We start from the raw sequence: 56,158 nt of genomic DNA, 5'->3' as shown, positions 1-56,158 counted from the left end.
CAAAGAACATAAAAGAGTATGTAAACCAAAAGGCACTTTACAATGAAACCAGACCAAATTAAACAAGCACTTGAAGAAAAAGGCTATTCACTATCAATTGTTGCTACTGCACTAGGCTTAAACCTGTCGCACGTTAGCAGTGTTATTTACCAACACACCACCTCATACAAAGTAGCCTCTGCTATTGCCAAAATTATTGGTGAACCGGTAGAAGCCATTTTCCCAGATGTATCTGCTTATACAAAAAATAAAGATACCCGCAGCCAAAAAGTACAAGCGCTGCGCGAGCTATTAGCCAGCGAATAACAGCATCGGCAATAACGCATTTTAAATCAATGTAATTGTGTAAGAGATTTTTACCTATGGAACATTTAACAATGGCACAAAAAAACCAAATGACTAAAAGCATACTTGAAGCCGATGTTGCACCCGACTGCGATATATATCACTTGTTTATTCACAGTGTATGCTCAGCCATGAAGCGCTCTGGCTTTAGCCGCCCAGTAATAGCGGACCGTATGAACGACGCTTTGCACTCGCAAAACAACGAGGTTGATCAGTCAAAACTCAATAAGTGGCTAGCACCTAGCCAAGCCCACTACATGCCAATGCATTTTTTACCTGCACTGTGTTACGCCGTACGTTCAACCGAGCCTGCCAATGTGTTGCTAAAACCTATTTTGTTTAAAGCGGTTGATCAGCGTTCGCAGCTATTGCAACAACACGCTGAGCTGCAAATGGAAATAGAAGAGCGCACCGCCATGCAGCGCTACATTACCGAGTCGTTACTCACCAACGACGACCAAGAATGACAGCACCATTACACCACCCGCTATAAAACCAAATTAAGGCTAAAACAATGACCATCAAAGACCAAGCTCCGTCTAAAAAACACCAAATTAGCAATATTGAGGCTGATGTAATGCTGTTAGCAAACAACAAAAGCGTAGTTAGGCCACAACTTACATCGGTAACAAACCTTAAAACGGGCACGGTTTCATTTATAACAAGCACTTTTGGAGCGCGCTATGAGCACTAATTTAGTCGATGTAGTAGGTAAAGAAAACGGCAACGAAATAGAACACCAGCTACAAAAGCTTAAAACACCACTGAACATAGTGATGCCACAAAGCGTAGCCGAATGCATGGACCGCGTAGTGTTTTTAGCAAACCGCCAATTTACTGATGCCGCTGAGGCCGGCTTTATTTTACTTAATGTAAAGCAGCAAGTAGAACATGGCGAGTTCAAGCAACTGCTTGAAAGTGCAGGTATTCATTACAGAACTGCCGCACGTTCAATGGCCATCGCAAAAATGCTCTCAAGCTTACCAAAGTCCAAAAGTGACAAGTTGTCACTTTTGAACATGAGCCAACATCAACTAAGCGAGCTGACTAAAGTACCGCTTGAGTCTATTGCCCAGTTGGATGATGACGACCTCGATGTACTGGCCGAAACCAGCGGCAAAGAAATTCGCGCCCAAGTGCAAAAGTTAACTGAGCGAACACAAGAGCTTGAAGAAAGCACGGCCACGCTTATAAACGCCCTTGAAAACGAGCGCTTAACTAAAGCCCCAACCCAAATGTACCAGTTACCTATGTTAGTAGCGCAGGTGCGCCAAAAGGCTTTTGCACACAACGCCGTTGTTAACGAGTCACTCGAAGAGTTTATTGCCATGGCCGAGCAGCTTTGTAATGCCCGCGACCTCGATTTAAACCACCGCATTGGTGCAGCGCAAACAACCTGGCATTTATTCTTAGCGGTACAGCAACGCATTACCCATATGCTCAACCGTTTAAGTGGCGAGTTTGGCCCAGAGCATTTAGCCGGCGCTGACTGCATACCGCAATTTGCCGAAGATGAATGGCAAGACGCCCAAGCAAACCGTGAATACATGCTAGCCATGTTTAACGACCAAACTAAAACCCATAAGTAGGAGAGAGCAATGCATCCTGCAGTTCAACGATTTAATCGCTTACCAAGCACAGGTAGCGAACTAAGTTGGCAAAATGCCAGCGAAACGGCCCGTAAAAAAGCCCAAAGCCGTGCTGTACTTGTGCGCCACTTGCTTACCCAAGAAGGCGGGTTACCAAAAGCGTTTGAGTTACTTGTAACTAATTACCGTGCAAACCTAGCGCCTAGCACCTTAATGGTCGCTATTGAAGTACTAGGCAAGCTGCCTGGCCGCGCCACTATATATAACTGGTGTAATGCGTACAAAGACAATGGCATTAATGGCTTATTACCTAACCATAAAGGCAAAGCACAAACCCAGTACAGCTGGCTTGCACGTAGCCTTGAGCTGTACCACAGCCCAAATAGCCCAAGCTTTGCGCAAGTGAGCGACCAATTAAATAAAGAGGGTTACAAGGCACAGCACCACCAAGTACGCCGCTTTATAAATGCATTGCCCCATGAGTTAGGCCCACAAAGCCCATACCGTATGGGTGCAAAACTGTATCGCGAAAAGCACAAAGATCACTTACTGCGCTCAACCGACAACATTAAGCCTGGCGTTATGTATAACGGCGATGGCCACACCATTGACGTGTATTTAGCGCACCCTAAAACAGGCAAGCCATACCGTGCAGAACTTACCGCGTTTCAAGACGTAGCAAGCCGCTGCATTGTGGGCTGGGAACTTGGCTACGCCGAAAGCACGATTGATACTTTAGCCGCTATTAGCCGCGCTATTAAAGTACATAACAACGTGCCTGCCATGTTTTATTTAGATAACGGCTCTGGCTACAAAAACAAACTAATGAACGACGACACCACCGGCTTTTATGCCCAGTTTGAAATAGACGTTATTTTTGCCATACCTGGCAATGCCAGAGCCAAGTGGATAGAGCGGTTCTTTTTGCACATGGAAGACCGTGTAGGCAAAAAGTTCAGCACTTATTGTGGTCGCCATCATAACGATCGCCATAAGCAGCTGGTACTAAAAGAAGCCAAGCAAGGCAAACGTAAACTGCCAAGCGTTGACGAGTGGATAGCTGAGTTTAAAGCCTTTTTAAACGACTACCACAACAGTGAGCACCCAGAAGTTAAAGGTAAAACTCGCCAACAAGTATGGGATGAAAACGTTGACCGCGTACCACCGGTAGAGGGCGACTTTGTAATGCTGCCGCGCGAAACGGTAAACATTCGCCGTGGCCGCTTTCGCTTGCATCAACGTGATTACAGTGCCGACTTTTTGCACCAGTTTAATGGCCAAGAACTAATTGCAGCCTACGACATGCACGACGACAGCTACACCAAGCTTTATAAGTTAAACGGTGAGTTTTTAATGGTTGCTAACTTAAAAAGCAAAACCCATGCAATACCGTCTTCGCGTGTTGAGCAAGCCCAGCAAAAACGCCTTACAGGCCGCGAAAAACGCTTACAAGTACATTTACAAGAAGTGCGCGCCCAAGAAGCCAGTACACGCATTATTGATATTGATGCAGTAACTGAGCTGGCCGCGCCTGTTAATGCCATTACTGAGCAGTTAACCCCAGTAAATATTTTTGATTTTGACGTAGCACCTGCAGTGCCACAGCACGAAATTGACCTAAACGAATTATTAGACCAACCACTTTTACGTAAGGAACACAGCTATGAGCTATAACCAACCATTCCCATACACACCCGAGCAAACGCTACGTGTTGAGCTTATTAACCAAGAGCTGAGCACCACAGGCATGACTATTGAGGAGCTAAATTGTGGCTTTGCGCTGCAATCGGTTAAAGAGGTGCTGGCAAATAAATGCACTATAAATCCTGAAAAAATAGTTGTAGCTATGTGGCATAAGCTCTTTGGTGAAGCGGCTATTACCGACATTGAAAAACGTAACGGCTTTAATAAGTCGTATGCTAAAGCCGATCGCGAATTAGCATCACGTATTTGTTTGCGCTTGCAATCGCCCGAAATACGCGACCAAAATATTACCAGCGCCAGTATTGCCGTAAGCATGGGTAAAAGCACGTCGTCTATTAGCCAATTAATTAACGGTAAATACAACGCCAAACCCACTAAACACTTACACGACATTTGGGCGTTAATTTGCCCTGCAGACGTTGACCAAGGCAAGGCTAATAACAACCCCGCCGAGCGCAAGCAAATTAGTATTGTGTACGGCGATGTACGCTTTATTCCTACTAGTACCTCTAAGCTTATTGCTATGGCGTGCGACCAAGCGCGCGCACGTAAGCGCTTTAGTGTGTTTGCAGGCCAAGCGGGCCTAGGTAAAACCAAAGGTATTAATGAATATTGCCGCCAAAATAAAGAAGCCATTTTAATCGCCGGCAGCGAGCAAACCAGTAGTACCCAAGTGCTTGAGCAGTTAACTGCAGCCCTAGGCTTATCGCGCTGCCCAAGTGCGTATAAAAACATGCAAAAAATTATTATGGCACTGCGCGATACCGACCGTTTAATCATTTTAGACGAAGCCGATAAGTGCAAGCCTAACTCACTCGACCCACTGCGCACCATTAGCGACCAAGCCATTGTAGGCGTAACTCTCGTTGGCAACATTCAGCTGGTCGACAAACTGCAAACGCAAGAGCGCTACGAACTAATAGCAAGCCGCGTGTGCTTTTGGCCTAAACCCATTGGCCAAATAACCGTTGAAGACATTCGCACCCTGTTTTTAGAGTTAACCGAGGGCACCGTAAAACTCGCCCAAGACGACGCAAAATGGTGGCAGTGGCTGCACAAACGCGTTGAAGGTAATGCACGTGAACTGGTTGAAAACCTGTTACCGCATTTGCTTAACCACACAAATAAAAACCCAGACACGGCCATAGATAAACTTTTAATAAATGGCATTTTTTCATCAGTACTTAATAAACCAGCGGTTTAAACGCCGTTTAAACATAATTTAAATAAGGATTTAATCATGGCATTTTCAATAAAATTAAACACAGCACGTTACACAGCACAATTGGCATTTAGTGATCGCGTTACTAACCAAAGCATGTTTTCGCTACTGGCAAAAATGGACCCACAGGGGGAGTTAATCGACAACTGCGACGGTAATATAAAAGCGGCATTTGCAACCTTAGTTGCCGATAAGCTTTTTGCAATACATCACGTGCACGAGGTTAACTCTCATGCCCATACAGCACGCCGTTTTAATACTATTTATCGTCATTTTCCACTGGTGTTTACTGAAGGTATGCACGATTGGGGCATTAAAATAATTGCCATTACCGACTCACCAACCTTCGAATTTGTAGCCCAGGAGGAAATAGCGTGAGCAACTTAATACAACAAATCAAAATTGCCCAAAAGGCTGCGGGTATCGACCAAGATACCCATCAACTTAATGTGTCGTACATTGCAGATGGCCGCACAAATACATGCACAGGGCTTAGTAAACTTGAACAACAGCAGCTGCTTGCTCGTTACCGCGCTATGAACCCTAATGCAGGTAAAAAGCAATTACCTGCACAGCTAAAAATGATTTACAGCCTATGGGGGCAGCTGCACCGAGCAGGCGCGGTAAATGTAGATTCTAAGCAGGCTTGCGACGCGTTTTGCGAAAAACATTTACAAGGTAAAACCCTGTATAAAAGTGCGCAGCAGTGGCCGCATATTATAGAGGTGCTTAAGCAATGGCTTGCACGTCAAAAGGCTAAGCAGGGGGCTTAAATGGCTAATTACGAAGAGTACCAAAACTTTACTATTAACCCACGCAACCCGCAGTACCAAGAGGTGTTAAATCGCCGCGCAGTAAAAGCGGGCGACGTTAAAAAAAGTAAAGCCAGGCGCAATGTTGAAGCCTACAAAGAGCAGCGTGAAATTGACCGCGAATATAATTTAGAACACTTACTGGAGGGTGATTAATGAGTTCAGTAACAATTGATATGCGTGCATTGCCTTATGGTTTGCGCAGCATAGTTAAGCACTTGGGGGTTGAAAAAACGATTGCTATTTTAACCGAAAAACAAGGGCAAATGTTTTATATACCTAAGCAGCCAACAGCTGATCACGAAGTGGTTAAAATTTTTGGTATGGATGTAGTTAACGAGCTACTAGCAGAATACGAAACTAAGCATTACCAAATGCCCATGTTACACAAAGTACTAATGCAAATTCGTAACCAAGAAATATGCAAAGAGCTGGATAACAAAACCAGCACCATTCAACAGCTGGTAATGCGTTTTAAAATTACGCGTCAGCAAATAACCAGTATTTACAGCGCGTATCAGTTAGAGCGTAATCATGAAACGCAGCTCAATCTAAGTTTGTAGGAGTTATTAAAATGAAATTAGGTGAAATAACACAGTTTGATGTACATGCGAAATGCCCGCATTGCGAAAATGAAACAACGGTTTATCAAAGTGAATTAAAGGATGAGGAAGCAGACTGCCAGCACTGTGATGAAAGCTTTCAAGTGAAATTAGATGCAGATTATTAGGGGAATATAATGAGTAGCAATACTGAAAATAAAACATGTAACTGTTTTGCTGAAACGTTAGAGCGCGTTAAAAACCATTTAACAGATCAAGGTAAAATACCTGCTGGCGCTATTGATAGTGACTTTAGGTGGCAGGGGCAAGCGTACATACTTTCTGGGGGTGAGTACGCGCCTGTCAATCCTAAAATTGAAGTTAAATATAGATCGCCTAAAAAACATGGTGGCCATGCACGAAACATGTCAAAAATAGACATGACAATTATGGCTACTCATTGCTGTTATTGCGGCCGTGAATATCAAAGGAAAAATGCTTAGCAATGCAAAGCAATAACTTTGTATTGCTCACGGCTTTACAGCTTAGCGGCGGCGCTAAGCCAAAGCCGTGGCAGTACGAACACAGTTTAAATTTGTTTAACCGGTATATAAACCAACGCAAGTTATTTGGCCTAGATACAACAGGCATGATGGACGAATACCGCGAAGCATATAAAGAAATTAAGGGTAAATAATGGCAACTGAATACCAAACTTACGTAGTTAAATTTGAAGGCGAGGCACCTCAAGTCACCGCTGGCATGAACATTAACGGAGGGAGTCTGCGCCGTGTATGTTTTAACAACCAAATGGCATTAAACGATGATGCGAGACAATTAATTGAAGATGCACTGGAAGAATGCACGCTTACAGATCGCCAAGTTAACGACCTGCTAAACGAACTTTTAACACTACTTTAAACCCTGTTTAAATCTTATTTAAACTAATTGGCTTATGGCTCTTGTAATCATAAGCCAATTTGCTTTAACCTAATATAACACCTCTACAGCGCCTAGCTGAAAACAACTTTACAGCGGTTTATTTCCCCCTAAATTGATTTACTTACTGTATGACAAATACAGTGCATATCCCAATTATTGAGCATTTAGCTCAGCAAATAATTAAAGCCAGTTCTAAAGCCGAGCAAATCGCTATTTCGCGTCGTTGCCCGCTACAAGACCTGCCAGCATTGCGTGCCCGTGTTAAACAGCTGCTTAACCCTGCGGCTAAAAAACCACTTCGCAATACGCGCTTACCTGCCTGTTATGTCCTAACTAAACAACGTTTAACTAAAATCACAAGGACTAAACAGCATGGCACTTAAACAACGTGTGGCGGTTCCTTTAGCACCCAGCTTTATATTTCAAGAACTGGTACCTAAAGCAACCTTTGAACTATTTAAAGATTCACCTCTATTTTTAATCAATTGCTTTGATGCTCGTGCGCTGCGCATGTTGCAAAAACTACGTGAAAAGTTTGGCCCATGCACTGTAAACAACTGGTATTGGGGCGGCGCTAATCAATACCGTGGTTATCGTCCACTTGATTGCACCATTGGTGCTAAGCGCAGCCAGCACAAACTTGGCAAAGGGTTTGACTGCAGCTTTAAAAATTACACTGCTCAACAAGTACGTGATTACGTATTAGCCCACCCTGAAGAGTTTCCAGACATTACCGCCATTGAAGGTTTAGTAAGTTGGTTTCATTTTGATGTACGCACGCCTACGTGGACGGGCATTAAAGTATTTAACCCGTAAGGATTAGCCAATGACCCCAGAACAAGAAAACCTACTTTTTGAATCTATTGGCTCTATTAAAGCAAGCCAAGAGGCCATTTTAACCAGTGTTGCTGAGATAAAAGCCGATATTCATCATAGTATCGAAAAAAGCGAAGCACGCCAAAAAGTAGTAACCGACGCATTAAAAACCGATTTAAAAGAAAGCGAAAAACGCCAACTTATCGCAATTAATAAACACGATGAACGGTTAAAAAGTGTTGAAGAAAAACTTACTAACCAGCGGCTTAAAGTAGCGGCTATGGGTGGGTCTGCGGGTTTGGCGGTAACGTTAATCGCCTACGCCGTAAAAAATGGATTGATGAACTAATGGCACACCCCGCAGAGAAAAAAAACGCAGTACGCCACAGCTATGTAACCGAGCTACTAGCACTGAGTGTTGCGGGTATTAAACACAGTGTGGCCGATGGCACCGCACGACGCTGGAAAATGGAAGCCAAAGACAATGGCGACGATTGGGATTTAGCCCGCGCAGCAAGCCGACGAAGTGAAGGCACTGCAGGGGAGTTTACTACCGACTTTATTGAAGAGTTTACTATTCAAGTAAACGAAACCTTTGAGCTTTTAAAGTCAGCTGAAGGCGCTGCGCTACCACTTGAACAACGCACCAAGGTTTTAAGCTCACTAACCGACATGATGAGCAAAGTAATGAAAGTGTCGGGCGGTAATAAACGCCTTGAAAAACGTACCATTGCAACCGAGGTACTTAAAATTTTGGCTAAGTTTGTATCAACCAAATACCCAGAGTTTGCTCCTGAGTTTGTTGAAATACTCACGGCGTTTGGTCCACGGCTCGATAAGGAGTTAGACGACTAATGGCCGATATGAACTCACGTGAATTTTTAGCTGAAATAGAACAAATAACCGGTTCTCTGCGCCGCGATATTGAAGCAAAAGAGCGCAATATAGATCCAAGCCCAGCCGCCATTAAACAGCGCCGCAAACGCGTACTGGGTGGCGATTTTGAGTTTTTTGTATACACCTACTTTCCGCATCATATGTGGCTTGATGACGACCAAAATGCGTCTGAATTTCAAAGCTATTTTATGAAGTGGTTTCCCGAAGCACTCAAGCTTAAAAATGGCTGGAAAAACTGGTTTGTAGCCCCGCGTGGTGAGGGCAAAAGTACCCTAGGGGTAAAAATTGCGCCTGTGTATGTAGCTGTGCTGGCGCTATTGCAAGACCCTGAAATTTGCCAAGACCTGGGCTTAGAAAAAATAAAGCAATTTATTGATTTTGTAATTTTGTTTGGCGCTGAAACAAAAATGCCAACCAAAACATTAGAGGTAGTTAAAACCGAACTGCTTAACAATAATAACTTGGCGCTAGACTTTCCTGAGGTGTGCACAGCATCACCTGTGTGGAAATTGGGTGAGTTTGTAACAGCTCAAGGTGTGCGCTTTGAAAGCCGGGGTGCTGAGCAGTCAGTTCGCGGTACGTTCCACGGAGCTAGTCGCCCTAAGTTACTGCTCTCTGATGACATTATTACCGATGCTGAAGCTAAATCGCCGACTGAGCGCGATAACCGTTGGCGCTTTTTAGAAGCCGCGGTGCAATACCTAGGCCCGCCTGATGGCAGCGTTAAGTTTTTAGGTGTTAATACAGTTTTAAATAATGACGACCCAATAAGCCGCGCCGAAGATGCGCCTGGCCATATCGTTCATCGCTTTAAAGCCATTAAGCAAATGCCTGAACGCATGGATTTATGGGAACAATGTCGCGATTTAATGGTGCACGACGATAAGCGCTTTGAAAAACGCGCTGCCACTAAAGGCGAAGCCGTTTCAACTGAGGCTAAACCGTCGTTTAAGTTTTGGCTAAAAAATAAAAAGCAAATGCTTAAGGGCGCTAAAACCAGCTGGCCAAGTGTGCGAACGCTTTACGATTTAATGTGTATGTGGGCAGCTAATAAACGCGAATTTAACCGTGAAATGCAAGGCATTGCCAAAAGCGATGAAGAGTCTATTTTTTACCAATTCGATTTTTGGGTAGATCGCTTAAACGAGTGGGTGCCTTATGGTGCATGTGATCCAAGTATGGGTAAAACCGAAAAAGCCGACCCCAGCGCTATATTAGTGGGATTTTATTCTCAAGATTTACACAAGCTGCACGTTGAATACGAAAGCCGCAAAGTACGTGGTACCAGCCGTTTGCTTAACGATTTAATACGTGCGCAAAAAGAATATAACTGCCGTGTGTGGGGTTTTGAAAACAATAATGCGTTTGATTTTATGCGCAGCCAGTTTATTAAAACGGGGTTAGAGCAAGGCATTGCACTGCCACTGCGTGGAGTTACTGCAACTATACCTGCAGAAGAGCGCATAGGCTCACTTGAAACTTATGTAACCAATACACCGGCTCAAATTGCGTTTCATACGCGGTGCCGTTTACTACTCGACGAGCTAGAAAACTGGCCCGAAAAACAAACCATGCATCACTACGATTTAAGCTGTGCACTTGCCATTTTATGGATGGTGTCGAGCACTGGTGCAGGCGGTATTCCGCGTGTAAGTAGCCGCAAAGTAACTAAACAAATAAGAGGCTATTATGTTTAAAAGCAAGCCACGTATAACATCTAAAGCATACGCTGCACTTAATCGTATGTTTGATCAAAACCGATTAGATCCTAGCCTTACATCGCTTATTACTGAGCTGCCTAATCCAGACCCTATTTTACGCCGTGCAGGCAAAAACACGGCTATTTACGAAGAAATTTCGCGCGATGCGCATGTAATAGGTGAGTTGCGCTCTTTGCGTAGTGGTTTATTTAGCTTTAATACCGAGCTAGTACCAGGTGGCGACGATGCCGCAAGCTTAAAAAGCTATGAACTTGCTAAGGCATTTTTTGCTAAAAAGCCATGCCACCATACCGAGTGGGCCGATATGGATTGGCACAACTACAGCGCTATTTTAAACGGTTTTAGTGTTACCCACTTGGGCAAATACATAAAACATAATGGCAACTGGCAACCCGAATATGTAGAAACCTGGCGCAATAGTCGCTTTGCGTTTAGTAGCGATAGTGAGCTGATGGTAAAAACCAGCGAAAATCCACAGGGCGAGTTAGTTGATCACCGTCGTTGGTCGTGTGTTCGCCATATGCCGAGCGCCGAAAACCCATACGGCATTGCATTACTTAGCAGCTGTTTTTGGCCATGGACCTTTAAACACGGTGGTTTTAAGTTTTTTGTACAGCTGTGTGAGCGTTTTGGTATTCCTTTTCCTGTGGGTAAATACCCGGTTGGCTCACAAGATAAAGACATAGACAACTTATTAAATGGCCTTGCCAAACTAGTGCAAGACGGTATTGCTGCTATTCCTGATGATACAACAATTGAAATAATAGAAAGCAAATTATCGGGCGAGCCAGTTCCTGAGCGCCTAGTTAACTTTTGTAATGCCGAAATAAGTAAAGCACTCACTAGCCAAACATTAGCCACTGAACAAAAAGGCGGTGGCGCACGTGCTGCCAGCGAAACTCACGCAAAACGTGCGGGCGATAATCAACGATCAGACAGGGCACTTGTAGCGTCTTTTCGTAATCAAATAACCAATGCTCTGCACACAGTAAATTTTGATGGTGGCGAACCCCCGAAATTTATTTTTAAAGATAAACGCGAAATAAACAGCGAAACGGTAACTCGCGTGCGCGAATCAGCACGCCTTGTGCCTATTGGTGTTGATTGGGCTTACAACGAACTTGGCATACCAAAACCGAATGACAGCGAAGCTATTTTAGACATTCCCGAAGAAAGTAAAGGCATTGCTACGGCAGCTAAGTCTGAGTTTGCTAAAGCATTAAGTAACAACGTTGAGCTGACAGACGAATTTGATGTGTTTGATCACGCTACCGACGACACCATTAAAAAGCTTTTTCATTTTGCTCAGGCATCTAAAGACCTGGACGAACTTAAACAAAAAATCACCTCACAATTTCCCGACATTTCAACCACTGCTTTGGCCCAAGTAGCCCAAACAGCAATGGAGTACGAGTATATGGCGGGTATGAATGAGGCTAATTCTAAAACTGTGGAGATAGATGATGAATGAAGTACCTGAAGGTTATTTAAAAGATGGCAAAGGCAATTTAGTCGCTGTTGCCAATGTAAAAGCAACTGATTTAATTAAAGACGAGTTTGTAAAAAAAGCCATTAAGTGCGCTGAAGATATGCAAGCCCAATTGGCTGAGTTTAAGCTCGCTTTAATGGCTGAAGCCGACGACTTTATAGAGCTATTAGCACAAGAACATGGCGTAAACCTTGGCGGTAAAAAAGGCAATGTGACTCTGCGCACCTTTGATAGCCAGTTAAAAGTAACCCTTCAAACACAAGAACGTATTGAGTTGGGCCCTGAATTAGCACTTGCTAAGCAGTTAATTGATCAATGCCTGGACGAATGGACTGAAGGCGGAAATCAAAATATTCGCGCTATTGTTAGCAATGTATTTAATACCGACAAGCAAGGCTCACTTAATCCACAGCGTATTTTAGGCTTGCGTAAGCTCGAAATATCTGACGATTCTGGCAAGTGGACTAAGGCAATGAATATTATTGCCGAGTCGGTTGGTGTTGTTGATTCATGCCGCTTTATACGTTTTTACAAACAAGACGATAAAGGCATTGAGCAACCTATTTCACTTGATATAGCAAAACTGTAGCGGGGCGCTTATGGCCATTACAAAAGAGCAGTGGGCAGAGATAGAAAAACACTTAGCTGGTTTGTTTAGCTCGGTTATTTTCAAGTACGGTGAGTTTGAAATCACCGTCACTCGTGGCCGTGTATCTGAGTCTAAAACAAGTTTAGTTGTGTACGTAGACGATGTAATTAAGGGCGCTTGGTTTATTGAAGATAAAGAACGCCCTTCATGTATTCCTGATGTGTGGCGTAAACGAACCCGCGCCAAATACACGTCTAAATCAATCAAAAATGCTGAAAAAATATGGGGTAAACGCCGTGCAAAAAAAGAAATGCCAGAGCTATATGAAAAAAATGAATACCACGTATGCGATTTTTCAACCGCTAAAAGCCTAGTTCGCCAATATAATAAGCTCGAAAATTTAGAGCTTATTAAAATTGGCGGCAAATCTTTTGCTGACTATATAAAGGTATCACCATGGACCCAGTAACAATAGCACTTGGCCTTGCAAAACTCACAGGCCTGGATAAAAAAATTGGCAGTTGGATAGGGGGCGATAATGGCGCAAAGGTTGCGTCTAAAGTGGTTGATATGGCACAAACCCTTACCAATGGTGGCACACCTGAGCAAGCATTAAATCTTGTTCAACAATCAAGTGCTTTGCAGCAAGAGTTAAGGCAAACCATTTTAAACCGTGAAAAAGAGCTTGATGATTTAGCGTTTAAAAATACCCAAAGTGCTCGCACCATGCAAATTCAGGCATTAAACCAAGATGATAAGTTTTCGAAACGTTTTATTTATTATTACGCGTGGTTTTGGTCGTTTTCTACTGTGGTATACATAGGTTGCATTACCTTTATAACTATACCCGATACTGCAACACGTTTTGCAGATACTATACTGGGCTTTATTTTAGGCACGGTTATAGCGTCAATCTTGAACTTTTTCTTTGGTAACAGCCGTGATAATTCACGTAGAAATGAAATTCAAGACATTCAACAGTCTCTAAAAGAGTACTAAAATGACTTTACCAGCTCCACAATATGGCGACCTTGTTAAATTCAAGGAAGCCATTTCTCACTTCAAAGACAAAATTAAGCTTACCAGCGAAAGCTATAAAGATTTGCAGGGCTTAATACACGCTAAAGCATTTACTGTGGCTGGAGCAACTGAACTCACAATACTTAATGACTTTTATAAAGCGGTTGATGCTGCAATTAGTGATGGCGAAACTATATCGGACTTTAGAAAACGTTTTGACAAAATAGTCGCTGATCATGGTTGGTCATACAATGGTAAGCGTGGCTGGCGCTCAAAAGTTATCTATCAGAATAATAAAAATACCGCGCGGGCGGCTGGCCGTTGGCAACAACAAGCGCGTTTAAAAGAGCGCAGACCTTACTTATTATATTTAACCGCTGGCGATAGTCGTGTAAGACCTGATCACAATAAGTGGAATTACATTTTACTGCCTGTTGACCATCCGTTTTGGGATACGCATTATCCGCCAAATGGTTATAACTGTAGGTGTAAGGTCGTATCACTTAACGCACGTGATATTGCACGAATGGGCTTATCAGTAACTAAGCCAGAATCGGTTAATAAGTTTATGGAGTCGTTCAAAGTAACAGACTCATCAACAGGCGAAGAACTTAATAAGTTACCTGGTATAGACTTAGGTTGGGATTATAATCCGGGCAAAGCCTGGTTGGGTGCGGATATATCTGCGGGGAAATCGGTAATAAATCTTTCAAAGGATTTACAAGCATTGGCGGTACCACAATTTAACGAAGCGGTTTTAAAGTCTCAGCAGTACTATATAAAGCAGGTAAATTTAAAAGCAGCAAAGGTAGCGCTTAATAAGTCAGTACCAGATGGCCAAGAATTTACGCTAGGGCACTTGCCTGTTAATTTACTAAACGAACTGTCACGTAAAAACGCACCTATATATAGTAGCACTATTACAATAAGCAGCTCTCAGATTGAAAAGCTGTTAGCTGGGCAACTTAGCATTGAGCAAATACACAACCTAATGAACGCTGTTCAAAATCCAAATACGTTTGCTTATATAGGTAATCAACTAAAATTATCGTATCAAGGTTTCATGGTCACAATAGAACTAGGCCCACAGTTTAATACCATCGTAGCTGCTGAAAAACTTTAAACATTGGCAGTTATAAATATTTAAAGAGCGTTTAAATGGCGTTTAAAGACCGTTTGAATAAACTTAAACGATCAACAATGATCTAATTCTAAACGTATAATGAGCAGGAATGATTGGGGAATGAGTCAGTTTGAACAGGTTTCGTCTAAAACCATGCGTAATTTAAATTTAGTAGTTTTTGCGCTCGTGGCCACCAAAGCCTAGTAATAATGCGGGTTTGCTAAACGTGAGGGCGAAAATCCATATCCCATCATTATTCCAAGAATGAACAGCCCCTTACAGTAAGCAGCAAAATTCCGTTATTTGAATTGAAAATATAGCAAAGGCATAACAATATACTTGCAGACTGGTTAGTTATAGATAGGTGCGCTTTATAAACAAGGAGAACTTTAACCGCTAAATTATCAGCGGGCTTGTTTTATACAAATACATGTTTAAATAACAAACTTGCTTTATAGGGCTCATGTAAGTAAAGCATCCATATTTAAAGTTATGTATTCGTAGTAGTAGGAAAGCAGCTGTATTGAATTTACTTAAAAACGTAAAATACACTTAATAATCTCGTAACGAGAAGGCTTACAACACACATAGTTATACTGAATAGCTTATTTCAAACTCTATTTAACATAATATAAATTATAGGTAGTTGTATATGTATTAATAAGGAGTGCTATATATTCTCTTTATTAGTCCTGCAATGTCCAATACTAGACGGTATCGGACATTAAAGAGGTTTTTATCTAAGTTAGTTATTCTCAGTTTGGTACATTTAAATTTAATTAATATTTTCTAATGTATGTAATCTAATGCATGGAATATTATATTTAGGTTTTCATTTAAAATATAAGTTACTCAATACTTAGTAAACGCTCGGCCGTGTATTCGTTAGTAATAAGCCCACTAATCATTTTAGATCTTAGCGCACCTAAAATGGCTAATACTTTTTCTTCTCCGGCAGCTATGGCAAAAATTTGTTTATCTGAATTAACTTTTAATGGCGTACTTGCTACTCGTTGATTAACATTACAATCTAATAACTTACCATTTTTATCAAACACCCAGCTTATCATTTCTCCTACAGCACCTTGCTGTTGTAACTCTTGGAGTTCGTCAAGGCTTACAAAACCGTCTTTATGAAGTGGCGAATTTAATCCTAAATTACCAACGCCTACAAATGTAACATCTGCATTCGTGGCTAATTTTAAATTACTAGCAACATTCTGCTGTGAATGCAGTTGCTGCTTTTCCTCAATGGTGCGTGGCAAAACTGGTAATGGCATAGGGTAATGTTTGGCATTTATATGTTCCGCCATTCTTACTACTACATCGTATGGCGATGCTGATCCGTCTAATGCCATATTGCCTAACATGGCAACTATTTTATGTTGTTGGCAATCTTGTGTTCGCAGCTCATCTACGCATGCGCGTAAAACTCGCCCAGTTCCCATTGCAATAACTTTTGGTTGTGGTGATTTTAAATGGCGTTCTATTTCAGCCGCACCAGCTTGTGCCAAACCTAATGTAGATGAAGGTTCTGACGGATCACTAGGGACTACATCACAAGAGAGCAAACCAAAACGTGTTTTAATTTGTTCAGCCAAATCCATACATTTAGCAATAGGATGATCGAGTCTTACTTTTATTAATCCTTGGCTAACAGATAGCGCTACCATTCTTTGTGCCGATTGGCGTGAGGTATTAAGCTTTTTAGCTATTTCGTCTTGTGTTTTACCTGCAACATAATACAACCACCCTGCTCTTGCTGCGTCATCGAGTTTTCTAATTTCTGTATTAGATAGCTTGGCCACTGAAACCTCTTAAAATCAAAATAAATAGACTATTAAAATTGATTAACAGCAAAATATTTTTGTTAATTGAACGAATTATTTAATTGTTATTAGCCCTCTAAATATACCATTCATTTAATAAAAGTGTCGAATTTTCATGTTATTGCACTAATAGAAATCAAGTTAACGCTTTCTAATTGCTCACAACATATTTTTTCTATTACAGCTAAGTGCAAGTTATGGCCACAGCTATAAAAATTATAAAAACGTAAATGCGACCTGTAATGCACCTTTATTTTGCGCGGGGTTCCACATAGCTGTTGCCGATATAGGAAAATTATACTCTAATATTTGTAAGCTCTTGGAGTAAGTAAAACCTAAGTTAACTATATTAGCGTTATCATCATAAAAGTTTTGCTGATCTAAAAAAGAAAAAGCACCACCAATAAATACAGAGACTTGCTCATCTAATTCATTACCCTTCCACACGGGCATGCTAGCTTCGAGATAGTTAGTGTAAGCTTGTTTGTTTTTTCCTGAACTTTCATCTAAATAGGTATCTATCCCTTGAACTATTACTGAGTTGTAAAGTGATAATGGCATTTCGCCCGCAAAGGTATAACCAAGACCGACATCAATAAAGTTTCCGGTTTTATCCGGATCGCTTGAATAGTCAAAAATATCTACATTATTAATCGACGAGTGGTTCCCATGATTAACAATTTCAATGAACAGCTGCTCTGAAAACTTATAAGAAGCAAAATAAGTAAACTCCTGATACTCACCATCAAAAGAGGTCCCACCCCATAAACCTAAGGTGATTTTATTATCCGCCGTTTTATAAGTTAATTCACCAGCAACCATTGGGCCTGGCGTTACAATTGAGCCATGCCATAAGTGATTTGTTTTAAATTCTAACCCTAAATTAAAATCGTTGCTGTGTACCTGGCTACTATAAGTCGCTATTGCTGCCGTTAGTGTTAATACATGTTTAGCTTTCATAAATATGCTTCTTTGGTTGTATAAGCTCTGCGTTTGGCTTGAGTTATATAGTGCTAAATTACAGTATGGGCATAAGCCCTTGCTGTGGTCATAATCCCAGCAAGAGGTTCGTACGTCAACTATTTAAATAACAAAAAATTCACAATGCGTTACCTTGCAATAATAAGCAAATTATATCAGTAGGTTAAAACACCATAATTGTTAATTTGTTTTTTATTAATTAAACGTAAATCACTTACAACGTAAATTTTTACAATATTAAAGGATAAGTAATGCGCGGAGGTTATTTAATAAAACGACAAAGTAGCTAAAAATCATTTAAATCAGTTATTAATGACTGTTTTTTAGTTACTGTCTTGAGCTTATGAGGTGGTTAGCTTAGTATTGAAAGTACTCAAATGGTATTAACAATAGAAGTAACAACATATGGAATTTGTGCACCCACTAGAACCTATTTTAATTATTGATGATACAAAAAACAGTCGCGACTATCTAAACCAAATTTTAACGGATCTTGGTTATGAAGATATTCTTGAGTGTGAAGATTTTGATTGTGCAAAACCGCTGCTTAGCGAAAAGTCCCCAAAGGTTATATTTTTAGATGTCGAAATACCTGACTCTGAAGGTAGTGATATTTTAACTTATATAAATAATTGCTATCCGCATATTCATGTTGTTATTTGCTTTGGCCATAACAGTTTCGAAAATGTAGAAAATACGTGGGAACTTGGTGCTAAAGGGGTTATAGCAAAACCGTTTAATGTACAAAAAGTAGATACAGTAATGAAGCGTTTAGAGCTCATTGAATAATATTAAGGTTAGTATGCAAAGTTCTGTTAGTGCAATTATCGATGATTTATCTAATGTTATTTTTGGTAAAAAACAACAAATAAAGCTCGCGCTCACCTGCTTATTTAGTGAAGGCCATTTACTAATTGAAGATTTACCTGGCATGGGTAAAACAACGTTATCGCATGCCTTAGCAGCCGTTTTAGGCTTGTCGTATCAACGGATACAATTTACCAGCGACTTACTCCCAGCCGACATATTAGGTACTAATGTATTTAATAGTAATGAACACAGTTTTAGCTTTCATAAAGGGCCTATTTTTAGCCAAGTTGTTTTAGCAGACGAAATAAACAGAGCGGGACCTAAAACACAAAGCGCCTTACTTGAGGCAATGGAAGAACAACAAGTTACTGTTGATGGTAAAAAGTATTCTCTTCCTACCCCATTTTTTGTTATTGCTACACAAAATCCATTACATCAATCAGGTACTTACCCTTTACCTGAGTCGCAGCTAGATCGTTTTTTAATGCGTATTAGCCTTGGTTTTCCGCCAAAAGAAGCCGAAAAAAGGCTGTTACTAAATATGCAAAAGCGTGACTACAGCCAGCTACCACAACGTATTACTGAGCAACAATTAGCTCAAATTCAAACTCAAATTAGCAATATTACACTTAGTAATCCTGTAATTGATTATATTATTGAATTAGTAAATTATACACGCGAAAGTAATAATTTTGCTGCATCGTTATCGCCACGCGCTAGCATGGCATTAGCAAAAGCTGCTAAATCATGGGCTTATATTGACGGTCGTGACTTTGTTATGCCTGAAGATGTGCAAGCAGTTTTTGCCAGTGTTTGTCAGCACCGTTTAGGGTTACACAATGAATCTGGCGAAGCGCAAGTTATACAAATATTAAAAGCTGTTATGGTTCCGGTATAGCATTTATGCCAAATAACAAAGCTAAGCGCCCTGCTTTATTTAAGTCATTTAAACGTGCCATATTTAATAAATTATTAAAAAATAAACATTTAAAACAGTCAATTACACTAGAACACAAAACTATTTATGTTTTTCCATCAGCCCTTGGCTGCTACTTTATTAGTGTAGCTATTTTAAATTTTGTGATGGGGATTAACTATCAAAACAACTTAATTTTGATCATGGCTTATTTAATGTTTGTGGTAATGATTATTGCTGTACTACTGGGTTACAGCAATGCAAAAGGGCTAACTGTTACTTTTAAAAATTCACTTTCGAGCTTTGCACCACAAAATCCGCAAGTTCAGTTTGCTGTACAAAGCCCCTCGATTTGCCAATCTGTGATGCTAATTTATCAAGGCGATCAACAAACGCAAATTAATCATGATGAAATAACCAATGCAGCCCAAACGCTAAGCTTACCACTACCCTATAACAAACGCGGATGTTACTCACTACAGCGAATAAAAATTGCCAGTAATTATCCCTTTGGCTTGATCACTGTTTGGAGCTACATTCAACTACAATCGAGTGTTTATATTTACCCTTCACTTGAAAAGGTGTTTAGTGACGCTCAGATAAATAGTCTAGCCGAGCAAGCCGAAAACGGTATTGCCAAACAACTCGGTAGTGAAGAGTTTGAAACATTAATACCGCACTTGCATGAAATGGGATTGCAAAGAATTTCTTGGAAACATTTTGCTAAAACACAGCAGTTATTAGTTAAAGAGTTTGTTGATTTTAAAGCTGCTGATGCATTATTTGATTTTGATTTAATGCATGGCGATACCGAGCAACGCTTAAACCAGCTGTGCTTTTTAGTATGTGAAGCAACAGAGAATAACAGCCCCTTTATGCTAAAACTACCAAGTAAAATAATAGCTACCAACGTAGGTGTGCAACATAAAACACTTTGTTTAGAATCACTTAGTACATTTAATGGTTATACAAAGTGACGGCAATAAAAAACATAAAAGTAATAAATTATTCACTGTGTTTTATATACAGCTGCTTAGTCGTGTTTTTTATTGCTCACTTACCAATTGTATTTATTAGTGTACTAGCGCTACTTTGTGCGTGGAACTTTTATGTAACCATAAGTAATAAAACTAAACCTAATGCCTGGTTGGCTAACGCTTTAGCAGCACTTGCTTTAGGGTTAATGCTTTTTAGTGTGGGATTTAGCGACACGGTTATTTTATTTGTGGCTATGTTGTTGCTTTCAAGCTTATTTAAGTTGTTACAGGCGAAAACTAAAAAGCATTATCATGTAATAACTACGCTGACATTTTTTTCGCTTTCGGCGGTTTATTTATTTAACCAAAGTATTTTAACTACTTTAGTAGTGAGTAGTTTGTACATTTTAAATTTTGCCGTACTAGGCTTGTTAGAATCAAAACATAATTTAAAAGTCGCATCTAAACAAAGCGGTAAATTACTATTATTGGCATTACCGCTGGCGGTATTTTTATTAATATTTTTACCAAAAATGCCGGCATTTTGGCAACTACCTGGGCCAAAGTTAGCTAAAACAGGTTTGTCTGAGCAAATAGATCCGTTTGATATTGCCAAGTTATCTAATTCAGATGAACTGGTGTTTAGAGCTAAATTTAATGATCTAGCACCTAAAGCTCCCCTGTATTGGCGAGTCTTAGTACACGATGAGTTTAACGGAAATGCGTGGCTCACTTCCAATTTATTAAAGCATAACAGCGTAACTCAAACTAAAACGCAACAAGTTAGTAGTTTAACAAAATACGACTATTCGATTATTGCCGAGCCCTCGAGTCAAAAGTGGTTATATGGGCTCATCTTTGCAACCAGTAATAACGATAACGTAGAGAGTGACTCACTGGGCTTACTGCGTAAAAAAAATTACCAAGCTAAAAGTGTGCAATACACAGCAAGCAGCTCTGCACTAACAAATGCTCCTTTATTACAGTGGCAAACTAAGCACTACAAACACTTAGTAAATAACGACAATAACAAAGCAAGTGCTCTTGCCTATAATTTAAAACAAAACTTAACCAGCGACCGTGATTTTTACAATGCATTACTACAGTACTTTATAGACAAAAAATTTAGTTATACGCTTAACCCGACGCCAATGAGCGGCAACAATACTATTGATCAGTTTATGTTTGAGCAACAACGTGGGTTTTGTGGCCACTATGCCAGTGCCGCAGCTTATATTTTTAGAAGTGCGGGTATACCGGCAAGAGTTGTCAGTGGTTATTTAGGTGGTGAGCTTAATACTGATAATAATACTTTATCTGTTCGCCAATATGATGCACATGCATGGGTAGAAGTGTATTTAGATAATGAAGGCTGGCAAATATTTGATGCCACAGCGGTGGTTGCTCCCGATAGGCTTACAGGATCGCTTTCACAAAATAATGAATTAAATAATGAGTTTAAAAGCAATCTCGACTTTGGTTTGGTCAGTTTAAGTAACTTTGCAGCTATTAATTGGCTAAGGCTAGAGCTAGAAAACTTAGATTATAAGTGGTCTAGCTGGGTACTTGGTTTTGATGATGAAAAACAAAACGACTTTTTAAAGTCTATTTTTGGCAGCAAAAATATTTGGCTGGTACCGCTGGCTGTAATTGTTATTTTAGGGCTGACTTTTGTTAGTTATTTTGTTTATTTAAATTGGCCTAAGCCCGCTACTAAATTAGCTCCTATGGTTAAAGAGTTTGAACAATTAATAAATTGGGCTAAAAAACGTAAACTTAAGATAGCCGATCATTTAACGCCTACTCAACAATTACAACACTTAGCATCGCAAGCGCCGCATGTTGAGCAACAATTACTCGAGTTTAGTCAGTTATTTAACCAAGTACGTTATGCTAAAAAACCATTTAATAAAGAACGTAAAACTCAGGCAAAATATCTGATAAAATTAATTAAATCTACGAAACAGAGAAATCTATGAATGCGGTTGTTATAGGCGTTTTATTAATGCTTGGGCTTACCTTGGTCCGCGTAAATGTTATTGTTGCAATGATAATAAGTGCCCTAGTTGCTGGTTTAACCGCTGGTTTGGGCTTAAAAGAAAGTATAGACGCCTTTAATTCGGGATTGTCGGCAGGTGCTGAAATAGCACTAAGTTATGCCATGTTAGGTGCTTTTGCAGTGGCTATTTCTAAGTCAGGTTTAACACGTATTTTAGCCGCAAAATTATTAGCTAAAGTTAATGCACAAAAAACTGGCAGTGAAACCCTGCTCAGTTATTTTATTTTATTTATAATAATGATCTGCGCCATTTCATCGCAAAACTTAGTGCCGGTTCATATCGCCTTTATTCCTATTCTTATTCCACCGCTGCTGGTAATTTTTAATAAACTTAGGCTGGATAGACGTGCAATAGCTTGTATATTAACTTTTGGTTTAGCTACTTCTTATATGGTACTACCGTATGGCTTTGGTGGTATTTACTTATATTCAATACTCCATAAAAATTTAGTGGATAACGGTTTAGAAATAATAAATACCCAAGTTCCTATGGCAATGATAATTCCGGCTTTGGGCATGTTTGCAGGTTTATTAATTGCAATATTTTTTAGTTACAGAAAACGTCGCGACTACGCAGCGCTTCCACTTACCATAGAAAGTAAAGAAACCACGGTAGAAAACCCAAAAAAGGTAATGTTAGTTGGCCTGTTTGCTGTACTTGCTTCACTTATTGCGCAAAACGCTAGCGGTTCAATGATTTTAGGCGGCTTAGTGGGTGTAATGATTTTTAGCGTTTTCGGTATCGTTAAATGGGAAGATAATGGCGACGTATTTAGTAAAGGCGTCGCTATGATGGCAATGATTGGTTTTATAATGATTTCTGCTCAAGGATTTGCAGCTGTTATGCAAGCTACAGGTCATGTGGCTAGTTTAGTACACAGTGGCGCTGAGTTATTTGCTGGGAATAAACCCATTGCGGCAGCGGTTATTTTATTAGTTGGATTGTTTATTACCATGGGTATAGGTAGCTCATTTTCAACCGTGCCAATTATAGCTACTTTATTTGTTCCTTTATGTTTAGAGCTGGGCTTTTCGGTTATGGCCACTGCTGCTTTAGTGGGTACGGCCGGTGCGTTAGGTGATGCAGGCTCCCCCGCTTCTGACTCTACACTTGGGCCAACTTCCGGGCTAAATGCTGATGGCCAGCACGACCACATTTGGGATTCAGTAGTGCCTACCTTTATTCACTTTAATATACCGTTATTAATATTTGGCTGGATAGCTGCCATGGTACTTTAACCTAAGTAATGTAAAACGATAACCTAATAATAGATTAGGTTATCGACCTCCCACCTTGATAATTTTTATTAAAATTGACTCTGCTGTTTAGCTATATCTTTTGCAATTAATTAGTATGATGTGTTCTTTTTGGGTGTTTAAATAAGCACTACTTAAAGTGCTTATTTTTAATAACATTAAAATATTTTATTCTAATGTTTACTTGTCAAAACCATAAATCATTTTATCGCAAACCACAGGCGTTGGTCTGTGATCATCATTTACTGCAACAAAGGTAAAGCTGCCACTAATAGCGGAATGCTTGTTATCATTATGCATAGTTTCTAGAAGTATATCGACATCAACTTTTAAACTGGTATTACCTACATGCACTACTTTTGCTATAAGTTCAGCGAAAGTACCAGCAGGAATAGCCTCTTTAAAGTCTACTCTATCTGATGAAATAGTAACTAAAGGCTTACGGCAAAAACGCGTTGCCGCTATAAAAGCAACCTCGTCCATCCAGGCTAAAGCGTCGCCACCAAATAAAGTGTTGTGGTGATTAGTTCGCCCCGGAAAAACTGTTTTAGTTACCGACGTGGTGGAATCTTTAATACGTTGCGCGATAATAGCATCGCGCTCTACTTGTGTCATAGTATCTACTTTTTATTAGCTAATTTGTCTTGCATTAATAAGGCCGGATCAAGGCGTTCACCTTGCCAGTTAAAACGCCAATCTAAATGCGGGCCTGTTACTCGCCCTGTTGCACCTATTTCAGCTATTTTACTACCTTGTTCAATTTTATCGCCCAGCTTTACATCAAGCTTACTTAAATGAATATAAGTAGAAGTAACGCCGTGGCCATGGTCTAAAATAAGTGTGCCACCTGAATAATAAATATCCGGCTGCGAAAACACCACAGTACCACTTATAGGTGCATACACAGGTGTGCCCGTTTTATTGGCTATATCTAAGCCAAAATGTGGTCTGCGTGGCTCGCCATTAAAATAACGTTGGCTACCATACACCCCAGATATACGCCCTTGTGCAGGTTTTAGCACAGGATCTAAAAAGTACAATAGGTCAGAATTAACTTGGCGCGCAGCTCTAATCGCAGCAGCCTCTTTACTTATACGTGCGCTGAGTTCTTTAGCCGGCGATACATATTTTTTAGCAACGCCGGTAATTTTATCAATTTGATAGTCGCGCTTAGTAATTACTAGGCTTTCAGTGTGCTCAACACCAGCTTTATCAACCCATTTAAGTGTGTGATTTGTTGGTGCATCGCGGCCAAAGCCAAATACAAAATCACCCTTACTCGAAAGCTTAAGTGTTTTGTCGTTAAAGCTAACCGACTGCGCGTTGCTAATATTACCGGTTACTAAACCGCCTTGAGTTAATTGCCCTTTTAGCTCAAGTGCCATTGCACTTAAGCTAGTAGAGGAAATTAACACGGCTGCTAATAATGTTTTAAGCATGGCTAATAGACCCTTTGCCTACTCCTTCGTAGGCCGTTATTTTTACCGCTTTTTCAGGATATTGTGCTTTTACCTGACCCGCTAAGTATTCTGCAATGCATTCAACCGTGGTATCGCTAGGTAGAATATCGCAACGCGATTCGCTAATAGCCATTTCAAAATAGCCTTGCGCTGAAGTATATGCAAAACATACATCGCCAGCTTTTGCGCTAACGTGCTGTAAATCGTCTGCCTTAATTTGATCCTCAGCGGTGGCTAAATAAATGTCTTGCCACTTTTGTGACCATTCTTTTTGCAGGCGAGGCATAGAAATACCATCTAAACTAATACCAATTTGAGAACGATGCCCATGAATAATACGTTGGCAATTACCATCATGCTTTTTAAGGCCATGGCTGTAATGGTAATAATAGCTTTGATTATGCTCTGGCTTCAATGACAGCTCAATTTTTTCTATATTATCTGGCAGTTGTGGCAAAATAGTCGCTATTAAAAAATCTGTAACCGATGCAATAGTTACTTCATCTGCGTTAATCATACAATAAGCTTGATGTGGAGCACTCATCGCCAAATGGTGGTTATCACCAAATGTACAATCTAATGTTTTATGGTCGCTAAATTCGCTAACCACGCCATTTAGATTATTAGGTACAGCTAAACGATGATCAATACACTCATCTATAATGCCTTTAATTTGCTTTTTAACTAAGCCAAAGTCTAATACCATAGACTCATCGTTTAGTTTGCCATGCAAAGTTAAATCAACAATCCAGCTCTCGCCAACTGCGCCGCGTTTATTACACAAGTAAGAAAAATCTATCACTGTTAGTGAGTTAACAAAAAGGATCATAAATTTCCTTTAAACAGGTTAAAAGTCAGCGGTAATTATAATGATTTATGATTGTAATTGCGCGGTTTAATCAGGCTAAAATCAATTACACCAATCGATTGATTAAAAAACCTGCTAAATTTAGCTTTTTTAACTGATCCGAGTTGTTCAGCGTACAAGTGTACGCTAAAGTAGTTGGCAATTTATAAGCGAAGATAAGTGTTATGGAACCTAAAAATAGCTATACAAAAGAAGACTTGATCCTATGTGGTGAAGGTAAAATGTTTGGTGAAGGTAACTGCCGTTTACCAAGCGACAATATGTTAATGATGGACCGCATTACCTCTATTACTGCCGATGGCGGAATACATGGTAAAGGCGAAATTGTTGCTGAGCTAGATATTGACCCTAGCTTATGGTTTTTCGACTGCCATTTTAAAGGTGACCCTGTAATGCCAGGTTGCTTAGGTTTAGACGCTATGTGGCAGTTAGTTGGATTTTACTTAGGTTGGTCTGGCGGTCCAGGTCTTGGCCGTGCGCTAGGTGTGGGTGAAGTTAAATTTACCGGCCAAATTTTACCAACCGCTAAAAAAGTAACCTACCGCCTAGTAATGAAACGCGTAATTAAACGCAAATTATTTATGGGTGTTGCCGATGGCACGGTAGAAGTAGATGGCCGTGTAATCTACGAAGCGAAAGATTTAAAAGTAGGTCTATTTCAAGACACCAGTGCATTTTAATTAACTGTTAATAATTAAAATACACATACAAAAATGCCTCCACTTGGAGGCATTTTTGCTTAAATTCAGTTATATACTATGTTTTATAAATATTACGATTATCTATTGCTTCGCGCCAACCACCTAACCATTCTGATTTTGGATCAACTTGTTGATAGGGACAATGCTCTTTAGAGCGACCTGCTAAACCTGCTTTAAATCCTTGAGAATGTGCTCTCTCTAAACGATCTCTTTTTTGTCTCTTCATCGGTAATATCCTCACCTTTGTATTTATATATTTTGTAGCATTAGTGAAATCTACATGTAATGAATAGCTAATAAAAAAGGTTAATTCAAATTATAAAAGCAATTAATTAGTTTGACTTTAACTAAGCTGCTGATGCAATGATGAATTAGCTTTTTAAAAAGTAAGTGGTCGTACTTGCACTGTATTGACCGGTTTAATCTAACTTAAAAACACGATTAAAAAATCGTTTTATTACACTGTTGTGTATATATTGTGACCGGCTAATTTAGCCTTAGTTCCAAATTAATTTAGTCTGTTTTTTAATTATTTTAAATTTTCTTTAGCTTATTTAATAAACAACACAATTAATGCTTGATTATTTAAAGTCGATCGGTCTAATATGTTGTATGAACAAAAACACACCAACTCCAGTGAGGCGTGGCCGCCCACCCAAAGTAGCCAGAGAAAACGCCGATACCAAAGCGTTACTTATTCGCACAGGCCTAGAAACATTAACCGAGTTTGGTTTTAGCGCAACTGGCCTCGATACCATATTAAAAAAAGCAGCCGTACCTAAAGGCTCTTTTTATCATTACTTTAAAAGTAAAGAAGCGTACGGTATTGCCCTTGTTGATGCTTACGACAGTTATTTTATTGCCAAACTTAATCATTATTTACAACAAAGTGACGTGCCCCCGCTGGAGCGAATAGTCAACTTTACCCAAAGTGCCATTAAAGGGATGAAGAAGTACGATTATAAGCGTGGCTGTTTAGTAGGCAATTTAAATCAAGAACTGAATCACTTAAGTGACGAATTTAAAACCCGCTTATTGCAAAGTTATACTAGCTGGCAAAACTTGGTAGAGGTGTGTTTAAACCAAGCAAAGCAGCAAGGTACAATTGCCAACAGTGTAAACACCCCATTAATGAGTGAGTACTTTTGGATTGGTTGGGAGGGTGCGGTTATGCGTGCCAAGCTCACTAAGTCTAATACTCCACTTACTTTGTATACAGAAATGTTTTTACGCGCATTACTAACCTAATGCGTTTTTTTCACCAATTAAAAGACGATCGGTCTAAAAGGATGTCCCATGAGTAACCCAATTAAAGCCATTGTTATTAATAAAGATGATAATAACTACAGCACCTCTTTAAGCAGCATTAAGAATAGTGACCTGCCGAATGAAAATGTCACTATTGATGTGCTATACAGCACTTTAAATTATAAAGATGGCTTAGCAATAACCGGGAAAGGGCCTGTGGTACGCAGTTTTCCTATGGTGCCGGGTATAGATTTAGTAGGCACTGTGAGCCACTCCACCAGCGATGAATTTAAAAGTGGCGATAAGGTAATTTTAAATGGGTTTGGTGTAGGCGAAAAACACTGGGGTGGGCTTGCTCAAAAAGCAGCACTTAAGAGCGATTGGTTAATCCCCTTGCCTGCTGGCATTTCACCTAAACAAGCTATGCAAGTTGGCACTGCGGGTTACACCGCTATGCTCAGTGTAATTGCACTCGAAAAACAAGGCATAACACCCGATTCAGGCGAAGTGCTGGTAACCGGTGCCAATGGTGGCGTAGGTAGTTTTGCAATATATTTACTAAATCAGCTTGGCTACAATGTAACCGCAGCTACTGGACGAATGGAGCAAAGTGATTATTTAAAAGAGCTAGGAGCAGCAAATGTAATTAATCGTGATGAGCTTTCAAACCCAGGTAAGCCGCTACAAAAAGAGCGTTTTGCCGCAGCTATAGACTCAGTAGGTAGCCATACTTTAGCTAATATTTGCGCCTCATTAAAATATGGAGGTGTTGTAACCGCATGTGGCCTTGCACAAGGTATGGATTTACCTGGCTCTGTAGCACCATTTATATTACGTGGCATTCGATTAATAGGTATTGATAGCGTAATGCGCCCAAAAGCAGACCGAATTGAAGCATGGGATCGTTTAGCATCTTTAGTAGCAGCTGATTACCTTGATAAAATATCGACTGAAATAACGCTTGAACAAGTAATTGATAACGCCGAGCAGCTTATGAAAGGTAAAATTCGCGGCCGGGTTGTAGTTAATTGCCAAAGTTAAGCTTTTTACACTGTTAAAGCCTCGTTATTAAATTTATAATACACTTTGTATTTTAATAACGAGGTAACACCTATGAGCAACCAAGAACTTTTCAGTAATAACCCACTGCAAGGCGTAAAATTAGAACAAGTGGTTGAAGAGCTGGTTGAACAATATGGGTGGGAACTCCTATACGCTTATTTACAGCTAAATTGCTTTAAAAATAATCCTGATATTAAATCGGCGGTTAAATTTTTACGTAAAACACAGTGGGCACAAGAAAAAGTAGATAACTTTTATTTGTATCGCCTTAAAAACTTACCACGCCCTGATGATGTGCAATACGAACTGCCACCGCGTGATCGCGTGATCCCTGCTGATCATAAACCTGGTGAGCCGTGTGAGTTAAGCTTTACTGATGCAAAGCGTATTATGGAGAAAAAAGAGACTAAGCAACGTGCGCGTACCCGTAAACAGCGTGTTAGCTCAACTAATCCTTGGGGCAACTAAAGCACAAGGTTAAACCACTCATTATTAAAGCTGGCATTGCCGGCTTTTTATTACGCCTTTTTACTCATACCCTATAAGTTAACAGCAACAAAGATATAAAGTTTACTTTAGAGGCTTGTATCCCCTATCTTGCCAAAACTCTACAGCCGAGCGCTCTGTAGGCAGTGCTACATTAAATGTTTTATCCGCTATAAGTTTGCCATTGTACTCTATGGTCATGCGCCAATTACCAAGTTTATTATTAATTGGTGGCCATAAAGTATCACCTAAATAAAAATGCCAGTCGCTGTCTTTAACATACACCACTCCGGAAAAAGGAGGCATTATGTCGCCTTCATCATCGGGTATATTAGGATGATAAATGCTGTAATGTAATTTTTCGCCTTTGGCTTTTTTAATATTTATGATCAAACCAAATTCAACATCAAGAGTAGCGATGACCTCGGTAGTAAATTGCTCTATTTGCGGCAATGCTTTACTCTCGTTATCCCATGTTGAGTAAATACCGTAGCTTTGCAGCGTAATTATCGGTTTTAATTTAGCCATATCACCTAACTTTATATTTAACGTTTATTGTATGCCAGCAGGGTGTGTAAATTTGCCATATTTAAAGTGTCATTTTTGGGTTTTTAGGATAGTAATGATTGCTCTGCTGCTCGCACAAACTAAACTCACGAGTATTTTTGTAAGGTAACTTCATAAAACCGGCTACCCCTACGTCGGTAATATTAACTGCGTATTGCATCAACTTATTAAGCAGCCGCCTAAACTCATCCTCTTTACTGGCATCGAGCAACCGGTAGTAATGATGTATTTTGAGCCTATCGGGCAGCGCTTCAAAAATAATGCAGCCAGTGTGGTGTATTTGATTTAGCTCAAACACACATTTAATTACTTTTTTTGGCAGTTGTAGTTGCTCGTCGGGATCTTTACCATCTTCAAAGTAAGAATGTGGCCGGGTAACATCACTGGCATTTACATTCACCGTTTCAAAATCAAGTTCTGGTAAACTTTCAAACTTAAAGGCGCCGGTTCTATCGCGCTCTAGCTGAATGGTTTTACGTGCGTCAAACAAACAACATTTAAACAGCCCTTTTTGGCTAATTGCTTGTGCCAGCATTACGGTATTATTTACCGCATCGGTAAATGCAGCGGCTAACGTTTCGTTATACAAAATTAGCGATGATTCAACAAACAGTGACTCATCTTTCCAATGAAAGCTTAACCCGCCTACCGCAGGATACTTTGCTAAACGACTAATTGAAGCTAAAAATGCTTTTTCGGTATCTCCGGTATCAAACAAAAACTCTTTGTAGTAACGATCTAATTGGGCATCGTTTACATCAAGCAATTGCTGTTTATGATCGGCTTGGCGTAAAAACTGCTTTCGTGAACTGTATACAACGGTTTCGGGCTCTTCGTCATAACTAAACCAAAACGGAATCGCGGCTTTAACTACTTTTTTAGGTAACTCAGGTAGGTATGCTTTCGCCATACTAGTAATGTTACGCATAAAGTAATCACCTGCGCTATTTCTCACTTGTTTATTTTTAGAGAGCATACCGTCAATTACTTTAGCCAGCTCTATTGGTAGCCCTAAACTGCTGGCCGGAATAACGTCTACTCCAAACCGACAAGACTGTGCAGAAGCAAGTGCGTACAAGGTTGCCGCTACGCCTTGCTCATCAAAGCGTGGAGATGATTGCTCTCCCGACATTTGTGCTTCACCAATAAAGTAAACATCGCCCATACGTGCGTTAGTAGTGCTTAGGTCTGCCGACATTAAATCCATAAAATTACTGGCAATGGGGTTACCGTCACTATCTATTTGCGCGTATACCGAGCTTCCCCAATCCACTAACGATAGTGCATCACTGGCTTCGTCCCATACTAAGTTTGAAGGTTTAATGTCGCCATGCACAATAGGCTGCGCCGTTATACCCGTATTATGATTGCGCAGATCGAGCAGCACGTTTCTGAGTCGCACTGCCAGCGTCATAATTTTTGCAGCGCCAATTCGGCCTTTTTTCAACGATACTTTTTCAAGGTCTTCGCCCATGGCGCGAGCCATCATTAAAATGCCTTGTTTTTTAATTCGTTCAAATGCATAAAATTCAGGTACAAGTGGATTGTTAATTTGCGATAGCATGTAAGCTTCGTCTTCTAGGCGGTCGCGTATACTTTGCGCTAGCGTAATACGCGAAAACTTAAATACCCAAGGTAAGCCGGTATCGTCGTGTCCCGCAAAAACAAAACCAAAAGCGCCTGAGCCAATCATTTCTACATTTTCGTAACCAAGTAAGGTAAGTTTTTTAATACATATATTAAGCCACTGCCGATGCTTTTTAGCATCGTGGTGTGAGAGCAAATAAACAGATTGCTCTTCGTTAATATAAAAGTTACGAATTTCTTTGGCTTGCACTGTATTTTCTCAATTAAGGAAGTATAACGGCTTAAATTAATAACCCTTTTAGCTGTGTAATACTCTATTTTATTTAAAGTTTTATCTCAAGTAATAGCGCTCGTTTAAATTTTAAGGCTACATATCGCTATAAATTGCGCATTCAACGTATAGGGCTTAACCTATTGGGCTAAAATAAGGTAAAACAGGGCTTTATATTCTTTTGGGTTAAACAATGACAAACATAATTAAAGCCTCTTCCTTAGCTATAGCGCTTTGTGCTGGTATGAGTACGCACGCAGCTGAGTTTACTTTCTCATCAAACATAAACAAAGATGCACAAACATTAGTCGTATTTTATAGCCAAGATGGAAAAAACAAACAATTTAAAGCACTTAATAAAGAGTTTAAACAGCATTTACAGCGCATAATAGACATTGAAAACTTTAAAGGCGATTACGCCAGTGTTGCCGAACTTATAGCACCACAAAACAGTAAATACGATCGTATATTAGTGGTAGGTACGGGTAAACAAAAAGAACTAGATAAAGCCCGTATTGCAAAATTAGGTGGCAATATACATGCTCGCTTACTCGGTAATAAAGTAACAACCGCAAGTGTAATATTTGATGACGTAACCGGCTTAAATAACAATGCCGAGTTAGCAGCTAACTTTGCTCACGGTGCTAATTTACGCGACCACCGCTTTGAAAAATATAAGCAAAAAGCCAGCACAGAAACTATTAGTTACACATTTGATGTTGCCAACACTAAGCAAACACAAAAAACATATAAGTTGCTACAAAGCATTCAAGCTGGGGTGTTTTTGGCCCGCGACTTAACTTCTGAAGTTGCTACCCACATGACCCCGGTCGACTTTGCCAATGCAGCTAAAGAGTTAGAGTCTCTTGGCGTTACTATTAGCGTACTTGAGCCTGCCCAATTAAAAGAGCTAGGTATGGGAGCGCTTGAAGCTGTTGGCCGTGGTAGCGAACAAGGCGCTCGTCTTGTAGTTGCTCATTATAAAGGGTCTAACGACGCACCTATTGCCCTAATAGGTAAAGGTATTACATTTGACTCTGGCGGCTACAGCATTAAAACAGGTGCATCTATTGCACGAATGAAATCAGACATGGCAGGTGCAGCAGCGGTACTGGGTACTGTAAAAGCAATGGCACTTGCTAAAGCAGATAAAAACGTAGTTGCAGTGATGGGTATGGCCGCTAACATGGTGTCGCAATTTGCTGTAGCACCGGGCGACGTAGTACGTACCGCTGAAGGTTTAAGTGTAGAAATACTTAATACCGACGCAGAGGGCCGCTTGGTACTTAGCGATTCAATGTGGTATGCGCGTAAGCACTTTAATCCTGAAATAATGATTGATGTAGCCACATTAACTGGCTCTAAAGTAGGTGCTGTTGGCAATGAATACGCTGCAGTATTTTCACAAGATGATAAATTAGTAACGCAATTAACCTTAGCCGGTAAACAGGTTAACGAAAACTTATGGCGCCTACCTTTAGGGTATAAAGATGCTTTAAAGTCGGATATTGCTGATTTAACCAATGTTGGCTCCAGCGGCCCTGGTGCAACTACCGCAGCAAGCTTTTTAGAGCATTTTGCCGGTGACACTCGCTGGGTACACATTGACATAGCCGGCAATGCATTAGCTAAAAAAGGCAAAGACGAAGTATCTGCTGGCGGTACCGGATTTGGCGTGCGTTTATTGAGTGAATGGCTACTAAGTAATTAAATATACATTAGTTAGCTTTACTAGCTAAAACACAAAACGCCAAAAGCACATATATGCTTTTGGCGTTTTTTATTGTTAGTTAAAGCAATATAACCTTTAACCTAGAAGGTCAAACACGTTTTAGTCGTAACCATACTTATTATTAAACGCTTCATCGCTCATGGTTAATAAAATAATAAACTCTACAAATGCAATGATCGCCGGAATAGCTGTCCAAAAGAACAACAGATAAATAAAGCCTAAGCCAATTTGCCCTAAGTAAAACTTATGAACACCAAAGCCACCCAAAAATACCGCAAGCAATGCTGCAGCTATTTTACTCTTACCATTGGGCGCAGTACCACCTAATGAATTAGGTTGCGCTGTTTGTCTTACCCCACATTTAGGACAAATTTCTGCTTTTAAACTAATTACGCCTCCACAGTCCGAACAAAACTTTTCGTCTGCACTTTTTAATGTTGCTGCATCACTCATTAATAACTCTCCATTGTTTATAAATATGCTTCATAGCGTAGTTAAGTAAATGTCAGTATATAAATTATTAGTTTTAATTTTTAGATACTTGAAAATATTTAACAGCTAAAAACTTAGCACAATAGGCAAACCACATTCAACAAAAATAAAACAACTATTTTACATTTTGGTGCTTATACATGATTTATATAGTGCAAATAAACGATGTGCAGCTATTAAAACTCGATAGTATCAATAATCAACACTAAATAATGTTAACAAAATTTACATTTAGTTAGTTGTTCTGCATAAACCCTTTTTGCTTAATAGCGCAGCACTAAGTTAATTGTGGTTTTTTAATGGAGTATCAAAATGATAAAATTTAAATCGATAACACTATTTGTTAAAATGTGTACTGTTACGGCATTATTAACCAGCTCAGCCGCTTACTCACTAGGCTTCTCACAAACCTACACACAGGCTTACTTACAAGCCTATGCTCAAGCTTCATCTAAAGATAGCAAACAGGCTCCAGCTCAAAACATTCCTCAAAACTCCATTTACCAATTAAATAATACGTGGTTAGATCAAGATGGCCACGAGCGTTTATTAAGTAGCTTTAGTGGTAAAAAGCAAATAGTGAGCCTTATTTACACACATTGTGCGCATACCTGCCCTACTATTGTGTCGACCATGCAAGCTATTGAAAATAAGCTTAGTAATGAAGAAAAAAACAATGTTGGATTTATATTAGTCTCGCTTACTCCTGATACAGACACCCCGACGGTATTACAAAGCTTTGCCCAAAGCAGAAAACTAAGTGCACATAATTGGAGCTTACTCACTGGCTCAGCCGATGATGTGCGCAGCTTAGCTGCAGCATTAAACATTAAGTATCAAAATATAGGGAATAGCGAGGTAGAGCACTCTATTATAATGACGGTGCTTGATCAGCAAGGCAGAATCAAGTTTCAAATAACGGGTGTAATTAGTAATGCAACTTTCACTGCTAAGGAGCTTGCCAACTTTTAAGCTACTCACTATTACTAAAAACACAAATATAAAACACTTTATTAGCAAATAGAGTGTTTATATTATTTTATAAATGTTTACTTAAAATACCTCCTACCTAAGTCCGCTTTAAATCTCTCATATATTTTTTTAATCAACTACTTCACTTGCTTACAGCATAGAGTATTAATGACGTATATATACCAACAAGTTATAGGGTAGCGTTGGACTTATTTGCAGCACAATAGAATAATCCGCCCTTCACTTACACTTCTGCTTTGTATTATTAATTATTAGGTACTTACGTGAATAAAAAACAAGCCATACTAGGTAGCGCTATTGCAATTTTATCTATTTTGTTAGGGGCACTATTTCTCGAAACATCATCACTGTTTTTACGTCTACTGCTAGGCTTAGCTTTGGGTTTTGCCTTAGCGAAAGGTTCAATTGGTTTTGCTGGCAGCATTAATCGCGCATACCGACGTGGCTCAACACAGCTATTGCAAACTCTTATGTTTATGTTTGTTATTACTGCCATTATAAATGCTGGCTTATTAGTAAATACAGATTCAACAAGTTATAACTTATGGGTTAACCCTATTAATTTAGGCCTGATTATTGGTGGCGTAATGTTTGGTGCCGGTATGAGCTTGTCGAGCTGCTGTGCTACCGGCATGATGGTAGAAATGGTAAGCGATGTACCACGCGCACTAACAACATTGGTATTTTTTGGAGCAGGTGTGTTTTTTGGCTTTCCGCTACAAACAACGCAAAGCTGGATCACGCAAAGTGTAATCTCTACAAGTAGTTATGCTGGGCAAGGTGTTTACCTGCCCGATTTGTTTAGTTGGGGGCCATTAAATGGCTACTTTATTGCTATTTTAGTTACGATTGCTTTTGCTTTAATTGTTGTAGTGCTGGCTAAAAAATATGAGAACTACCGCCAAAAAAGTGGATCTTATTTAGGGGTTGACGGTGAAATAGCCCGACAAAAGCAGTTATTACACAACAGTACACAACTATTTACATTTTTTAGCACCCACACATATAAACGCTGGATAGGAAACATGTGGGAAATGCGCACTTCTGCTTTAGTAATTGCAATTATATTTGGTGTAATGATGGCGTCAACTGGTTCGGGCTGGGGCGCTTCTACCCCTTTTGGCATATGGTTTGGTAAGCTTGTAATGCAACTTGGCATAAGCGCAAACGATATTGCAAACTTTACTCTAAGACCCGAAGTAATGTTTACTACAGGCTTTTTTGATCATGCTATTTCGGTACAAAACTTTGCAATAATGTTAGGCACATTAATAGCCGTGCTGCTTATGGGTAAATTTTCGTTTTCATTTAAAATAAACCACTCAGCTAAACAGTTTGCTTTATTTGCACTTGGTGGGCTACTAATGGGGTTTGGTACGCGTTTTGCCAATGGCTGCAATGTAGGTGCATTATTTACCCCTATCGCTAACTTTTCATTGTCAGGTTGGATTTACCTAATTTTTTTACTGCTTGGTGGAATACTGGGTAATAAGCTGCAACATGCTGTTATTAAATAATACCTTTTATAATTAAAATGCCGACTTAAATTATAAGTCGGCACTTTTACTAACCGTTATTTTTTAAACAGTATACGTTTAAGTGTATTGTCTTTAATAATATAATGATGCAGAAGTGCTGCGCTGGCATGTAATGCAATTAAGTAATAACCAAGTACGCCCGTTGTTTCGTGTAGGTATTTAATTTGTTTTGCCAGATCAGTGTTTTTTGCCGCTAATGCGGGTAATTCAAAACCATAAAAAGGGATTGGCGCATCAAATAAACTCAGCATAAACCAACCTGCCAAAGGCATTGCAAACATAAAAGCATAAAGTGCAATGTGCGTAATACTAGCTGCCATGGTTTGCCATTTTGCTGGACTGGGCGTTATTAATGGTTTAGAACCACTTTTTAAACGAATAAATAGCCGAATAGTTACAAGCAATAAAACTGATAACCCCAGCATAAAATGCCACATTTTAAATAAATCGCGAGTTTCTGTGCCCTTATCAAATAAAACCCGTAGTTCAATAGAGGCATACACAGCAATTAATACTAATAACATTAGCCAGTGCAGGATTATTGAGAGTTTATTGTAATGGGTAGATGTGTTTTTTATAGCCATAAAACCTCTAAAAATATAAGAAATAAATGCGCTCTTTACTTCTCAAGCACACCGTACTTAACCTGAACTCTGGTTAAGAGATTTACGAACATATTGAATCATCGTTATATTTAATTTTATTTTCTCTAGCCAGAGGTTTTCAGTGAAAACAAGGCGAATTTACGCGTCAATAGCTGGCCTATTGCAAGTAAATTCAACGCAGTTAGCGCTGAAAACAGCTGCTTGAGATAAGTTTATTATCCGGAGCTCAGGTTACTTAAGAAGTTTAGCGCGTTTAAAACTTTTACAGTGTTTAAAGTAAGCTTTTAATGATCTAGCACAATAACTATTTAACTTATATTTATAGGCGCTATCTGTATTGATAACTTAAACCAAGCCCCGCCCAAAATACATCTTGTAATAATTCATCGTCGGCATAGCGGTTAGAATCTTTATTAATAGCAAAACTGTAGTTGCTATATGCGTATAACTGCATGTTTTTTATTACTGAGTAAGATAAATTGGTACTAAATAGCACATGATTAGCACCATTATGCCCATCGGCCACATACCCTGAATTAAAGCCAACACTGGTTTTAAAATCAAGCTGTAATACGGGCGTTAATTGATAATGTTTATTTAGCGCAACATCTAAAAAAGCACCTTGTCATCAAATGAATAATATAAACTACTTATAAGCTGAACCTGCTGTGCAAAAGAGTAAATAAGCTCAAGGCTAACCTCATTATCGTAAGCGTTACTGCTTTCTTCGCGCGAGGCAATTGCACTATACCCACTTAATAGCTCAAGGTTTTTTGATAATACCGTTGCGTATATTATATTTAAATTCACTTCTGAATAATCGGTATTAATGCCTTTAGCAAACCAAGGAATAATTATGAAATTTTCATAATTTAGCTCTGTAGATACTGAGGTAATCCCTTTATTTGCTAAGTTATCACGCCCTTCAGTAACATAGCGGTTTTCCCAGTAGGAATGAATGTGCCTGTCGTAGCTGTTATTAGGTTCAATGTTAGTTAACGTCTCAACTTTTATATGACCCGCCGCATCTGCTGAAACATTTTGCACAGCACTATACTCTTGCGTAGTTTGCGCTAAAGCAAGGGAACTAAAACAGGCACTAAACGCAAATAAAAAACCGACAATACATAACTTCATTAATAACCTAAATTTTCATAGTAGTATTTAGCTCAGTTACTGAGCTAAAAAGGTCGGCTATACTACTACTCGAATAGGTAAATGAGCAATAAATTTTGTTAACTTTATTAGTTAAATAAAATCACTGCAACTAAGGCTCGCTGCAGTGTTAAAAATACGGGGTATAAGGTAGGTAATTTAAAGTTTTATGAAGGTGTTACTAAACCTCTTCGCATTCCCAGCTTGGCTTTTCAAATTTAAACACTGCTAATCCTAAAACCGCTATCATTATTGCAAAAGCTAACCAAGATGATAAAAACTGTGCTGCAAAAAACCAACCCACTGCAGCGGCAATAACACTAATAACAAGCTGAGCCATAAGCGGAACTTTACCTTTGGTACCGTAAGTAAGTTTATAAGCTTTAACTAATTCATCAGCCACAAAAAACTCACAAAGTGTCACGTTTTTAGTTAAACCGTGGGCTTTTAGCCTAATTTTGGCCGGGTTGCCATTTATTTCAAACTGATGAGTAGAGCTAAACTTAAAGTTTTGTGCTTCGCTAACTATCTCACCGTTAACTTTTACAACTTCTTTTCCCGATACGGGCAAGCAGTAATAAGTAACTTCTACGTCATCACTGTAAAACTTAAAATGCATTCCACTTTTGGCCGAAACCTCTACTTTATTTGTCATCATCATCCTTATTGATATAAATTTAATTATATAGTTTCCAAAGAAAGTTAACAGCATGCTTACAACAATAAATCGTTAACTCACTCATAAAAAGCTATACCTCAATAAAAACAAACAATAGATTTAAAATCAAACTCGTTAACATTGCTGATCAGTACTAAACTTTTGTTAATCGGAAGTTAATTGATCTGCATCAAGTCATTTTTGCACTTAAGTGCAATACTAAGTTAATCGTCATTTATAATGGAAAATATAAAATGAAAATACAACCTAATAAGCACACCCTATGGCTCCCTCTAATAGCTATTTTATTTAGTGGTAACCTACTTGCTGCCAGTAATTTAAAAACTGAACAAGCAATACTAACGCCTCCTCCTATGGTGCCGCCCGCCATTAATAGAGATCACAGTGCAAAAGTAGTTATCAACCTAGAAACAAGAGAACAAGTAGGGAGAATTGCCGATGGCGTTGAATATGTATTTTGGTCATTTGGTGAAACCGTACCAGGGAGTTTTATTCGAGTTAGAGAAGGTGATGAAATTGAGTTTAACCTCTCAAATCACCCTAGCTCAAAAATGCCGCACAATATTGACTTACATGCGGTAACAGGCCCAGGTGGTGGCGCGGAATCGTCATTTACGGCCCCAGGACACACCTCAACATTTAATTTTAAAGCACTTAATCCTGGGCTTTATATTTATCATTGCGCCACGGCTCCTGTTGGTATGCACATAGCCAATGGCATGTATGGCTTAATTTTAGTTGAACCAAAAGAAGGCCTTGCGCCCGTAGACCGAGAGTATTATTTAGTACAAGGGGATTTTTATACTAAGGGCGAATTTGGTGAAGCTGGCTTGCAACCTTTTGATATGGCAAAGGCAATTGATGAAAACGCAGACTACGTAGTATTTAATGGCTCAGTAGGCAGCACCACAGATGAAAACTCTTTAACCGCTAAAGTAGGTGAAACAGTTCGATTATATATTGGTAATGGTGGCCCTAATTTGGTTTCTTCTTTTCATGTAATAGGCGAAATTTTTGATACCGTTTATGTAGAAGGCGGCAGTTTAAAAAATCACAACGTACAAACCACATTGATCCCCGCTGGCGGCGCTGCCATTGTTGAATTTAAAGTAGAAGTACCGGGCACCTTTATTTTGGTCGATCATTCTATTTTTAGAGCATTTAACAAAGGCGCACTCGCAATGCTAAAAGTAGAAGGCCCAGACGACCATTCTATTTTTACAGGCAAAACAGCTGAAAACGTATATTTACCAGAAGGCTCAGCAGTACAGTCGTTAGATAATACATTTACTAAAATAACAGCCAACAATAAAGATGACCAAATACGATTCGGCCAACGTGTTTATGAGGCTAACTGTATGGCTTGCCATCAAGCTAATGGCGAAGGTATTCCCGGAGCATTCCCGCCTTTAGCAAAGTCTGATTATTTGAACAACAACCCACTTTTAGGTGTTAATGCGATTATTAAAGGCTTATCGGGTCCGATTAAAGTTAATAACGTTAACTACAACGGCGTAATGCCAGCAATGAACCTAAATGACGAAGATATTGCCAATGTTATTACCTTTGTACTAAATAACTGGGATAACGCCGGCGGAAAAATCTCTGCTGAACAAGTTGCTAAGCAGCGCAAGTAACATGATTTTTTCTTTATTAACGATGACACTTGCATTGGCAGAGCCACCTAAAATGGTAGCCCTGCCCGCAGGTAACTACAGGCCGCTTTATATGAATAAAAACAGCCCACAAACATTTGTGGGCGCTTTTAGCATAGATATTACGCCTGTGACTAACGCGCAATATTTAAAGTTTGTAACAAACAATCCACGTTGGCAGCCACAGCAAATACCTAGCATATTTGCAGAAGCTCAATATTTACAACATTGGCAACAAAATCAAACAGCAAAGCAGCCATCACAGGGGCAATTAAACAGCCCTGTAGTTAACGTGTCGTGGTTTGCAGCCCAAGCTTATTGCCATTCACTTAATAAAAGCTTACCCACGGTTGCTCAGTGGGAACGTGTTGCCAGTGCCAGTGCAACCCAGCCCAATGGCAGTCTAGAAAAAAGCTATAACCAACGTATTTTACAATGGTATAGCCGCCCTAGTAGCAAACAACTCCCTGAGGTTGGTACTAACCCTGCAAACTATTGGGGGGCACAAGACTTACACGGCTTAATTTGGGAATGGACAGAGGATTTTAACTCCGCTTTGGTCAGCGGCGAGTCCCGTGGTGATAGTGATATAAATCAAAAATTATTTTGCGCCGCAGGAGCACAAGGCGCTGCTGATCCCAGTGATTATGCCGCATTTATGCGCTTTGGCTTTCGATCTAGTTTGCAGGCCAAATATACTTTACCCAATTTAGGGTTTCGCTGTGCGAAATCAAAGGAATAAAAAATGATAAAATATAACCCAGCTATTATTTCTAATAATATAACACTCAAAATATTAGGGCTGATATGCATGCTTGCCAGCTCATACGCTTACTCGCAAAACATACCACAAGACTCTGTTTATCAGCTTAACAGTACATGGTTAGATCAAGACGCTAATAAACGTACTTTAAGTAGCTTTAGCGGTAAAAAACAAGTCATAAGCCTTATTTACACACACTGCTTACATACCTGCCCTACTATTGTTTCTACCATGCAAGCCATTGAAAATAAGCTGAGTGAGGCTGAAAAACAAGACGTAGGTTTTATTTTAGTATCGTTAACTCCAGACACAGATACACCTGCAGTACTAAAAGAATTTGCACAAAGCCGAAAGTTAAATTTACAAAACTGGAGTTTATTAACCGGCACACCACAAGACGTTCGTAGTTTAGCCATGGTATTAAATATAAAGTTTCAAAACATAGACAACAATGAAGTTAATCACTCCAACTTAATGACAGGTTTAGACGAGCAAGGACGTATTAAGTTTCAAGAACTTGGAGTAATAAATAACGCAGCAATAGCCGCTGAAAAGCTAACAAACTTTTAAAGCTCGTACCCTTAAGTAAACTATAAAAATGAATAAACACTCGCACAAAAGCAGAGTGTTTATTTAATTTCAAAAATTTTAATATGGGACAGGCATTTAATTTTTATTAAAAAACAAATGCACAGTTTATTTATTATTTACTCCAGTGTATGGCTTTCATTGAATCACAACAGTTAAAGTTTATTCGATTTTAGGGAGGTTTTAACGAGAGTTAGAGGCTTACACTTCATATGATGGATATTTGCTAACTTAAGCTGACACAGATCTATGAACGACCTCGCGGATGCTCGTATTTACTCTGCATAAAATAACTTACAGATTAACCAACACCTTTGTACCACTTAGCTTGGTTCTGCGCAGCTAAATTCATTAACCTTACTTTACTCCCTGCAAAGTTTGCATATTGCCTACGAAAATGCTGAATTGCGTTTAGCCACTCACCCTCTTCTATATTTAATTTGGCTAATATATTGGGTACATTTTTACTTACTTCCCGTTGTTTATTGCAAGTAAAATAACGACTACTCCAACTTACTAACTCTAAATAGTCTATTAATCTAAATGGGATCGTGTCTGGTTCTGCATTACTACCCAATTTAAGTAATTGCATTGGCTGGCTTTTGTGCTCAAAAAGCTCTGATTTTTGTGCAGGTTGTTTACTATTTTTTGGCGTGTTTTTATATTTATGGATACGCTCTTGAATTGATGTGAAATCACTGTTTTCAAGTTCTGTAGCTATTTTCGCTCTAATTGGATTCAAATCAACATACGCCATACAACTTAAAATGGCCTTATCATCTAATAGTGCTTGGGATTTATAACGCCCTTCCCAGTATTTTCCTGTGCAGTTATCTTCTTTATTTGCTTGCCTGGCAATATATTCATTAAGATTTTTCATATACCAGCTAATATCATAAAGTCGTGCTCGCCATGTTGCTATAATTTCACTAAAAATATATAAGCTAGCCTCATTTAATTTTTCGCCATTTAAAAAGCGTTCAACCAAAGAGTCTCCTTGTTTATATAACTTATACCAACGCCTTATAACCTCTTCAACAGACCAATCAAGCGCTTTGTTTTTATTTACTTTAACCACAATTGCGTAATACCATGATGCCGATCGCTCAATACCATTCAAGCCGATCACTTTTTTGTCTGTCAGTAGACCTCAGTAAAATCTAACTTGAGTGATCGGCATCAGTCAAGAAATTTAGTTTTTTTCGCATCGACTCGCCTTTTAATTCCAACTTTATCGCCCCGTGCACAAGCCTATCTAGAATCGCATCCGCGTGTGTCGATTCTCCGATCATTTCATACCAATTTTCTATCGGTAATTGACTCGCTATTAAGGTCGATTTTGTATCATATCTTGCATCAATTAATTCCAGTAAATCACTCCGTTGTTGAGCCGTTAATGGCTCTAATCCCCAATCATCTAAGATCAGTAAATTGGCAGAGCTAAGCTTGTTGATCAGTTTTCGATAACTACCATCGGCTTGCGCTAGAAACATCTTTTCTAATAGCTCTTTGAGCCTAAAATAATAAACGCTACTCCCTTGTTGGCAGTGGTTTTGACCAAGCGCGCAAGCGAGGTAAGTTTTGCCACAACCTGTTGCTCCTGTGATCAAGATGTTTTGGTGAAGACGAAGCCATTCACCTTGTGCTAATGAACGGATCTGAGCTTTATCGAGTTGTCGTGCTGCGCCATAGTTGAGTTGGGCAAGTGTGCCGCCAACTCTGAACTTTGCTTGTCGCGTTAGGCGATCTATTTTACGCTGATCACGCTGCGTTATTTCATGTTCAAGCAATAAACTTAGCCGCTCTTCGAAGCTTTGTTCAACGTATAAATTGGGTTGCTCGTATTGCTGCAATAGCGCATCACGTATGCCGCTTAGCTTTAAATTACTTAACTGATTATTAACTTGTTGATTGATATTTTGCATAAGTCTTCCTATGGTTTGTTAATTTTTATTAATGGTAATAGTGGTTGCCACGGATATTTTTATGATCAATATCTTGTAGTAAATCACCTTGAGCTTGTGGCAAGGGTTGTTTATCCAAGCCTTTTTCTAAGATACTCTTTACTTGTTTAACGCGAGTAACACCTGTGGTTAATGCGCGATGACAGGCGGCTTCAAGACGTTGATCACTAAACTTTTTACCTAGGCTTAATAACCCCATACAAGCACGGTAGCTTTGCTCTGGATGTTTTTTAGCTTGCATCAATTGCATAACAAACTGCTCAGTTGATGTGCCAAATTTACTCGCCCAGCGTTCGAACCGCTGTGGTGTCCATTGTTGCTGCTTTTGATGAGCGATAGGCATATGCAGATCAAGCGTGGTGTGCGCACCTTCTCGGTATGATCTGGGGTGAACAGCGACTCGTATGCCTTGATGGTAGAGTGTCACCAACTTCCCGGAGGCATGGGCTTCAAGCTTTTGTTTAATTAAGGTATGTGGCACTGAGTAGTAGTGCTTTTCAATTTCCACATGATAATCAATATGCACGCTCACCTGTTTTACTAAGGTATAGCTGTAAGGCTGTGTGGGCAGTGGTTTGAGTGCAGGTCTGTCGATAGCATCAAACTGACTGAGCCGTGAGCCAGGATGCTTTTTCATTTTACGTTGATTTAAATCGACCAGTAATGCTTGTATTTTCAGGTTCAATTGACGCAAGCTAAAGAAGGTTTCATTGCGAAGGCGCGCCATTATCCAACGTTCAACAATTTGCACACCCACTTCAGCCTTAGCCTTATCCTTTGGTTTATAGGGTCTAGCGGGCACAATGACCGTATCGTAATGTGTCGCTAGTTGTTGGTAGGTTGGATTTAAGTCAGGCTCATATCGACACGGTTTGGTGACGGCACTTTTAAGGTTGTCAGGAATTATTAGCTCAGGAACACCGCCAAGAAACTCAAAACAACGGGCGTGACTCATCACCCAATCTTCGAGTTTCTGGCTGTAAGTCGCTTCGGCATAGGTATAATTTGATGCACCCATGACCGCAACGAACACTTGTGCAGTACGACATTCGCCTGTACTTGTATCGACAATACTCATGGTTGGGCCACAGTAATCCACAAACAGTTTTTCACCTGCTTTATGATTTTGTCGCATGGAGGGTTTTTGGCATTTAAGCCATGCCTTGTACTGACGGCAGAAGTGAGTGTAACTGTAAAAACCTTCCGCGTGCCGCTCTTTGTATTCTTCCCAAAGCAGCAACAACGTCATGGTTTTAGGCCGAAGCTCTTGCTGAACTAACGACCAGTCAGGAATGGTAAAGCCCTTTAATCGAGGCTTTGTTTTGAAGAACGCTTGTTGCAGAGCGTGATCATCCCACTTCTCATCAAGCGGCCAGTAAGTAATATCTAACTCTGCTGATTTACAGGCATATTTAGACACGATTGAGGGTGAAACAGATAAGCTTGTTGCTATCTGACGATGACTGAGTTTACAGCTGTATTTTAGTCTTAAAATCTCTTTAAGTTTACGCATTGAAATAGGTGCCGTTGGCATGGTCATTCTCATCATCAAAAATGAAAAGAATAACGGTTAAAAACACCTACTGGCTAGACAAAAACGTGTACAAATTGAACGATACCATTCAAGCCGATCACTCAATACCATTTTGACCGAAAAGTGATCGGCATCGATGATATTGAGTGATCTCGATGGATGGTATTAGGTGATCGGCTTAGATAGTATTAGGTGATCGCGATGCATGAGAATATGCAACAACATGATAATGATTACTCATAATAGCGTAAGCAGCTATATCAATGGCAAATACATCGCTCAGTAATTTCATCCGCTTAACAAGCCACTCCCTACGGTGGTCAAAGTTTTTGCCTGAGTATTTATCATCGCCACACAAAAAAGCACGGCGAACACAACGCGCAATTAGGTGGTAATAAGGTGTTGCCGATAAATCTATGAGTGATTTTCTGGCACGTATCTAGCGTCAATTAACTTGGCCGGTTCCGCGTCAATTATCTTGGCCGGTTGACACCGAATTTTATTTGCTCTTATTGAGCGCTGTTTTGCGTCGGTAACTTTCACCTTCGCAATGAATAATCGTTGCATGATGAACCAAGCGATCGATTGCCGCGACAGTCATCGTTGAATCATCAAATAGTTCATCCCATTGTTCGAATGATTTGTTTGATGTGATGATCATGCTGTGTCGCTCATAGCGATGGGCTATCAATTCAAACAGCACACTCGTTTCCTGTTCCGTTTTTCGAACGTAACCAACGTCATCAACGATTAATAAGCTGTATTTATCGAGCTTTACAAGTTCGTCTTGCAAGCGTAAATGTCGCTTTGCTTGCTGGAGTTGTTGAACAATCGCTGACGCGGCAACAAACTTAACTTTATGGCCCTGCTCGATAAGGCCATAACCGATGCTACTGGCGATATGCGTTTTACCAAGACCACTGGCGCCAAATAACAATATATTGCCACCGTACTTCAACCAATCCGGCTGATTTATTAAATCAGCAACAAGGGGCTTACTAACCCCATCAACAAGGGTAAAGTCGAAGCTGCTAAGGTGTTTACCCACGGGCAATTTTGCATCTTTTAAAAGCCGCTGAAGGCGTTTGTCATCGCGTGTCGCAAGTTCAATATGGCACAGCTCAGATAAGTATTGCTGTGGGCTCCATTGTTCTTCTATCGCTTTTTTGCCCAGAGTATTCCACTGTTGAAGCATGGTGCTAAGCTTTAATTGTTTCAGCATTAAAGGTAACGAGGCCGTGAAGTTATCCATGTAGACCTCCCGGTATCATGCTGCTATAAGCGCTCAAGCTGTGTTGCTTTATTGTTATTGTGGGTATGTTTGATGCAATCACTAAAAATTGCGCTTCACATTCTCGGATGGCCGGTAATTGTCGCTGAGTAATTGACGCTGCTACAAATCGTCCTAATTGACGTTCACACCCACTTTGCTTCGCTAAATGGAGCAATTTCACCATGTAATAGCTCGCTTCATCCGCTAAAAGGTGGGCATTAACGTATTCCCAAATAGCTTTGTAATTGTCGCTTGGAAGTAAGTCGTCACGTAGTTGTGAGTAGCGAAATGCCAATGGTTTTTTAACCAGTGCGTCAATAACATGCAAGTAACTAATATTACGTGCACGGCATCCTTTAGAAGCATAGACACGCGCTAACGTTTGAACTAAATCGCTGCCATAGCGCAGCTCTAAACGGTTGTCATATAAACGAACAAGTAATCGGCTACCAATAAGGCGTGACGGGACGCTATAGGTAACACGTTTCAACGAAATAGTACTCGTACGTGACACCGTTAGATAATGCTCGGTGTAATTGACGCTCATCGTCCGTGGTAAAGCATGTAATTGTCGCTGCTCTACTGCGTATTTATCACTTACACGGCGATTACGGCGAGCTACAATGTCGGCAACAAACGATTCATAGACTTCTCTTGTCTGAAAGTCATAACTACCACGGATTTTTAATGCTTGCTCCAGTTGCGATTTAAGATGCCCATGAGGGCTCTCAATAGCCCCATTTTCATGCGCAATACCACGGTTATTGCGGGTCGCTTTAAAGCCATAATGGGTGACTAATTCATTAAAGCGCTCTGTAAAATCGTTATCATTAGTGTGATTACGATAGGCGGCACTCAGACTGTCTGTACGCACTTCTTTAGGCACACCGCCGGCTGCTTTAAATGCGTTTTGCACGCCATCAGAAAAAGCAGCAAAGCTTTCACCGCCGTAAATCACTTGGGCATAAGCCCAGCCACTGGCGGGCATACGATAATGAAACAACATATGCTTTAAGGGTTCACTAGCAATGGTAACGGGTGACTTCACATGTGTAAAATCACACATGCCTAATAGGCCATACTCGTGTGTTTGCAGGAATACGACCTCTTTGCTTGAGCCATACAGTGCTCGCCATTTGTGAATTCGACGCTCTAATGTACGCCGTGAGCTAGGGTTAAATTTGTCGGTGTGAAACTCGCAAAGGTGATCAAAAATTCCCACCGGAGTTAACGTTGCATCACCTTGAAGTAGAGGGACAACAATACTGTCCCAGATAGACTCAAGTGGATCTATACGCGTTCGCCATTGGCGTTTATTAGACAATGGCTGCTCATCCAGTTTATCAATGCGCCTTGCTGAACGTTCAGAAATACCTGCTTTCGCAGCCGCGATAACTTGGCTATTACGTTTTCTATGTTTCATATAAATAGTGACCTGCTGATCAGTGATTCGTGTTCCCGGCACAGTGAACTCCTCCGTTCTGCTGTACCGAACCTTATCAGATCAACCGGCCAAGATAATTGTCGCTAGACCGGCCACCGTAATTGTCGCTTAATAGGCACGGGTCATGTTTAGCACTCTGTTTTTACATGTATATATAAACAGTAGTTCAAAGCGAGGGAATTACCATTTTTTATGCCTGTCTACTATTATATTTACTTGTAAATAAGTTTTATGCCTGTCCCTTATTCGAAGAGGAGATAGTAATAAGCCTTATGTTTCTGCCAAAATATCGCCATCAACAAGGTGAACATTGGTGGTGTAATAAGCTTGGCTGTATTCTATATTTAACGAAAAATACACGCTTTGTTTAAGGTGTTTTTTTATAGATGCCTCTAGCTCAGTACTTAATGCTAATGTAAATTCTTTATTTCGGTGAGGCTTAGTTAATAACGATATTGTAATGAGAATATGCGAGTACTTATATTCTAAGCATGGGTAACCTCTTGACTTACATACCCCAGCACTGGCGTCTTTGTTATTTATAATCTGCTCTATAACATCAAAAACTTCTTTTGTGTTTATTTTTAAGTTATCTGAATATTTTATTTCTACGTGTGGCATAAATATATGTTCCTGAGCGTATAACGCTTGGTTAATAATAAATCACTGCGTTTGAGTGCAACAATCAACAGTAACTTACCTAATGAGTTTATTCCGCTTGAGCCTGTAATACAGCGTGCTGTATATCTACATAGCATTATTTAAAATTAAACTTTGTTTATAAAACTTCTCTTTTTAAGCATTATAAGGTGCTTACTTATTATGGGGTTAGCTCCTTTATTCGTTTTATGGTATTTACCCTCAACTTTTTTACTTAAAACAAAAAAGCATAACCCTATTAAAGTTATGCTTTTTAATTTAGTTTGTTTAATAAACGAATGCGCCGTATAAAGGCTAATTACTCAATAGTTGTATTATTTAAAGAGTAGTTCCACACCTTATAAAAATAAAAGGCATAACCAAGGCCAAAGGTAAGTATTGAAATTATAATCCAAAGAATTACATGGCCAATGCTGCCAAAAATATCTGTATTACAAACCATTTTTCTTGCATTACCGTGTTCGTCAATTAACTCAGAGCGATTCAAAATAAACTTAGAGAACGAATAAGGAAAAAAGAACGCGCCTATACCAAACGTTATTAGTATTAAAATAAACCACAGTATTAAATGCCCTAAAATATCTATAGTTCCTACATTTGCTTGAATCTTCATATTTAATCCTTGATATGATTTTACTTAACGAGTGTTAAAACCTACTCGCTTTAATTTATTGTTATTACTAAATAAACCATAGCCGAGTTCCTATTTCAGTTCAATTATTTACATAAAACAAAAAGAAGTTTATTTACTTATAAGCAGCTACTACATACTTTTGCTTAGCTTTATTTGATTAAATAAACATTCTTTCACTTAACTTATTCTTCCTCAAAAATGCACCTCACAAACCTACAGCCACGCTAATAAACGCAGCAAAACTAGCGAGAAAAGCAATCAATGAGAATCCCTCATATATAAATGAAATTAAATCAATTTTATTCATAATAATAACAACGTATAAAATACATTCTTGCTTTTACCTTTAGCCGCAAAGCCTTTAGGTAAAAATAAAAAATACTGTGGTGACTACTGACAGGGAAATCTGAAGATATTACCGAAAACCTCAGAAGTTAAACAAAAAATTCAGCTTTAATTATATAAATGGATACCAAAAATCATGAAAAAAGACTTTAAATTTACTATTAAGAGCACTTCTCTTGATGAAAGTTATCAGCCATCTAACGATACGCGCCTTACAACCAACTTTGCTAACTTGGCAAGAGGAAAATACCGCCAAGCTAATTTGCGCAACGCGTTAAAAATGATTGATAACCGCTTTAATGCTTTAGCGAATTGGGATAACGCTAAAGGAGATCGTTACTCTGTCGAACTCGAGATTATTTCTGTAGATTTAGATATTAAAGGCAGTGGTAATACTTTTCCATCAATAGAAATATTAAAAACAATTATTGTTGATCATAAAACTAATAAACGCATTGAAGGCATTGTAGGTAATAACTTTTCCTCTTATGTGCGCGATTATGACTTTAGCGTATTGCTGCAAAATCATAATAAAAATCAACCTAAATTTAGTATCCCAGATAACTTTGGTGAGCTGCACGGCAAGCTGTTTCAGCATTTTGTTAACTCAAGTACTTACAGACTAAATTTTAATAAACTACCTGTAATATGCATCAGTGTTTCTGATAACAAAACGTATCATCAGACTCAAAACCAGCACCCTATTTTAGGCGTTGAATACCTGCCAAATGAGTCATCTTTAACCGAGCAATATTTCAAAAAAATGGGCTTGCAGGTACGTTATTTTATGCCACCAAACAGTGTAGCGCCTTTAGCATTTTTCTTTTTTGGTGACTTACTTAATGATTACACTAACCTTGAACTTATAAGCACTATTTGTACCATGGAAACATTTCAGAAAATCTATCGACCTGAAATTTACAATGCAAATGCACCAGCAGGAAAGTCTTATCAACCAAATTTGAACAACCAAGATCATTCATTAACGCAAATTGTTTATGATCGAGAAGAGCGTAGCCAAATGGCCAGCCAGCAGGGAAAATTTACCGAAGAGCACCTAATTAAGCCATACCAAACTGTGCTTGAACAATTCTCTGCCAATTACGTTTAAAAGCGGCGCTTAACAGTTTCGCTCAATAGCTAGGTTCAATTATAACTTTAAATATACGGCACTATTTATCATGAAAACACTTATTAGCAATACACTATTACCTACGTCAACTGCGGGCAGTTTGCCTAAACCGGTTTGGCTTGCACAACCACAAACACTTTGGTCGCCTTGGAAATTACAAGACGATGAACTAATTGAAGGTAAGCAAGACGCCCTTCGCTTGTCATTACACGATCAGCTACAAGCAGGCATTGATATTGTCAGTGATGGCGAGCAAACCAGGCAACACTTTGTTACCACCTTTATTGAGCACCTCAACGGTGTTGATTTTGAAAAGCGTAAAACCGTTAAAATTCGCGATAGGTACGATGCAAGTGTACCAACGGTTGTTGGCCCTGTTAGTCGACAAAAGCCGGTTTTTGTTGAAGATGCTAAATTTTTACGCCAGCAAACTAACCAGCCAATAAAATGGGCTTTGCCAGGCCCAATGACAATGATAGATACCCTTTATGACGATCATTATAAAAGTCGCGAAAAACTTGCGTGGGAATTTGCCATAATTCTTAATCAAGAGGCCAAAGAGCTAGAAGCTGCAGGGGTAAATATTATCCAATTTGATGAACCAGCATTTAATGTATTTTTTGATGAAGTTAATGACTGGGGTATTGCCTGTTTAGAGCGCGCAATTGAAGGACTAAAATGCGAAACCGCGGTGCATATTTGCTACGGCTACGGCATTAAAGCCAATACCGATTGGAAAAAAACATTAGGCTCAGAATGGCGCCAATACGAAGAAGCGTTTCCTAAGTTACAGCAATCGAATATAGATATTATTTCGCTAGAATGTCATAACTCTCATGTACCAATGGAACTACTTGAACTTATTCGCGGCAAAAAAGTGATGGTAGGCGCTATTGATGTGGCAACCGACACCATAGAAACACCCGAAGAAGTTGCTAATACCCTACGCGAAGCGCTTAAATATGTTGATGCCGACAAGCTCTACCCTTGTACTAACTGTGGTATGGCTCCTTTAGCGCGTAATGTAGCAAACGCTAAGTTAAATGCCTTAAGTGCAGGAGCAGAAATAATCCGCAAAGAACTAGCTAACAAACGTTAGTCCAATAAATCTGCATAATCTAACTAGTATTAGCACTTCAATATAGTTTTATAAAAGAATGCCCGGTATAGAGCTCCTATGCCGGGCATTCTTTTTTAAACAAACAATAACTAAATTAAAAACCTATAAAAACACTTGCGCTAACATGCGTAAACCAGTAATTAATAGTACACAAGCAAATACCTTCTTCAGTTTACCTGCATCTAATTTTGCAGCTAACGACGCCCCTACAGGCGCAAACAACACAGTTAGCGGTACAATACACGCAAAGCCAAATAAATTAACCAAACCAAACGTACCCGCGGGCGCATCAATTGGCGTACTGCCCAATATCAACATAGTTAGCGCACCAGGCAATGAAATAATTAACCCAATTGCTGCAGCTGTACCAACGGCCTTGTGAGCAGGATAGTTATATAAAGTAAGTAATGGCACCGAAATAGTGCCGCCACCAATTCCCACCATAGAGCTTAAAAAGCCAATAAATGCGCCCATAACACTTTGCCCTACTTTACCAGGTAGTTTTTGATACAACGCCGACTTGCCCGTTCTAAACAGCATATTAAGTGCAGATAACAGCGCTATTGCCCCAAACAATACCGTAAGCAACTTGCCATCAACCCGAGTAACTAACCAGCTACCCAGCAATACACCTATAAGAATAAATGCAGCCCAACGTTTTAAAAGGTCAAAGTCCACATTGCCTTTTTTATTGTGAGACCTAATTGAACTAATAGATGTAGGCACTATGGTTGCCAAAGACGTGGCTGTTGCAATTAACATTGCAGACTCGGGCGATACCCCAAAGCTCTGAAACAAAAAAAACAACACAGGCACAATTACAATTCCACCGCCCACACCGAGTAAGCCTGCTAAAATACCAGCAAATACGCCTGTGGCTACCAGTGCCAACAAAGTAGATATATTACTTGTTATAAATTCAATGATATTCATTAATTATTACTTCTATTTTTAATCACAACAAAGACCTTTCAGTCAATTTACGAGGTAATTACAGCCCCTGCTTTTAGGTTTTTAAATAAAACAATCACGTTAGCATGCCTTACAAACTCAGCTCTCGCTAAGTTTAATATAACGCTTTGTTATAATTAGTTATTCCCACCTTAATAGTAAATAAACTTGTTTGCTTGATAAAATGATATAATTTCATCAACCAATGAATATCAGTCATCATTAAAGCTAAATTATAGATAGGAGTTAACTTGTGCTGGAAAGGATCCACTTAGAAATACTAACCGCCATAAAAGAACATGGAACCCTAACTAAGGCAGCAAATTCGTTGTACTTATCGCAATCGGCACTAAGTCATAGTATAAAAAAACTAGAAGGCCAAGTTGGTACGCCAATATGGAAAAAAGACGGTCGAAATTTGCGCCTTACAGCGGCTGGTGAGCACATTCAAACACTGGCAAACAGAGTATTACCGCAGTTTGTACATACTGAATTATTATTAAATCAAATTGCCAAAGGTGAACTAGGCTCGCTACGCATTGGCATGGAGTGCCACCCATGTTACCAATGGTTACTTAGAGTAATTGAGCCCTATTTAGAGCATTGGCCAGACATAGACATTGACGTAAAGCAGGAGTTTCAGTTTGGTGCTTTAGGTGCATTACTAAGTTACGAAATTGACGTACTAATAACTCCCGATCCACTCTTTAAACCTAAAATAAGCTATATACCTGTGTTTAACTACGAACACAGACTCGTAGTTGCTAAATCCCATAAACTTGCTACACAAGAGTTTGTATTACCCGAGCAACTAAGCGAAGAAGTATTGTTTAGTTACCCTGTAGAGCCGCTAAGGCTTGATATTTTTAGCCAGTTTCTTAATCCAGCAAAGTGCTCAGTAAAAAAACACAAAACCATTGAAACAACCGAAATCATGCTACAAATGGTCGCTGCGGGTCGCGGTATTTGTGCTTTACCAGGCTGGCTAGTAGACGAGTATTCTAAAACAATGCCTATCAAAAGCCTAAGGTTTGGAGAGCAAGGTATTAACAAACAAATATTTGTCGGTATTCGTAACAACGAGCAGCATATAGACTACTTAAATGACTTTATTGCCCAAGCAAAAAAAACAACATAACCATAACCCATAACCAAATTAAATGCACAGTGTGGGCTCATAAGCGCGTTATCCTACCCGCATGTTTAGTACAAACCAGCTGTGCAGGCTGGGGGGTTGTAAATAGCTGATTGAATTCAGCACAGTGTATTTTAAGTAACAAAGCCAAAAGTAAACCACATAACAGCATTATTAGATCACTGGCATTTAAATGGATAAGGATTGTATTTAGGTGTTAGAAAGGGACAGGCAATATTTTATGCCTGTCCTTTTATTTTTCTTTTTTTAGCTTCGGAAATCAATAAGCTTGAAACACTATTAATTCGCTTAGAAGGCTCAACAAATATACCACCTAACCAGTGTTTATATTCTGATTTGTTATGTGCGCCGCAGGTAATTGTTAAGCTCATCAACCAATTCAAGCGCTTCACTTTTTGTAAGATAAGGCACTTTTATCGTTCGTGCCCAAAAGAAACTTTTACCTGTTTTTGAGCTAACCTCAGAAAAAGGCATAGCCGACACTATATTATCTTTGCGGCTCGGAATAGGAGTTAGAAAATCCACATCTCGATACAAAGTATCGCTGTCTGGAGCTTTGACTTCACCTTTAACTTTTGCAGCAGCTATTAAGCCACACCATTTGTGCGAAAAGAAAACAATATCTCCCACATGAACATGATGAACGAACCTCTTTGCGTCACCATAGGCTTCAAGACGGCTATTATCCATCATTGACCAAATAGAGTTTTCATCCCAACTACGATTTGTGTCAAATAATACACCTTTTACATCACTTGGATTTTTATGTTTATCGTATGGGAGAGCGAAGAACTCAAAGTACTTTTCTCCAGCAAGTTCATAAACTCGATATGGCAAGAAATCAATAGATATTCCATTTTTCTTCCAGTAATCTATGGATGATATTAATGACTCATCGGCTGCACTACCGATAACCAATAGGTGTTGCTTATTATTTATTTCTTTTGGTTCTAATTCATGCTCTAGGTTAAAAGCTTCTCTGTGAGCTTCAACCAGCGACATTTTGCTTTTGCTATATTCTTTGAACCTTCTTTCTAACTTTTGGTAGCTCCATTGGCCTGCGTCTTGTGCGTACCTTAGTGCTTGATGAACAGCATCTTTACCAGCAGATGCACGCTTTAACTCAAATATAACCAATTCACCATTTTCATTGAGTGCATATATATCAGCTTCTGCTTGCCATTGCCTTTCTTGAAAAACAGGCATTAACCTAGCATCCTCAAACAATACATCTAAAATGCTATTTGCAATTAAGTTTTCCAAATCTTTCTCAAGCTTTCCGAAACTAGAAAAATCTTTGAACTCGACTGGTTCTAGTTTTTCAAATACGTCAGCTTGTTCTTCTATTTTGTAGAGCATTTCAACATTCCTTTGAGTACATAACGCCTCATTCAGAGGCAAAAAATTGCTGGCTATAATGTTGAGAAACGAAACAACTAACTTTTTTTATCCTTATTTAACAGTTTGTTATGTTTAACTACCACCAGAATCTTGATTCTTATCAGGTAAATCATTGCAAACAGCACAATTAATGTTTTTGCGATAATTGTAGAAACGCCTAATAGCAAAAATGGTTACCGATACCCAGGCCCACAAAATACCAAATTCAATAGAGTATTCTAGACTTCTGCCTTTTAAGTATTGAACGCTTGTCAGCAGAGAAAAAACAATTGGTAGAGCTATAGCGTATTGAACAATCCATTTTTTTATTGGCATAAATATTCCATTAACACTCTGAGCTTAAAGTAAAACTAACGCTTAGCTAACAGGCGCAGAGTTTTTTGTGTACGCCCGACATGGGCATCAACTTATAACGTGAATGCCCTCTGAAGGAAGATCACCGTTTAAATAACAT

65 protein-coding genes and 2 pseudogenes are annotated in these 56,158 nt (G+C 39.4%); 43 read left to right on the top strand and 24 right to left on the bottom strand.

Going from position 1 to position 56,158, the window contains the following annotated elements; genetic code table 11:
- Positions 1-42 precede the first annotated feature (42 nt).
- From PNIG_RS08710 to PNIG_RS08600, 24 genes are all read left to right on the top strand, one after another.
- A complete protein-coding gene (locus PNIG_RS08710) occupies positions 43-306 on the top strand; it encodes a helix-turn-helix domain-containing protein (protein WP_089368292.1) in 264 nt (87 codons plus the stop codon).
- Between the two features lie 56 nt (positions 307-362).
- Positions 363-812 carry a hypothetical protein gene (locus PNIG_RS08705; protein ID WP_115121821.1) on the top strand — a complete coding sequence of 150 codons (450 nt, stop codon included), beginning with the start codon at positions 363-365 and terminating at the stop codon, positions 810-812.
- Positions 813-859: 47 nt separating this feature from the next.
- A complete protein-coding gene (locus PNIG_RS08700; protein WP_089368291.1) occupies positions 860-1,039 on the top strand; it encodes a hypothetical protein in 180 nt (59 codons plus the stop codon).
- Positions 1,029-1,934, top strand: a complete 906-nt coding sequence (locus PNIG_RS08695; RefSeq protein ID WP_089368290.1) for a hypothetical protein — start codon at positions 1,029-1,031, stop codon at positions 1,932-1,934. Before PNIG_RS08700 ends, PNIG_RS08695 begins: the two co-directional genes overlap by 11 nt.
- A gap of 9 nt (positions 1,935-1,943) precedes the next feature.
- Positions 1,944-3,608 (top strand): Mu transposase C-terminal domain-containing protein, encoded by a 1,665-nt coding sequence (locus PNIG_RS08690; RefSeq protein WP_011328201.1) that lies wholly within the window; start codon positions 1,944-1,946, stop codon positions 3,606-3,608.
- Positions 3,598-4,842 carry an AAA family ATPase gene (locus tag PNIG_RS08685; RefSeq protein WP_089368289.1) on the top strand — a complete coding sequence of 415 codons (1,245 nt, stop codon included), beginning with the start codon at positions 3,598-3,600 and terminating at the stop codon, positions 4,840-4,842. Before PNIG_RS08690 ends, PNIG_RS08685 begins: the two co-directional genes overlap by 11 nt.
- A 36-nt stretch (positions 4,843-4,878) precedes the next feature.
- Positions 4,879-5,238: a hypothetical protein gene (locus PNIG_RS08680; RefSeq protein WP_089368288.1), complete on the top strand. Its 360-nt coding sequence runs from the start codon at positions 4,879-4,881 to the stop codon at positions 5,236-5,238.
- Positions 5,235-5,633 carry a phage protein GemA/Gp16 family protein gene (locus tag PNIG_RS08675; protein ID WP_089368287.1) on the top strand — a complete coding sequence of 133 codons (399 nt, stop codon included), beginning with the start codon at positions 5,235-5,237 and terminating at the stop codon, positions 5,631-5,633. Before PNIG_RS08680 ends, PNIG_RS08675 begins: the two co-directional genes overlap by 4 nt.
- A complete protein-coding gene (locus PNIG_RS08670) occupies positions 5,634-5,828 on the top strand; it encodes a hypothetical protein (protein ID WP_011328197.1) in 195 nt (64 codons plus the stop codon).
- Positions 5,828-6,235 (top strand): Mor transcription activator family protein, encoded by a 408-nt coding sequence (locus tag PNIG_RS08665; RefSeq protein WP_089368286.1) that lies wholly within the window; start codon positions 5,828-5,830, stop codon positions 6,233-6,235. The genes PNIG_RS08670 and PNIG_RS08665 overlap by 1 nt, the downstream gene beginning before the upstream one ends.
- Positions 6,236-6,246: 11 nt before the next feature.
- On the top strand, positions 6,247-6,402 hold the full coding sequence (locus PNIG_RS20035; protein ID WP_167376933.1) for a hypothetical protein: 156 nt from the start codon (positions 6,247-6,249) through the stop codon (positions 6,400-6,402).
- 9 nt (positions 6,403-6,411) lie between these two features.
- Positions 6,412-6,717, top strand: a complete 306-nt coding sequence (locus PNIG_RS08660; RefSeq protein ID WP_089368285.1) for a hypothetical protein — start codon at positions 6,412-6,414, stop codon at positions 6,715-6,717.
- 2 nt (positions 6,718-6,719) lie between these two features.
- Positions 6,720-6,911, top strand: a complete 192-nt coding sequence (locus PNIG_RS08655) for a hypothetical protein (protein ID WP_089368284.1) — start codon at positions 6,720-6,722, stop codon at positions 6,909-6,911.
- Positions 6,911-7,135 (top strand): hypothetical protein, encoded by a 225-nt coding sequence (locus tag PNIG_RS08650; RefSeq protein WP_089368283.1) that lies wholly within the window; start codon positions 6,911-6,913, stop codon positions 7,133-7,135. The genes PNIG_RS08655 and PNIG_RS08650 overlap by 1 nt, the downstream gene beginning before the upstream one ends.
- A gap of 149 nt (positions 7,136-7,284) precedes the next feature.
- Entirely contained in the window at positions 7,285-7,539 is a 255-nt protein-coding gene (locus PNIG_RS08645) for a hypothetical protein (protein WP_041454422.1), read from the top strand.
- Positions 7,529-7,972: a hypothetical protein gene (locus tag PNIG_RS08640; protein ID WP_011328191.1), complete on the top strand. Its 444-nt coding sequence runs from the start codon at positions 7,529-7,531 to the stop codon at positions 7,970-7,972. The genes PNIG_RS08645 and PNIG_RS08640 overlap by 11 nt, the downstream gene beginning before the upstream one ends.
- 10 nt (positions 7,973-7,982) lie before the next feature.
- Positions 7,983-8,321 carry a hypothetical protein gene (locus tag PNIG_RS08635; RefSeq protein WP_089368282.1) on the top strand — a complete coding sequence of 113 codons (339 nt, stop codon included), beginning with the start codon at positions 7,983-7,985 and terminating at the stop codon, positions 8,319-8,321.
- On the top strand, positions 8,321-8,827 hold the full coding sequence (locus PNIG_RS08630; protein ID WP_011328189.1) for a DUF1804 family protein: 507 nt from the start codon (positions 8,321-8,323) through the stop codon (positions 8,825-8,827). The genes PNIG_RS08635 and PNIG_RS08630 overlap by 1 nt, the downstream gene beginning before the upstream one ends.
- Positions 8,827-10,566 (top strand): hypothetical protein, encoded by a 1,740-nt coding sequence (locus PNIG_RS08625; protein ID WP_089368281.1) that lies wholly within the window; start codon positions 8,827-8,829, stop codon positions 10,564-10,566. The genes PNIG_RS08630 and PNIG_RS08625 overlap by 1 nt, the downstream gene beginning before the upstream one ends.
- Entirely contained in the window at positions 10,559-12,061 is a 1,503-nt protein-coding gene (locus PNIG_RS08620) for a phage portal protein family protein (protein WP_089368280.1), read from the top strand. Before PNIG_RS08625 ends, PNIG_RS08620 begins: the two co-directional genes overlap by 8 nt.
- Entirely contained in the window at positions 12,051-12,668 is a 618-nt protein-coding gene (locus tag PNIG_RS08615) for a DUF3164 family protein (RefSeq protein ID WP_232503362.1), read from the top strand. The genes PNIG_RS08620 and PNIG_RS08615 overlap by 11 nt, the downstream gene beginning before the upstream one ends.
- Before the next feature lie 10 nt (positions 12,669-12,678).
- The gene (locus tag PNIG_RS08610; RefSeq protein WP_089368279.1) at positions 12,679-13,137 is read left to right on the top strand and encodes a hypothetical protein; all 459 of its coding nucleotides are present in this window, start codon (positions 12,679-12,681) and stop codon (positions 13,135-13,137) included.
- Complete coding sequence (locus PNIG_RS08605; RefSeq protein WP_089368278.1) at positions 13,125-13,667, top strand: hypothetical protein; 543 nt, start codon at positions 13,125-13,127, stop codon at positions 13,665-13,667. The genes PNIG_RS08610 and PNIG_RS08605 overlap by 13 nt, the downstream gene beginning before the upstream one ends.
- Position 13,668: 1 nt before the next feature.
- Entirely contained in the window at positions 13,669-14,811 is a 1,143-nt protein-coding gene (locus tag PNIG_RS08600; RefSeq protein ID WP_089368277.1) for a phage head morphogenesis protein, read from the top strand.
- 848 nt (positions 14,812-15,659) lie between these two features.
- Here PNIG_RS08600 and PNIG_RS08595 read toward each other — a convergent pair.
- A complete protein-coding gene (locus PNIG_RS08595) occupies positions 15,660-16,619 on the bottom strand; it encodes a sugar-binding transcriptional regulator (RefSeq protein WP_086994123.1) in 960 nt (319 codons plus the stop codon).
- A gap of 237 nt (positions 16,620-16,856) precedes the next feature.
- Positions 16,857-17,600: a hypothetical protein gene (locus tag PNIG_RS08590; protein WP_089368276.1), complete on the bottom strand. Its 744-nt coding sequence runs from the start codon at positions 17,598-17,600 to the stop codon at positions 16,857-16,859.
- Between the two features lie 426 nt (positions 17,601-18,026).
- On the opposite strand from PNIG_RS08590, the gene PNIG_RS08585 reads away from it, so the two are divergent.
- Genes PNIG_RS08585 through PNIG_RS08565 form a run of 5 tightly spaced genes read left to right on the top strand, consistent with a single transcriptional unit; the run spans position 18,027 to position 23,622 of the window.
- Positions 18,027-18,410, top strand: coding sequence for a response regulator (locus PNIG_RS08585; RefSeq protein WP_086994129.1), 384 nt, complete (start codon positions 18,027-18,029; stop codon positions 18,408-18,410).
- 13 nt (positions 18,411-18,423) lie between these two features.
- The gene (locus PNIG_RS08580; RefSeq protein ID WP_089368275.1) at positions 18,424-19,329 is read left to right on the top strand and encodes an AAA family ATPase; all 906 of its coding nucleotides are present in this window, start codon (positions 18,424-18,426) and stop codon (positions 19,327-19,329) included.
- Positions 19,330-19,334: 5 nt separating this feature from the next.
- Entirely contained in the window at positions 19,335-20,324 is a 990-nt protein-coding gene (locus tag PNIG_RS08575; RefSeq protein WP_089368274.1) for a DUF58 domain-containing protein, read from the top strand.
- The gene (locus PNIG_RS08570; RefSeq protein WP_089368273.1) at positions 20,321-22,303 is read left to right on the top strand and encodes a transglutaminase TgpA family protein; all 1,983 of its coding nucleotides are present in this window, start codon (positions 20,321-20,323) and stop codon (positions 22,301-22,303) included. The genes PNIG_RS08575 and PNIG_RS08570 overlap by 4 nt, the downstream gene beginning before the upstream one ends.
- Positions 22,300-23,622, top strand: a complete 1,323-nt coding sequence (locus tag PNIG_RS08565) for a Na+/H+ antiporter family protein (RefSeq protein WP_089368272.1) — start codon at positions 22,300-22,302, stop codon at positions 23,620-23,622. The genes PNIG_RS08570 and PNIG_RS08565 overlap by 4 nt, the downstream gene beginning before the upstream one ends.
- A 198-nt stretch (positions 23,623-23,820) precedes the next feature.
- Here PNIG_RS08565 and PNIG_RS08560 read toward each other — a convergent pair whose 3' ends face one another.
- Genes PNIG_RS08560 through PNIG_RS08550 form a run of 3 tightly spaced genes read right to left on the bottom strand, consistent with a single transcriptional unit; the run spans position 23,821 to position 25,929 of the window.
- Positions 23,821-24,255, bottom strand: a complete 435-nt coding sequence (locus tag PNIG_RS08560; protein ID WP_011328175.1) for an acyl-CoA thioesterase — start codon at positions 24,253-24,255, stop codon at positions 23,821-23,823.
- Positions 24,256-24,260: 5 nt separating this feature from the next.
- Complete coding sequence (locus PNIG_RS08555; protein ID WP_089368271.1) at positions 24,261-25,079, bottom strand: M23 family metallopeptidase; 819 nt, start codon at positions 25,077-25,079, stop codon at positions 24,261-24,263.
- Complete coding sequence (locus PNIG_RS08550; RefSeq protein ID WP_089368270.1) at positions 25,072-25,929, bottom strand: 6-carboxytetrahydropterin synthase; 858 nt, start codon at positions 25,927-25,929, stop codon at positions 25,072-25,074. The genes PNIG_RS08555 and PNIG_RS08550 overlap by 8 nt, the downstream gene beginning before the upstream one ends.
- A 203-nt stretch (positions 25,930-26,132) precedes the next feature.
- On the opposite strand from PNIG_RS08550, the gene fabA reads away from it, so the two are divergent.
- Entirely contained in the window at positions 26,133-26,648 is a 516-nt protein-coding gene (gene fabA / locus PNIG_RS08545; protein ID WP_011328171.1) for a bifunctional 3-hydroxydecanoyl-ACP dehydratase/trans-2-decenoyl-ACP isomerase, read from the top strand.
- Between the two features lie 76 nt (positions 26,649-26,724).
- Here fabA and rmf read toward each other — a convergent pair whose 3' ends face one another.
- Positions 26,725-26,895 carry a ribosome modulation factor gene (gene rmf, locus PNIG_RS08540; protein WP_011328170.1) on the bottom strand — a complete coding sequence of 57 codons (171 nt, stop codon included), beginning with the start codon at positions 26,893-26,895 and terminating at the stop codon, positions 26,725-26,727.
- Positions 26,896-27,281: 386 nt separating this feature from the next.
- Between rmf and acuR the strand changes: the two genes are divergently transcribed.
- The 3 genes from acuR (at position 27,282) to PNIG_RS08525 (ending at position 29,447) form a co-directional block, all read left to right on the top strand.
- Positions 27,282-27,917 carry an acrylate utilization transcriptional regulator AcuR gene (acuR, locus tag PNIG_RS08535; protein ID WP_041454420.1) on the top strand — a complete coding sequence of 212 codons (636 nt, stop codon included), beginning with the start codon at positions 27,282-27,284 and terminating at the stop codon, positions 27,915-27,917.
- Positions 27,918-27,965: 48 nt separating this feature from the next.
- The gene (acuI, locus tag PNIG_RS08530) at positions 27,966-28,958 is read left to right on the top strand and encodes an acrylyl-CoA reductase (NADPH) (protein ID WP_089368269.1); all 993 of its coding nucleotides are present in this window, start codon (positions 27,966-27,968) and stop codon (positions 28,956-28,958) included.
- Between the two features lie 72 nt (positions 28,959-29,030).
- A complete protein-coding gene (locus PNIG_RS08525; RefSeq protein WP_011328167.1) occupies positions 29,031-29,447 on the top strand; it encodes a VF530 family protein in 417 nt (138 codons plus the stop codon).
- A gap of 102 nt (positions 29,448-29,549) precedes the next feature.
- On the opposite strand, the gene PNIG_RS08520 is transcribed toward PNIG_RS08525, so the two are convergent.
- Positions 29,550-29,993 (bottom strand): DUF3859 domain-containing protein, encoded by a 444-nt coding sequence (locus tag PNIG_RS08520; RefSeq protein ID WP_011328166.1) that lies wholly within the window; start codon positions 29,991-29,993, stop codon positions 29,550-29,552.
- 61 nt (positions 29,994-30,054) lie between these two features.
- Complete coding sequence (locus tag PNIG_RS08515) at positions 30,055-31,869, bottom strand: protein kinase domain-containing protein (protein ID WP_089368268.1); 1,815 nt, start codon at positions 31,867-31,869, stop codon at positions 30,055-30,057.
- 214 nt (positions 31,870-32,083) lie between these two features.
- Here PNIG_RS08515 and PNIG_RS08510 point away from each other — a divergent pair, with 214 nt between their 5' ends.
- Positions 32,084-33,601, top strand: coding sequence for a leucyl aminopeptidase (locus PNIG_RS08510; protein WP_089368267.1), 1,518 nt, complete (start codon positions 32,084-32,086; stop codon positions 33,599-33,601).
- 120 nt (positions 33,602-33,721) lie between these two features.
- Here the strand turns inward: PNIG_RS08510 and PNIG_RS08505 are convergent, their stop codons facing one another.
- Positions 33,722-34,075, bottom strand: coding sequence for a TM2 domain-containing protein (locus tag PNIG_RS08505; RefSeq protein WP_011328163.1), 354 nt, complete (start codon positions 34,073-34,075; stop codon positions 33,722-33,724).
- Between the two features lie 351 nt (positions 34,076-34,426).
- Between PNIG_RS08505 and PNIG_RS08500 the strand changes: the two genes are divergently transcribed.
- Positions 34,427-35,086 (top strand): SCO family protein, encoded by a 660-nt coding sequence (locus PNIG_RS08500; protein ID WP_089368266.1) that lies wholly within the window; start codon positions 34,427-34,429, stop codon positions 35,084-35,086.
- Positions 35,087-35,370: 284 nt separating this feature from the next.
- Entirely contained in the window at positions 35,371-36,624 is a 1,254-nt protein-coding gene (locus tag PNIG_RS08495) for a YeeE/YedE family protein (protein WP_089368265.1), read from the top strand.
- A gap of 56 nt (positions 36,625-36,680) precedes the next feature.
- On the opposite strand, the gene PNIG_RS08490 is transcribed toward PNIG_RS08495, so the two are convergent.
- The 4 genes from PNIG_RS08490 to PNIG_RS08475 all read right to left on the bottom strand — a co-directional run bounded on the left by PNIG_RS08490 (position 36,681) and on the right by PNIG_RS08475 (position 39,024).
- A complete protein-coding gene (locus PNIG_RS08490; protein ID WP_011328160.1) occupies positions 36,681-37,229 on the bottom strand; it encodes a cytochrome b in 549 nt (182 codons plus the stop codon).
- Between the two features lie 349 nt (positions 37,230-37,578).
- Positions 37,579-37,704 carry a hypothetical protein gene (locus PNIG_RS20275; RefSeq protein WP_255319073.1) on the bottom strand — a complete coding sequence of 42 codons (126 nt, stop codon included), beginning with the start codon at positions 37,702-37,704 and terminating at the stop codon, positions 37,579-37,581.
- 155 nt (positions 37,705-37,859) lie between these two features.
- Complete coding sequence (locus PNIG_RS08480; protein WP_089368263.1) at positions 37,860-38,387, bottom strand: hypothetical protein; 528 nt, start codon at positions 38,385-38,387, stop codon at positions 37,860-37,862.
- Between the two features lie 199 nt (positions 38,388-38,586).
- Complete coding sequence (locus tag PNIG_RS08475; protein WP_244181069.1) at positions 38,587-39,024, bottom strand: hypothetical protein; 438 nt, start codon at positions 39,022-39,024, stop codon at positions 38,587-38,589.
- A gap of 293 nt (positions 39,025-39,317) precedes the next feature.
- Here PNIG_RS08475 and nirK point away from each other — a divergent pair, with 293 nt between their 5' ends.
- From nirK to PNIG_RS08460, 3 genes are read left to right on the top strand one after another with little or no spacing between them, the layout of a single operon-like run.
- Positions 39,318-40,721, top strand: coding sequence for a copper-containing nitrite reductase (gene nirK, locus PNIG_RS08470; protein ID WP_089368261.1), 1,404 nt, complete (start codon positions 39,318-39,320; stop codon positions 40,719-40,721).
- Between the two features lies 1 nt (position 40,722).
- Entirely contained in the window at positions 40,723-41,481 is a 759-nt protein-coding gene (locus tag PNIG_RS08465; protein WP_089368260.1) for a formylglycine-generating enzyme family protein, read from the top strand.
- A gap of 3 nt (positions 41,482-41,484) precedes the next feature.
- On the top strand, positions 41,485-42,072 hold the full coding sequence (locus tag PNIG_RS08460; protein WP_086994170.1) for an SCO family protein: 588 nt from the start codon (positions 41,485-41,487) through the stop codon (positions 42,070-42,072).
- 319 nt (positions 42,073-42,391) lie between these two features.
- Here the strand turns inward: PNIG_RS08460 and PNIG_RS08455 are convergent, their stop codons facing one another.
- From PNIG_RS08455 to PNIG_RS08420, 8 genes and pseudogenes are all read right to left on the bottom strand, one after another.
- On the bottom strand, positions 42,392-43,219 hold the full coding sequence (locus PNIG_RS08455) for a transposase (RefSeq protein ID WP_244181068.1): 828 nt from the start codon (positions 43,217-43,219) through the stop codon (positions 42,392-42,394).
- Positions 43,220-43,250: 31 nt separating this feature from the next.
- Complete coding sequence (gene istB, locus PNIG_RS08450; protein WP_008111090.1) at positions 43,251-44,015, bottom strand: IS21-like element ISShfr5 family helper ATPase IstB; 765 nt, start codon at positions 44,013-44,015, stop codon at positions 43,251-43,253.
- Between the two features lie 28 nt (positions 44,016-44,043).
- A complete protein-coding gene (gene istA / locus PNIG_RS08445; protein ID WP_089368258.1) occupies positions 44,044-45,588 on the bottom strand; it encodes an IS21 family transposase in 1,545 nt (514 codons plus the stop codon).
- 217 nt (positions 45,589-45,805) lie between these two features.
- Positions 45,806-46,027: pseudogene (locus tag PNIG_RS08440) on the bottom strand (transposase); the annotation flags it as partial.
- Between the two features lie 60 nt (positions 46,028-46,087).
- Positions 46,088-46,840 (bottom strand): IS21-like element helper ATPase IstB, encoded by a 753-nt coding sequence (gene istB, locus PNIG_RS08435; protein WP_089368257.1) that lies wholly within the window; start codon positions 46,838-46,840, stop codon positions 46,088-46,090.
- Positions 46,833-48,326 carry an IS21 family transposase gene (gene istA, locus PNIG_RS08430; RefSeq protein ID WP_089368256.1) on the bottom strand — a complete coding sequence of 498 codons (1,494 nt, stop codon included), beginning with the start codon at positions 48,324-48,326 and terminating at the stop codon, positions 46,833-46,835. The genes istB (PNIG_RS08435) and istA (PNIG_RS08430) overlap by 8 nt, the downstream gene beginning before the upstream one ends.
- Before the next feature lie 249 nt (positions 48,327-48,575).
- Positions 48,576-48,926 carry a tautomerase family protein gene (locus PNIG_RS08425; protein WP_089368255.1) on the bottom strand — a complete coding sequence of 117 codons (351 nt, stop codon included), beginning with the start codon at positions 48,924-48,926 and terminating at the stop codon, positions 48,576-48,578.
- A gap of 337 nt (positions 48,927-49,263) precedes the next feature.
- The gene (locus PNIG_RS08420) at positions 49,264-49,578 is read right to left on the bottom strand and encodes a DUF6693 family protein (protein WP_011328152.1); all 315 of its coding nucleotides are present in this window, start codon (positions 49,576-49,578) and stop codon (positions 49,264-49,266) included.
- A 502-nt stretch (positions 49,579-50,080) separates the two neighbouring features.
- On the opposite strand from PNIG_RS08420, the gene PNIG_RS08415 reads away from it, so the two are divergent.
- Positions 50,081-51,055, top strand: a complete 975-nt coding sequence (locus PNIG_RS08415; protein WP_011328151.1) for a DUF1852 domain-containing protein — start codon at positions 50,081-50,083, stop codon at positions 51,053-51,055.
- A gap of 70 nt (positions 51,056-51,125) precedes the next feature.
- On the top strand, positions 51,126-52,175 hold the full coding sequence (locus tag PNIG_RS08410) for a methionine synthase (RefSeq protein WP_089368254.1): 1,050 nt from the start codon (positions 51,126-51,128) through the stop codon (positions 52,173-52,175).
- Positions 52,176-52,298: 123 nt separating this feature from the next.
- Here the strand turns inward: PNIG_RS08410 and PNIG_RS08405 are convergent, their stop codons facing one another.
- Positions 52,299-53,129, bottom strand: a complete 831-nt coding sequence (locus tag PNIG_RS08405) for a sulfite exporter TauE/SafE family protein (RefSeq protein ID WP_089368253.1) — start codon at positions 53,127-53,129, stop codon at positions 52,299-52,301.
- Positions 53,130-53,400: 271 nt separating this feature from the next.
- Between PNIG_RS08405 and PNIG_RS08400 the strand changes: the two genes are divergently transcribed.
- Both PNIG_RS08400 and PNIG_RS20390 read left to right on the top strand, forming a co-directional pair.
- The gene (locus tag PNIG_RS08400; RefSeq protein ID WP_011328148.1) at positions 53,401-54,285 is read left to right on the top strand and encodes a LysR family transcriptional regulator; all 885 of its coding nucleotides are present in this window, start codon (positions 53,401-53,403) and stop codon (positions 54,283-54,285) included.
- 140 nt (positions 54,286-54,425) lie between these two features.
- A pseudogene (locus PNIG_RS20390) lies at positions 54,426-54,500 on the top strand (Mobile element protein); the annotation flags it as partial.
- 142 nt (positions 54,501-54,642) lie between these two features.
- On the opposite strand, the gene PNIG_RS08395 reads toward PNIG_RS20390, so the two are convergent.
- Together PNIG_RS08395 and PNIG_RS08390 are read right to left on the bottom strand one after the other, a co-directional pair.
- Positions 54,643-55,662 (bottom strand): PDDEXK family nuclease, encoded by a 1,020-nt coding sequence (locus PNIG_RS08395; protein WP_089368252.1) that lies wholly within the window; start codon positions 55,660-55,662, stop codon positions 54,643-54,645.
- 114 nt (positions 55,663-55,776) lie between these two features.
- Positions 55,777-56,019 (bottom strand): hypothetical protein, encoded by a 243-nt coding sequence (locus PNIG_RS08390; protein WP_089368251.1) that lies wholly within the window; start codon positions 56,017-56,019, stop codon positions 55,777-55,779.
- Between the last annotated feature and the right edge of the window lie 139 nt (positions 56,020-56,158).

This window comes from Pseudoalteromonas nigrifaciens, assembly GCF_002221505.1.
Lineage (GTDB): Bacteria > Pseudomonadota > Gammaproteobacteria > Enterobacterales > Alteromonadaceae > Pseudoalteromonas > Pseudoalteromonas nigrifaciens.
Note: the sequence above shows the minus strand (reverse complement) of the source record. Positions and strands in the feature narration are given on the sequence as shown.

What these genes read in the sequence shown, in the direction of transcription:
- PNIG_RS08580 (WP_089368275.1), top strand. Translation starts at nt 18,424, where the DNA reads ATGCAAAGTTCTGTTAGTGCAATTATCGATGATTTATCTAATGTTATT.
- PNIG_RS08650 (WP_089368283.1), top strand. Translation starts at nt 6,911, where the DNA reads ATGGCAACTGAATACCAAACTTACGTAGTTAAATTTGAAGGCGAGGCA.
- PNIG_RS08665 (WP_089368286.1), top strand. Translation starts at nt 5,828, where the DNA reads ATGAGTTCAGTAACAATTGATATGCGTGCATTGCCTTATGGTTTGCGC.
- istB (WP_089368257.1), bottom strand. Translation starts at nt 46,840, where the DNA reads ATGGATAACTTCACGGCCTCGTTACCTTTAATGCTGAAACAATTAAAG.
- PNIG_RS08465 (WP_089368260.1), top strand. Translation starts at nt 40,723, where the DNA reads ATGATTTTTTCTTTATTAACGATGACACTTGCATTGGCAGAGCCACCT.
- PNIG_RS08575 (WP_089368274.1), top strand. Translation starts at nt 19,335, where the DNA reads ATGCCAAATAACAAAGCTAAGCGCCCTGCTTTATTTAAGTCATTTAAA.
- PNIG_RS08500 (WP_089368266.1), top strand. Translation starts at nt 34,427, where the DNA reads ATGATAAAATTTAAATCGATAACACTATTTGTTAAAATGTGTACTGTT.
- PNIG_RS08405 (WP_089368253.1), bottom strand. Translation starts at nt 53,129, where the DNA reads ATGAATATCATTGAATTTATAACAAGTAATATATCTACTTTGTTGGCA.
- PNIG_RS08600 (WP_089368277.1), top strand. Translation starts at nt 13,669, where the DNA reads ATGACTTTACCAGCTCCACAATATGGCGACCTTGTTAAATTCAAGGAA.
- PNIG_RS08635 (WP_089368282.1), top strand. Translation starts at nt 7,983, where the DNA reads ATGACCCCAGAACAAGAAAACCTACTTTTTGAATCTATTGGCTCTATT.
- PNIG_RS08655 (WP_089368284.1), top strand. Translation starts at nt 6,720, where the DNA reads ATGCAAAGCAATAACTTTGTATTGCTCACGGCTTTACAGCTTAGCGGC.
- acuI (WP_089368269.1), top strand. Translation starts at nt 27,966, where the DNA reads ATGAGTAACCCAATTAAAGCCATTGTTATTAATAAAGATGATAATAAC.
- PNIG_RS08585 (WP_086994129.1), top strand. Translation starts at nt 18,027, where the DNA reads ATGGAATTTGTGCACCCACTAGAACCTATTTTAATTATTGATGATACA.
- PNIG_RS08415 (WP_011328151.1), top strand. Translation starts at nt 50,081, where the DNA reads ATGAAAAAAGACTTTAAATTTACTATTAAGAGCACTTCTCTTGATGAA.
- PNIG_RS08590 (WP_089368276.1), bottom strand. Translation starts at nt 17,600, where the DNA reads ATGAAAGCTAAACATGTATTAACACTAACGGCAGCAATAGCGACTTAT.
- PNIG_RS08555 (WP_089368271.1), bottom strand. Translation starts at nt 25,079, where the DNA reads ATGCTTAAAACATTATTAGCAGCCGTGTTAATTTCCTCTACTAGCTTA.
- PNIG_RS08690 (WP_011328201.1), top strand. Translation starts at nt 1,944, where the DNA reads ATGCATCCTGCAGTTCAACGATTTAATCGCTTACCAAGCACAGGTAGC.
- PNIG_RS08525 (WP_011328167.1), top strand. Translation starts at nt 29,031, where the DNA reads ATGAGCAACCAAGAACTTTTCAGTAATAACCCACTGCAAGGCGTAAAA.
- istA (WP_089368258.1), bottom strand. Translation starts at nt 45,588, where the DNA reads ATGCCAACGGCACCTATTTCAATGCGTAAACTTAAAGAGATTTTAAGA.
- PNIG_RS20275 (WP_255319073.1), bottom strand. Translation starts at nt 37,704, where the DNA reads ATGCAGTTATACGCATATAGCAACTACAGTTTTGCTATTAATAAAGAT.
- PNIG_RS08480 (WP_089368263.1), bottom strand. Translation starts at nt 38,387, where the DNA reads ATGAAGTTATGTATTGTCGGTTTTTTATTTGCGTTTAGTGCCTGTTTT.
- PNIG_RS08670 (WP_011328197.1), top strand. Translation starts at nt 5,634, where the DNA reads ATGGCTAATTACGAAGAGTACCAAAACTTTACTATTAACCCACGCAAC.
- PNIG_RS08420 (WP_011328152.1), bottom strand. Translation starts at nt 49,578, where the DNA reads ATGAAGATTCAAGCAAATGTAGGAACTATAGATATTTTAGGGCATTTA.
- PNIG_RS08395 (WP_089368252.1), bottom strand. Translation starts at nt 55,662, where the DNA reads ATGCTCTACAAAATAGAAGAACAAGCTGACGTATTTGAAAAACTAGAA.
- PNIG_RS08625 (WP_089368281.1), top strand. Translation starts at nt 8,827, where the DNA reads ATGGCCGATATGAACTCACGTGAATTTTTAGCTGAAATAGAACAAATA.
- PNIG_RS08680 (WP_089368288.1), top strand. Translation starts at nt 4,879, where the DNA reads ATGGCATTTTCAATAAAATTAAACACAGCACGTTACACAGCACAATTG.
- PNIG_RS08700 (WP_089368291.1), top strand. Translation starts at nt 860, where the DNA reads ATGACCATCAAAGACCAAGCTCCGTCTAAAAAACACCAAATTAGCAAT.
- PNIG_RS08560 (WP_011328175.1), bottom strand. Translation starts at nt 24,255, where the DNA reads ATGACACAAGTAGAGCGCGATGCTATTATCGCGCAACGTATTAAAGAT.
- PNIG_RS08695 (WP_089368290.1), top strand. Translation starts at nt 1,029, where the DNA reads ATGAGCACTAATTTAGTCGATGTAGTAGGTAAAGAAAACGGCAACGAA.
- PNIG_RS08610 (WP_089368279.1), top strand. Translation starts at nt 12,679, where the DNA reads ATGGCCATTACAAAAGAGCAGTGGGCAGAGATAGAAAAACACTTAGCT.
- istB (WP_008111090.1), bottom strand. Translation starts at nt 44,015, where the DNA reads ATGCAAAATATCAATCAACAAGTTAATAATCAGTTAAGTAATTTAAAG.
- PNIG_RS08520 (WP_011328166.1), bottom strand. Translation starts at nt 29,993, where the DNA reads ATGGCTAAATTAAAACCGATAATTACGCTGCAAAGCTACGGTATTTAC.
- acuR (WP_041454420.1), top strand. Translation starts at nt 27,282, where the DNA reads ATGAACAAAAACACACCAACTCCAGTGAGGCGTGGCCGCCCACCCAAA.
- fabA (WP_011328171.1), top strand. Translation starts at nt 26,133, where the DNA reads ATGGAACCTAAAAATAGCTATACAAAAGAAGACTTGATCCTATGTGGT.
- PNIG_RS08565 (WP_089368272.1), top strand. Translation starts at nt 22,300, where the DNA reads ATGAATGCGGTTGTTATAGGCGTTTTATTAATGCTTGGGCTTACCTTG.
- PNIG_RS08705 (WP_115121821.1), top strand. Translation starts at nt 363, where the DNA reads ATGGAACATTTAACAATGGCACAAAAAAACCAAATGACTAAAAGCATA.
- PNIG_RS08620 (WP_089368280.1), top strand. Translation starts at nt 10,559, where the DNA reads ATGTTTAAAAGCAAGCCACGTATAACATCTAAAGCATACGCTGCACTT.
- PNIG_RS08460 (WP_086994170.1), top strand. Translation starts at nt 41,485, where the DNA reads ATGATAAAATATAACCCAGCTATTATTTCTAATAATATAACACTCAAA.
- PNIG_RS08475 (WP_244181069.1), bottom strand. Translation starts at nt 39,024, where the DNA reads ATGCATTTTAAGTTTTACAGTGATGACGTAGAAGTTACTTATTACTGC.
- PNIG_RS08660 (WP_089368285.1), top strand. Translation starts at nt 6,412, where the DNA reads ATGAGTAGCAATACTGAAAATAAAACATGTAACTGTTTTGCTGAAACG.
- PNIG_RS08425 (WP_089368255.1), bottom strand. Translation starts at nt 48,926, where the DNA reads ATGCCACACGTAGAAATAAAATATTCAGATAACTTAAAAATAAACACA.
- PNIG_RS08645 (WP_041454422.1), top strand. Translation starts at nt 7,285, where the DNA reads ATGACAAATACAGTGCATATCCCAATTATTGAGCATTTAGCTCAGCAA.
- PNIG_RS08710 (WP_089368292.1), top strand. Translation starts at nt 43, where the DNA reads ATGAAACCAGACCAAATTAAACAAGCACTTGAAGAAAAAGGCTATTCA.
- PNIG_RS20035 (WP_167376933.1), top strand. Translation starts at nt 6,247, where the DNA reads ATGAAATTAGGTGAAATAACACAGTTTGATGTACATGCGAAATGCCCG.
- PNIG_RS08605 (WP_089368278.1), top strand. Translation starts at nt 13,125, where the DNA reads ATGGACCCAGTAACAATAGCACTTGGCCTTGCAAAACTCACAGGCCTG.
- nirK (WP_089368261.1), top strand. Translation starts at nt 39,318, where the DNA reads ATGAAAATACAACCTAATAAGCACACCCTATGGCTCCCTCTAATAGCT.
- PNIG_RS08510 (WP_089368267.1), top strand. Translation starts at nt 32,084, where the DNA reads ATGACAAACATAATTAAAGCCTCTTCCTTAGCTATAGCGCTTTGTGCT.
- PNIG_RS08550 (WP_089368270.1), bottom strand. Translation starts at nt 25,929, where the DNA reads ATGATCCTTTTTGTTAACTCACTAACAGTGATAGATTTTTCTTACTTG.
- rmf (WP_011328170.1), bottom strand. Translation starts at nt 26,895, where the DNA reads ATGAAGAGACAAAAAAGAGATCGTTTAGAGAGAGCACATTCTCAAGGA.
- PNIG_RS08685 (WP_089368289.1), top strand. Translation starts at nt 3,598, where the DNA reads ATGAGCTATAACCAACCATTCCCATACACACCCGAGCAAACGCTACGT.
- PNIG_RS08410 (WP_089368254.1), top strand. Translation starts at nt 51,126, where the DNA reads ATGAAAACACTTATTAGCAATACACTATTACCTACGTCAACTGCGGGC.
- PNIG_RS08630 (WP_011328189.1), top strand. Translation starts at nt 8,321, where the DNA reads ATGGCACACCCCGCAGAGAAAAAAAACGCAGTACGCCACAGCTATGTA.
- PNIG_RS08490 (WP_011328160.1), bottom strand. Translation starts at nt 37,229, where the DNA reads ATGGCTATAAAAAACACATCTACCCATTACAATAAACTCTCAATAATC.
- PNIG_RS08615 (WP_232503362.1), top strand. Translation starts at nt 12,051, where the DNA reads ATGATGAATGAAGTACCTGAAGGTTATTTAAAAGATGGCAAAGGCAAT.
- PNIG_RS08505 (WP_011328163.1), bottom strand. Translation starts at nt 34,075, where the DNA reads ATGAGTGATGCAGCAACATTAAAAAGTGCAGACGAAAAGTTTTGTTCG.
- PNIG_RS08640 (WP_011328191.1), top strand. Translation starts at nt 7,529, where the DNA reads ATGGCACTTAAACAACGTGTGGCGGTTCCTTTAGCACCCAGCTTTATA.
- PNIG_RS08390 (WP_089368251.1), bottom strand. Translation starts at nt 56,019, where the DNA reads ATGCCAATAAAAAAATGGATTGTTCAATACGCTATAGCTCTACCAATT.